Below are 57,671 nucleotides of genomic sequence, written 5' to 3' on the forward strand. Positions count from 1 at the left end.
CTGCTGCCGAACATGACGGTCGGGCGCTGGCTGTCGACTCGCGATGCGCTGGCCCGAGTGGTTGAAGATGGCGCGCGCCTGCGCGGTTATCTCGCCGAAGCCGAATTGTGGCGAGTCAAACCCGGTGCCAGCGGCCGCTTCATCGCCGATGACCCGATGCACCCGGCGCTGGCCGTGCAGTTGAATGAAATCGACACCAACGGCGTGGCCTACGTCGATCAGGAGGCGCTGACCTCCGATCACCACGGGCCGATTGCCGTGCGCCGCGATCAACAGCAGCGGGCCGAACCGGTGCAGGCGCAATACGGCGCGCGGCTCAGCGTGCTTGACGATGCGTCGACACCGCCGCAACCGTTGCGCGGTGTCGTGATCTTGCAAGGCAGCGGCGAATCGTTGCTCGGTGTCGCATGGCGCCGAATGGCGGCGCTGGGGGTCAGGGAAAGCGGTTTCTAACGGAGAGCACGATGGCGGACAACGCAGCAGTGGCGGCAGAAGGATTGGTGGTGCGGCCTTCGCGGGCAACCGATGGGCCGTTTTTGCAAAGCCTGTATCAGACCGCGCGGCCGGACCTGCAATGGATCGACGGTGAGCAGGAACAGGTGCAGCAAGTGGTCGCCCAGCAGTTTCAGGTGCAGGAGCTGGGCATGGGCGACAACTACCCCAACGCCATGCACTACGTGGTGGAAAAGCTCGGCACCGCGATCGGAGCATTGAGTACTGATTTCGGCGCTAACGAGATTCGCGTGTTGTATCTGGCGTTCATCCCAAAGGCGCGTGGCCAGGGCTTTGGTCGCGTCGTGCTGCAAGGTGTACAGAAAGCCGCGCAGCAGATTCGCTGCCCGGTGGCGACGGTGGTCTGGACCAGCAATCCCCATGCGCGACGGCATTACCTCGCGCTCGGGTTTGCGGTTGAAGAAAGCAATCCGGCGGCGGAGCGACTGGTCTGGTATCCCCGGTAATTTCCGTGCAGGAGCTGCCGAAGGCTGCTCCTTGGGTTCGGGTCAGTTGAAGGTGATGTGGAAGTAAGCCAGCTCTGGCGGCCGCCCCATCGGTGGTACCCGCGACACGAAGATGCCGTCCACTCGCCCCAGTTCAGGCAACTCCAGTGCACATAAACCATCGACGAATTCAGTCGCTTCCAGGCTGCTCAATTCGACGCTGAATGGCATGCGCTCGCTGTAACGCATTTGCGCCAGCGGTTTCTCTGCGAGTTCGCCGATATGGATTTGCAATGCGCTGCCATCGGGCAGATACAGGGTGCCGATCCGCCCGAGAAGGGCCTGGAAATGTTGGCTTTTAACCGATTGCAGCATGGTCTCGCTCCGGCAAAGTGGGGAACCGGGGGATGTGATCCCCCGGTGGTCGATCAGTTACGCGAAGGGAAAATGCCGTTCAGCGCGATGCTGAAGTTGAGCACCAGATACGGGTTCATGATGGGCAGCGGCAGGCCGTTGCCAGTTGGCGAGATCGTGCCGCTGATGGTGGTCGCGGCGCCTTTGAGCGGCACGGGGGATGCGCCCTGGGCATCGGAAAAGATATTCGCCAGACCCGGCCCGGTGCCCGAAGCACCAATGTAGGCGTTGGTCGCCGTCGGCGCGCCCGCCGGATTGCTGGCCGGGTTGGCCAGTTGCACGGTGGTGGTGGCGGTGAGGCCGGCGAGGGTGTGGGTGTGATTCGGCAGGTTGTTGAGGGTGGCGGTGACTTGTTCGGCGCCTGAGATTTCTCCCATGACTCTCGGCGTCAGGCCCCCGCCATTGCCTTGGCAGATCGGCATGCGGCTCTGCAGGTTGGGCAGGCCGAAGTTGACGGTGCCGTTGCCGCCGTAGGTGGTGCCCAGCAATGCAAACAGCGCCTGGTTCTGGTTGATTCCGATGATCTGACCGTTGCACAAGGCCCAGCCGCTGGGCGCGTAGTTGAAGGCAAACGTCAGAACAGTGCCCATGTAAACGTCCATAAAGTCCTTATCCTTCTGATTGGTTGTCGGCGGGCCGCTAGTGGGATCAGGCTGATGCTATTGCCTTGGCACTCCGTGGCCAGGTCACGCCACGCCAGAGCGTAGACGCGGATTGGCAAGGTTGCCGGGTGTCGTGAAGTCGCAAATCGGCATCGACGGTGCTCCTGCGCCTGACCTAGAGTGACTGGCAGGTTCTGGCTCATACAGGCGTGGTGTCGTGGCACGGCAAGAGGAAGCAATGGCGGTCAACAGAGTGACACCGGTGGGCGACACACAGGATCCGCATGCAACACCGGGGTCGTGGTTTGCCCGCTTGCGCTTGATCCGCTGGGCCAGGGAACACTGGATGCTGCCGATCCTGCTCTTGGCCGCCGCTGTGCGTTTTTACGATCTGACCGCTGCGGCGATTTGGGGTGATGAAGGTTCCAGCCTGTTGCTGGCGCGCTATTCGTTGGCCGATATCTGGCGCCACGCCGCATTCGATGTGCACCCGCCGCTGTACTTCATGCTGCTGCATGGCTGGATCGAACTGTTCGGCGACGGCATTTTTGCCATTCGCTGTCTCAGCGCTCTGGCCGGGATTGCGGCGGTCGGCATGGGCGTCTGGCTGGTGGATCGCCTGGCCACGCGCCGCGCGGCGATCCTCGCCGGGCTGCTGTTGGCGCTGTTGCCGACGGCGGTGCGCTACAGCCAGGAAGTGCGCATGTATTCGCTGCTCGGCCTGTTGTTGATCGCCGCGACGCTGGCGCTGGTCTACTGGATCCGCCGGCCGCAGCGCCATCGCTATCTGGCGATTTATGCGCTGTTGATGACGGCGGCGCTCTACACACATTACTTCGCGGTGCTGGCGGCGCTGTGTCACTGGATTTATCTGACGGTGATTCGGTTCCAGCGCGGCTATCGCTTGCGACATATCCAGCACCCGGGCTGGTGGCTGGCGAATCTGGCCATCGCGGCGGTTTACTTGCCGTGGCTACCCAACTTGCTCGATCTGACGCAGCACATGGAGCAGCTCAAGGTCGGTGGCGATGTCGGCTGGGAGGACCCGGTGACGCTGGCGTCGTTGCCGTCGATGATCTGGACATGGTTGATCCAGGATGACGGCGAACGCTTGCCGTTGCTGGTGTTCGGCGCATTGCCGCTGGTGTTGCTGCTGCTGGCGGCGGTGGCGGTCATTCGTGATCGCAGCGTGTCGCGCGGCAGTGTCCTGCTGGCGTTGTACACCGGCTTACCGCTGTTGCTGGTGTTTGCGGTGTCGTTCATCACACCGGTATTCATCGAGCGCTATCTGACCGCTTATGCCCTGGGTTTGCCGCTGCTGACAGCACTGGCCATCGACCGTTTGTACAGTCGCGTGCGGGTCTTCGCGTTAGCGGTGCTGGTGGCGTTACTCGGGGTGGAAATGGTCGGCCTGAACAACAATGCCGCGGTCGACAGCAATGATCAGTTCGATCGCGTGGTGCACTACGTCAATCAGCATTTCCAGCCCGGTGATCGCATCGTTACCAGCGACATGCTCTGGTACTTGAGTTACGTCTACTACGATCGAACTGGCGCAAAGGTGCGGCTGTACACGCCGCCGGCTGCGGATGGCCGTTCGACGCGCCCGAATGAATATGGCTTCGGTACGCTGGTCAGCGACGATGTCTACCTCGACAGCCTTGCCGAGGTTGCTGGCAATGCCCGGATATGGCTGGTCGGCACCTTCGATGACCCGGCAGAATTTGCACCGTTGCCCGCCACCTGGCAGATCAGCGCGCAAGTCCATGCGGGCGGGGCGCAAGCGCGGTTGATCACGCCGCAATCTGCAGCCAAATAGGTGCGGGTCAGACTAAAACGTTTCACCTTCAAATTCGCGATTAAAAACTAACTTATTAGTTCTTTTTGCTCTTGGTTGATATCAAAACACTACTAGTCGCAAGGTGGTTGTTGGACTACGCTTTGTCGGACAAAGGGACTTTAGATCAGGGTGAAGGGATTGCAGCAGTTCCACTTTATCTCCGGCTTGCCGCGTTCAGGCTCCACCCTGCTTTCTGCAATTCTTTTGCAGAACCCGCGCTTTCATGCCGGCATGACCAGCCCGGTCGGATCGCTGTTCTCAAGTGTCCTCGAGCAATGCAGCGCCGGCAGCGAGTACGGTGCGGTGATCGACACCGACATGCGCCGTCGCCTGTTGCGTGGTCTGTTCGACTCCTGCTACGCCGACAAGGCCGACAAACCGGTGGTGTTCGACACCAACCGGCAGTGGAGCTCGCGTCTGCCGGCACTCAACGACCTGTTTCCTCACGCCAAAGTCATCGCCTGCGTGCGCAATGTCGCCTGGGTGATGGACAGTATCGAGCGGCTGTACCGCGCCAATCCCTTTGAAAACACCAAACTGTTTGGCGATGCCGTGGAGCGCAACACGGTGTACAGCCGTTGCGAAACCCTGGCTCAGCGCAATCGCCTGGTAGGTTTTGCCTGGGCGGCGCTCAAGGAAGCCTATTACGGCGAGCACGCGGACTCACTGCTGATCATCGATTACGACTTGTTGACCCAGGCGCCGGAACGCGTGCTGCGGCTGGTCTATGAATTCATCGGTGAACCCTGGTTCGAGCACGATTTCGAACATCTGGCCTACGACGCGCCGGAGTTCGACCAAGGCCTTGGCCTGGCCGGCCTGCACAAGGTCAAACCCAAGGTGGCTTTGCAGTCACGGCGCACCATTTTGCCGCCTGACCTGTTCAAGCAATACGCTGATTTGTCCTTTTGGCTCGATGGCTCAGCCAGCGCCGCCAATGTCATTCGTATGAAATCCGACGCCGCGATCAGTTGATCGCGGCGTTTTTCATTGATGCCTTACGTACCTTCGTTCGAGTTCGGGTGAGCAACATGTGGTGGAGCATTTTTGGCGGTGCAAAAGTCAGGTCTCGGGTAACCGCAGGTCAGCGTTCGCTGGCCGCGCCGATGATCATGTCGCTGGAACCGCGCATGCTGTTCGACGGCGCGGTGGCCGCCACCGTGGCCGATACCGCTGCGCAAGCCGACAGCCATGCAGCCACCGCTGCCGATGCGGCCAAGGCGCCGGCAGCCGATCATCCCGTTGCGAGCAAAGACACCCACGGCCAGGCCGATGCCACGCCGGCCGCCGGCCCCGTCGCGGTGCCAGGCCAGAGTGTGGTGTTCGTCGATTCGCGGGTGAAGGATGCCGACAGCCTGCTGCAAGGGATTGCTCCTGGCACTCAAGTGGTGAAACTCGACGCGACCAAGGACGGTTTGCAGCAGATTGCCGACTTCCTTGATCAGCATCACGGCGTCAGCTCGGTGCAGATTATTGCCCACGGCAATGCCGGTGATTTGTGGCTGGGCAACAGTTATCTCTCGGTAGACAACGTCGCCCAGCGCAGCGCGGTTCTCGCGGAAATCGGCAAGGACATGAACGCCGGTGGCGACATCCTGATTTACGGCTGCTACACCGCTGAAGGCGATCGTGGCTTGAGTTTCGTCGATTCGCTGGCGCAGTTGACCGGACGTGATGTGGCCGCTTCGAACAATCGCACCGGTGTCGGCGGCGACTGGGATCTGGAGATCGCCACCGGCACCATCGAAAGCGCCAACGTGCTGTCGAGCAAAGCCATGAGCGAGTACCAGTGGGGCCTGGCCACCTGGACGGCGACCAATAACCTCAACTCGGGTGTCGGCTCGCTGCGCGCGGCGCTGGCTTCGGCGCAGAACGGCGATATCGTCACGTTCAGTTCCGGCATGACTATTCAGCTCACTTCGGAGCTGCTGATCAACAAGAGCCTCACCGTTGACGGCGACCTGAATAATGACGGCGTGGCTGACGTGACCCTCGATGGTCAGTACAAAACCCGCGTGGTGGAAGTCACCTCCGGCAGCACCGTGACCCTCGACGGCCTGGTGATCACCAAAGGTCTGGTCGCCGGCAACGGTGGTAATGGCGGCTCTGCGGCGGCGGGCGCCATGGGCGGCGGCATTTTCAACGCCGGCATTCTTACCCTGAACAACGTCACTGTGACTGCGAACGCTGCTTCCGGCGGTGGTGGTGGCGGTGGTGTGACCGGCGGTTATGTCGGCGGTGGCGGTGGCGGCGGTGCGGGTATCGGTGGCCAGACCGGTGGCCATGGCGGTACTTCTGGCCCGGGCACCGGCACTTATGCCGGGGGGGCGGGCGGTGCCAATGCCGGCGGCTATGGCGGTGGTTACAGCCCGACCGACATGGGCGGCCGGGGTGGCACCAGTACTGGTGGCGTGGGCGGCAATGGCGGCAGCGCCGGTGCCGGTTACAGTCATGGCGGCAATGGTGGTTCGGCGAGCAATGGCAGCCTGTCGATTGGCGGCGGAGGTGGCGGTTCCGGTTGGGACAAAGTCGGCGGCGTCGGCGGCAATGCGGCCGGCGGTATCTACAACGCTGCGAGCGGCACCCTGAAAGTCATCGGCACCTCGGTCATCAGCAACAACATTGCTGCCGGCGGCGGTGGTGGGGGTGGCGGTGGTGTCGGCAGCAATGGTGCCGATGGCGGTGCCGGCGGTCGCGGCGTCGGGGCGATCTGGAACAACGGCGGTGTGGTGCTGATCACCGCGAGCAACTTCGCCGCGATCAGCGGCAACGGCGCCGCTAGCGGTGCCGGTGGTCTTTCCAACGGTGGTTCGACCGGCACAACGCCGAGCGCACTGGTGGGGATCTACAACAACGGCGGTACGCTCAACACCGCTTACGTGGAGCCGCCGACCGCCACCATCGTGGTCGCCGACACCGCGCTGAATATTGGCGAAACCTCGCTGGTGACCATCACCTTCAGTCGCGCAGTAAACGGTTTTACCAACGCCGACCTGACCATTGCCAACGGCACGCTGACCAGTGTTTCCAGCGCCGACGGCGGAATCACCTGGACGGCGACCTTCACGCCGACCAACAACATCACCGACACCACTAACCTCATCACCCTCGACAACACCGGGGTGACGGCAGTCTCCGACAGCGTGGCAGGCGTCGGCACCACCAACTCGAACAATTACGCGATCGATACCCAGCGCCCGACTGCGACCATCGCCATGGCCGACACCGCGCTGAAAATCGGTGACACCTCACTGGTGACCATCACTTTCAGTGAAGCGGTGAGCGGTTTCACCAACGCCGACCTGACGATTGCCAACGGTACGCTGACCAATGTCTCCAGTGCTGACGGCGGCATTACCTGGACGGCGACCTTCACGCCGACCAGCAGCATCAATGACGCGACCAACCTGATCACCCTTAGCAACAGCGGTGTCGCGGATCTGGCCGGCAACGCCGGCAGCGGCACCACCGATTCAGCCAATTACGCCATCGACACCGTGCGTCCGACGGCCACCATCGTGGTTGCGGACAACGCGCTGAATCTCAGCGAGACGTCCTTGGTAACCATCACTTTCAGCGAAGCCGTGAGCGGTTTCACCAACGCCGACCTGACGATTGCCAACGGTACGCTGACCAATGTCTCCAGCGCTGATGGCGGCATTACCTGGACGGCAACCTTTACGCCGAACAGCAACATCACCGACGCGACCAACCTGATTACCCTGAACAACACCGGGGTCGCGGATCTGGCCGGCAACACTGGTACCGGCACCACCGATTCCAACAACTATGCGATCGATACGCTACGGCCGACGGCAACCATCGTGGTCGCCGACACTGCGCTGAAAATCGGCGAAACCTCGTTGGTAACCATCACCTTCAGCGAGGCGGTCAGCGGTTTCACCAACGCCGATCTGAGCATTGCCAATGGTACGCTGAGCGCAGTCAGCAGCGCGGATGGCGGCATCACCTGGACGGCGACTTTCACACCGACCAGCAGCATTACCGACGCCACCAACCTGATCACCCTGAATAACAGCGGGGTCGCCGATCTTTCGGGCAACACCGGCACCGGCACCACTGATTCCAACAATTACGCGGTCGACACCGTGCGGCCGACCGCCACTGTGGTGTTCGCGCAAAACACGTTGAAAATCGGCGATACCTCGCTGGTGACCATCACCTTCAGCGAAGCGGTGAGCGGTTTCACCAACGCCGACCTGACCATCGCCAACGGCAGCCTGACGGCGGTCAGCAGTGCGGACGGCGGGATTACCTGGACGGCGACGTTTACGCCGAGCGCGAACATCACCGATGCCACCAATCTGGTGACGCTGGACAACACCGGCGTGGCCGACCTGGCTGGCAACGCTGGCAGCGGCACCACCGATTCGAACAACTACAGCATCGACACCCAGCGTCCGACCGCGACCATCGTCATGGCCGATCCTGCCCTTAGCGCCGGTGAAACTTCGCTGGTGACGATTACCTTCAGCGAGGCGGTCAGCGGTTTCACCAACGCCGATCTGGTCGTGCCCAACGGCACGCTCACGGCGGTCAGCAGCGCGGACGGCGGCATCACCTGGACGGCGACGTTCACACCCACCGTCGGGGTCAACGACAGCAGCAACATCATCACCCTGGCCAACACCGGGATCGCTGACCTGGCCGGCAACGCCGGCACGGGCACGACCAACTCCGGCAACTTCACCATCAACACCGTGGCTCCGACCGCCACCATCGTCGTTGCGGACAACAGCCTGACCATCGGCGAAACGTCGCTGGTGACCATCACCTTCAGCGAAGCGGTGACCGGTTTCAATAACGCCGACCTGACGATTGCCAACGGTACGCTGACGGCGGTGAGCAGCAGCGATGGCGGTATCACCTGGACAGCGACTTTCACCCCGACCAGCAACATCACTGACGCGAGCAACCTGATCACCCTCGACAACAGTGGTGTGCAAAACGCTTCCGGCAACGCTGGCAATGGCACCACCAATTCGAACAACTACGCCATCGATACCCAGCGCCCAACCGCGACCATTGCACTCGCCGATTCGGCATTGGGCGTCGGCCAGACCACCACCGTGACCATCACCTTCAGCGAGGCCGTCAGCGGTTTGACCCTGGCCGACCTGACCGTGGCCAACGGCACGCTCTCCGGGCTGAGCACCTCGGACAACATCACCTACACGGCGACGTTTACGCCGTCGGCGAGCGTCACCGACACCAGCAACATCATCACCCTGGACAACACCGGCATCGCCGACATCGCGGGCAACACCGGCAGCGGCACCACCGACTCGGCCAACTACGTCATCGACAGCCAGCGTCCGACTGCCACCATCGTCATCAGTGACACCGAGCTGCGTCCCGGTGAAACCGCGCTCGTCACCATCACCTTCTCCGAGGCGGTCAGCGGCTTCGACAACAGCGACCTGAGCGTCGCCAACGGCACGCTGAGCAATGTCTCGTCGAGCGACGGCGGCATCACTTGGACAGCGACGTTCACGCCGACCATCGGCGTCAGCGATGCCACTAACCTGATCGTGCTGAATAACAGTGGCATCAGCGATCTGGCTGGCAATGCGGGCATCGGCATCACCAACTCGGCCAACTATGCGGTGCAGACCGAAGTGCCGACCGCGACCATCGTCGTCGCGGATACCGCGCTCAAGGCCGGCGAAACCTCGGCGGTGACCATCACCTTCAGCGAGGCCGTCAGCGGTTTCACCAATGCGGACCTGACCATTGCGAATGGCACCCTAAGTAACGTCACCTCCAGTGACGGAGGCATCACCTGGACGGCGACATTCACCCCGAACGCCAACATCACCGACACCAGCAACCTGATCACCCTCGATAACAGTGGGGTAGCCAACGCTTCCGGCAACAGTGGCGTCGGCACCACCGATTCGAACAATTTCGCCATCGACACGGCGTTGCCGACCGCAACCATTGTGGTCGCCGACAATCGTCTGGGCATTGGTGAAACCACCACGGTGACCATCACCTTCAGTGAGCCGGTCAGTGGTTTCGATCTGTCGGACATCAGCGTCGCCAACGGCACACTGGCGAACCTGACCAGCAGCGACGGCGGCATCACCTGGACCGCCACGCTGACGCCGACGGCGAACGTCAATGACACCACCAACCTGATCATCGTCGACACCGCCGGCGTTCAGGATCTGGCCGGCAACCTGGGCGCCAGCATCGCCATTTCCAACAATTACGCGCTGGATGCGACGCGGCCTACCGTGGACATCGTGGTCGCCAATCCGCACTTGGGTATCGGCCAGACCACCACGGTGACCTTCACTTTCAGCGAGGCGGTGAGCAATTTTGACTTGTCCGACCTGAGCGTGACCAACGGTGATCTGAGCAACCTCAGCAGCAGTGATGGCGGCAAGACCTGGACCGCGACGTTCACGCCGACCGCCAATGTTACCGACCCAAGCAACTTCATTGCGCTGGACACCAGCAACGTCACTGATCTGGCGGGCAACGTCGGCAGCACGGTGGCGGTGTCGAACAACTATGCGCTGGACAGTGAGCGCCCGACGGCCACGGTGGTCATCGGCACTCCGAATCTGGGCATCGGCCAGACCTCGCAGGTGACCATCACCTTCAATGAGGCGGTCAGTGGTTTTGATCTGGCGGACATCAATGTCGGCAACGGCAGCCTGTCCAACCTGAGCAGCAGCGACGGCGGCAAAACCTGGACCGCGACCCTGACGCCGAATGCCAACGTCAACAGCGCCAGCAATGCCATCAGCGTCAACAGTGCCGGGGTCAGTGATCTGTCAAGCAACAGCGGCAGCGGTGTCAGCAGCTCCAACAATTACGCGATCAACACCGTGCCGCCGCTCGTTCCTCCCACTACGTCAACCAGTGTGGTGATTCCCGACCCACTGATTCGCAGCAGCGATCCGGTGGTGCCAGCACCGCCACCGAGCTTGCCGCTGCAACCGATCATCTTCACTTCGCCCACTGGCGATCTCGGCTCACCGCTGACTTTTGCACCGCTGTTCGAGCAGCGGGTGATCGGCAACGGCATTCGCCCGCTGGGCGATATTTTCATGAACCACGGCGCCTTGAGCCCAAGCTTCATCGCTCAGGTATTCGGTAGCAGCGACAACGCGGGTGACGGCTCCGGCCACGGCTTCCTCGGCTTTGGCGGTGGTGACGGTGGCGTGTTCGGCAGCAGCACGCTGGCGAACCTGTTCAATCAGGACAGCGCCGCCGAGCGCGATTCGCTGAACGCGTTCGGCAGTCACTCACTCAAGGCCGGCGATATTTCCCAGGGCCTGCGCGGCGTGTTTGGCGCGCCGACACTCGGGCAGCAACTGCAAGAACTCAAGGACAACGAACAGCACCGGGTCGACAACCTGGCGGCAGCACTGCAACAGGTCGGTATCAGCGAAATATCGGCTTGAACCAACCATTACTCAACACTGTGCGGGACCTAGGGGCAATCCAGGGATGAAGAAAAGTCAGAAGTTGTTCGGCGCCAGCCTGCTGGCGCTGGCGATCAGCGGATGTGCAGTGACCAGTGAACCGATTGAACGCAGCGTCAGTGAACAGCGCGCCAAGACCGACCTGCAAAGCATGTACAAGGATCAGGAGCCGCTGCGCGGTCCGTTGACCCTGCACCAGGCCATGGCCCGCGCCGTGAAATATAATCTCGAAGGCCGCTTGAAGATCATGGAGGAAGCACTGGCCAAGCGACAGCTCGACCTCGCCAGTTTCGACATGCTGCCGCGCATGGCGCTGGACGCCGGTTACGTCGGACGCAACAACGTCAACGCCTCCAGCAGCCAGAGCGTGCGCACCGGCACCCAGTCTCTGGAGCCGTCGACTTCGCAGGATCGTGATCGCGAAGTTGCCGACCTGACCATGGTCTGGAACGTCCTCGACTTCGGCGTCAGCTATATCAGCGCCAAGCAGCAGGGCGATCAGCGTCTGATCGTCCAGGAACGGCGCCGCAAAGTGATCAACACCATCGTTCAGGACGTGCGCTCGGCCTATTGGCGGGCGATGGCCGCTGAACGTCTGCTCAAGCAGATCGATAGCCTGATGGCGCGGGTACAGACCGCTCGCGACAACAGCCAGACCCTGAGCGATCAACGCATTGGTGATCCGGTGCAATCGCTCGGTTACCAGCGCTCGTTGATCGAAGCGACCCGGCAACTGGAAGAACAGCGCCGTGCCTTGTCGCTGGCGAAAACCGAACTGGCGACGCTGATCAACTTGCCGCTGGGCACCAATCTGACCTTGGCCACCGATGACGGTTATCAGATTCCCGAGCTCAAGGTCGATCTGGCCAAACTCGAACAGGAAGCCCTGACCAGTCGCCCGGAACTGCGTGAACAGGATTACCAGACGCGCATCAGCGCCGCCGAAACCCGCAAGGCCATGTTGCGCTTGCTGCCAGGCCTTGAGTTTTCTGCTGGCGGCCACTACGACAGCAACTCTTTCCTCGTCGAACAAGGCTGGGCCGACTATGGCGTCAAGGTCACCTGGAACCTGTTCAATGTGATCTCCGCACCGGCGGCGATCAATGTCGCCAAGGCTGGCGAAGAAGTCGCCACTGCACGCCGTCAGGCGATGTCGATCGCAGTGCTCGCGCAGTTGTATGTGGCGAATGCCAACTATCAAGAAGCCATGCGTCAGTTCAAGACCAATCAACAACTGTCGGACATCGACGGGCAAATCGTCGGTCAATTGCGCAACCGCCATCAGGCAGCCGGGATTGGTGAGCTGGAGCTTATTCAAGGCGAGCTGAACAACCTGCAAGCAGACTTGCGCCGCGATCTGTCGTACGCCGATTTACGCAATGCCTACGGCCAGATCTTCGCCAGCGCCGGCCTCGATCCGTTGCCGGATCAGGTGCAGTCGACCGAAGTGCAGTCAATCGCCACCGCGCTGGCCAATCGCGAGTCGGCGTGGGCGTCGGGGGATATTTCGGTGCCGGTGGTGGCGCATGCCCCAGCGCAGTGATGTGCTGGCGCCCGCCGCCAGTATCAGCCGCACGCAACGCGAGACTCGCAATGGTCATCGGGGTGCGGCGATTCTGCTGACCGGTTTACCGGCGGCAGGCAAATCGACATTGGCGCAAGCGCTGCAGGCCACACTGTTCGGGTGTGGCCGGCAAAGTATGGTGCTCGATGGCGACAGTTTGCGGATCGGGCTCAACCGGGATTTGGGCTTCAGCGATGCCGATCGCCAGGAAAACATTCGCCGCGCCAGCGAACTGGCGGCGCTGCTGGTGGACAACGGACAGGTCGTGATTCTGGCGATGATTGCGCCGCTGGCCGAGCTGCGTGAGGTGTTTGCACAGCGCTTGGGTGACGACTATCGCGAGGTCTGGTGCAGCGCGTCACTGGCGGTGTGCGAGCAGCGTGATCCGAAGGGGCATTACGCCCGCGCCCGACGCGGCGACCTGCCCGGGTTTACCGGCATTTCCGCGCCCTATGAGCCACCGGCGCAGCCGTCATTGGTGCTCGACACCGGCGTGCAATCGGTCGACGCCTGTCTCGATCGTCTGCTGACCTGGCTCGGCGAATGTTCGGTGTTGCCCAAGGCATGAGCCGCCCGGCGTATTCGCGATTGCCGGTAACGGTGGATTTGCCTTTGCTGCTGCAGGCACTGGCAGCGATTGCCGACGACGCCTGGCGAAGCCATTTCAATACAGATTATTTTTCCGGCGACTGGAGCGGTGTGGCGCTCATTTCGGCGGTCGATGCGCTGACCGAGCTGTCCCCCGGGCGCGGTGAGCCGGTGCACCGTGGCCCTTGGCTGAGTGATGAGCGCTGGCCACAAGGGCTGCAAAATCTTTCCCTGGACATCGTCAGCGCGCGACTGCTGCGCCTGGGGCCTGGTGGACGAATTCACCCGCATCGCGATTACGACCTTGATGGCCCGCAGGCCGATCGGCGTTTGCACATTCCGTTGCTCAGTCCGCCGAACGTCGATTTCTGTCTCGACGGGCAGCGCATGCCCATGCAGGCCGGCGAATGCTGGTTTCTTGATCTCGCTCGTCCACATCGTGTGGATAACCGCGATACATCGGCGCGGGTTCATCTGGTGCTCGATTGCCGGCCCGGTGCGTGGCTTGAGCAGATGATCAGCGCAGGAGTGGGCAGCACACCGGAACCGGGGGCGGTGGATACGCCGTTGCAGCGCTTTCAGAGGCTGGTGGCTGAAGATGCTTCGCTGTCTCTGGCCTTGCGTACGCTGCACGATCCAGACGTTTTCATCAATCGAGCGCTGGAATTGGGCGTTGAGCATGGTTTGTCGTTCTCTTACGAGCAATTGCGTGCAGCGATGCGCGACGGCCGTCGACAATGGAACGAACAATGGAGCGGGTGAATTTCGACGGCTGGTTGCCGATTCGTGTCTGGCTGGTTGATGGGCAGTGGCAGGTGGACTGGTGCTGGTTCGATGACACGCCGCTGCATCAGCCGTTTTTTCGCGACGCGGTCGAAGATGCATTACGATTGCCGTTCAATCAGGCGTTCCGGCGCCAGACACCGCTGACAGCGCTGAGCGAATGGCGAGCGCAGAGCCCCGGGCTTGCACCGAGCGCATTTGTGCTGCACGCCTCGCGCTGCGGTTCGACGCTGATCAGCCAGATGCTCGCCCGACTCGACGATCACATCGTTGTGTCCGAGCCACCGCCGCTAGACGCCTTGTTACGCAGTGATTTACCCGCCGGCGAACGCCGGGCCGCCATCATCGGATTGCTCTCGGCCTATGGGCAGCCCCGGCGCGGTGTGGAAAAACGCCTGGTGATCAAACTCGACGCCTGGAATATCGGTGAATGGCCGCTATTACAGAATTGTTTCGCGGATACGCCTTGGCTGTTTCTCTATCGAGATCCGCTGGAAATTGCCGTTTCTCATCTGCGCCGGCCCGGGATGCACATGGTGCCGGGGATGTTGGGCGAGTGTGTGCTGGAGGATGGTTTGCCGTTCGAAGGGCGCGAAGACTTCATCGCCCGACGCTTGGGGCGATTGTTGGCGGCGGGGGTGGTGCATTGCCGTGACTCGGGTGGTTTACCGGTCAATTACAGCGAGTTGCCCGAGGCGATGGCGGGGCGGTTGGCCAGGTTTTTCCGCTTGAACGATGAACAGTGCAAGCAGGTCTTCGCCGCGACCATGCAGCATGCGAAACAGCCCTCGCAAGCTTTCATTGCCGACGGCGAAGACAAACGCCGCGAAGCTTCGGCACTGTTGCGAATGCACGTACGGAATTACACCCGAGCGCCCTACGAGGCGTTGGAAAAACTTCGTCTGAGCGCCACAGGGTTTGCTTCATGACTTGCCGGACAAATCCGCCATGCCCTTGAGCAATTCGATCGGTAACGGAAAGACAATCGTCGAACTCTTGTCCCCGGCAATCGAACTCAAGGTCTGCATATAGCGCAACTGCATCGCCCCGGGCTGGCGGCCGAGCATTTCTGCCGCCTGCATGAGTTTTTCCGAGGCTTGCAGTTCGCCTTCGGCGTGAATCACCTTGGCCCGCCGCTCGCGCTCGGCTTCTGCCTGTTTGGCGATGGCGCGGACCATCGACTCGTTGAGGTCGACATGCTTGATCTCGACGTTGGCGACCTTGATGCCCCAGGCGTCGGTCTGCGCGTCGAGTACCTGCTGGATGTCGATATTCAACTGCTCGCGTTCGGCCAACAGTTCATCCAGTTCGTGCTTGCCGAGCACCGCACGCAGGGTGGTTTGCGCCAGTTGGCTGGTGGCAGAAAGATAATCCTCGACCTGAATAATCGCCTTCTGCGGATCCAGTACGCGGAAATACAGCACGGCGTTGACCTTCACCGAGACGTTGTCGCGGGTGATCACGTCCTGCGGCGGCACGTCGAGCACCACCGTGCGCAGGTCGACCCGGACCATTTGCTGGACCACCGGGATCAGCAGGATCAGACCGGGGCCTTTGACCTGCCAAAAGCGTCCGAGCTGGAACACCACACCGCGTTCGTATTCGCGCAAGATGCGAAACGTCGAGCCGGCCAGGGCAATCACCAACAGCAGCAGCGCAACAAAACCGATTTGCAGACCCATGATCACTCTCCGAGCGGCGCCGCGTCAGTCGCGGCCACTTGCAGCAACAATCCCTTGCGCCCCACCACGCGCACTGATTGCCCGGTGTGCAGCGGTGTCGCGCTGAGCACTTGCCAGCGCTCACCTTGCAGTTGCACCCAGCCGTTACTCGCATCGCCCGGTTGCACCGTGGTGATCGCGGTCACACTGCCGAGCAGGCCGGCGTCGCCACTGACGGCGTGGCGCGGACGAGTTTTCAGGGCGCGGATCAGCAGTCCGATCAACAGCAGGGCGCTGATCAGACCGAGGCCGATCATCAGCGGCACCGGTAGTTCGGCGTTGCTGAGGATCAGCGCGCCGATGACGAACATGATGATCCCGCCCAAACCGATCACCCCATAGTTGGGCAGCGCGGCTTCGGCGATCAGAAAGACGACGCCCAAGGTGATCATCCACAAACCCACCGGACTCATTGCCGGCAACAGGGTGTCGGCAGCCAGGGCTGATCCGCTGATCAGCAGGAGCAAGGCAAACGCACAACATCGACTGTTCACGTGACCCTCCGCGAGCGTCATGTCTGGTTCTTACAGTCTAGTTGAGGGTTGCGCTGGCTGAATGTTGATCAATGTGCGGATGTGTCCAGTGGGCGGATTTACCGGCAACAGCACGCCGTCGAACTAGACTCAAAGACACGGCAACCACCGTTCAGCGCAACATCGAGGTGCATCATGCGTATGGCAAAAAAAGTCCAGAGCAGCCTGAAGCGCGCGCACTGCGAATACGACATCGTCGCCCACCGACACTCGTCCAGCAGCCTGGAAACCGCACGGGTCGCCGGGGTACCCGCCGAGCGCGTGGCCAAATCGATCATCCTCGACGACCACCACGGCCATTACCTGATGGCCGTGCTGCCGGCCAGTCGTCATCTGGACCTGAGCAAGGTACGCACCAGCGGCGAATGGCAATTGACCCGCGAAAGCAATCTGGCGCACATCTTTGATGACTGCGAACGCGGTGCGGTGCCGCCATTGGGTGATTCCTACGGGCTGGATATGGTCATCGACCCGTTGCTGACGCGTCAGAAGGATATCTACCTGGAGGCGGGCAACCACAATTACCTGCTGCACATGAGCATGCCGGAGTTTCTGAAAATGGTGCCGCATGCCGAGGTGCGGGAGTTGAGTGATTAGGTTTTGTGGCGCCGGCACTGACGCCTTCGCGAGCAGGTTGATCGCATTCCCCTGTGGGAGCGAGCCTGCTCGCGAATAATCTTCCAAACACCCCATTTTTGAAGGAGCTCAGCAATGGAGCAACCAACCCATAGCCTCCCATCCCTGTTCAAACAACTCGGCCTGGACAACGACCCGACCAGCATCGACCAATTCATTGCTACCCATTCCCCGCTCAAACCCGACCTGCATATGGCTGATGCGTTTTTCTGGACGAAGAGCCAAGCGGAGTTTTTACGGGACGAGATTCTGGATGACGCCGACTGGGCGGAGGTGGTGGATCAGTTGGATGTCTTGTTGCGAAAGGGCAGAAGTGTGTAAAAAAAATTGTAGGAAAAGGCTGAAATGTAAAAAAAACATGCGCGATGTAAAAAAAACTGGGCTTTAATCGTCGCAGTGAATTTTTTATGTGGACGATGACGATGCCAACTGTTGGATATGCCCACCTGCGTGATGCGCTGAAGCTTAATGCATTTGCCCCCAAGCGCATTGCGATGATCAAACCGGTTACCCGGATTACCTTGATCGGTGAGTGTCTAGCGGTTCCAAACGGCGTCGCGCCGGCACAGGGTTCGACACTTGAGCACATCTTGTTTGCTCTGAAGCATGAGGGAATAAACCTGTGCATTCTTGCTCAGGCGCTTGAAACCGTTGAAGCGGACGAGTTGCTAGGTGAGTTGAGCCGATCACCTAACGGGGTATTTATCCGCAAGGCCTGTTTTCTTTGGGAAAGTTTCACGGGCAAACAGCTGGAATATTCCGTACCGGTTCGGGGCAACGTTGTCGCTTTGTTTGATCCCAAGCGTTATGTCACCGGGCCTGCAATTCGAAATAGTCGTTGGCGGGTAGATTTTAACGGGTTGGGGTCAATGCGTTACTGCGCCACAGTCGAGCGTACGACGGAGCTGCAGGCGCTGCTTGATCTGGACATCCTTGGTCGAGCCCAGGCTTTTATGGCGACGTTGCCGCCGGAAATGATGGATCGGGCAATCAATTGGGCCTATCTGCATGAGACCCGCGATTCTTTCGCCATTGAGAAAGAAGAGCCCAACGAAGAAAAGTCGCGCCGTTTTGTTCGGCTTCTCCGCCAAGCCCATGAGCGAACAGAGTTGAGCGAAGACTATTTGGTCGAGTTGCAGAACAGTACGGTTTCCAATCCTTTCGATAAAGCTGTGCTTTTCCGTCATGAACAGAACCATTTACACAACGGCTTGAGAGGCGCAGCTGGCGTCAGCTATGTCCCGCCTCCACCGCAATTGTGCAGGGAGTTGATGGACGAGTTGATGAGTTTTGCCAATCACTCAGCCAAGCAGGTTGATCCGTTGATAGCTGCAGCGGTTGTGGCTTTCGGGTTTGTCTTTCTTCACCCGTTCATGGATGGCAATGGTCGACTTTCACGTTTCCTGATTCACCAGACGCTTTGCCATTCTGGCGCTCTAAAAAATGGTTTGTTGTTACCGGTTTCGGTAGCGATGAAACACGAAGAGTCTGGCTATCTCGAAGCGTTAAAGGAGTTCTCGAAACCCACAAGAGAGTTCTGGAATGTCACTTGGCTGGACGCTGATCAGATGGCTTTCGATTTTATTGGGCACGACTCAATCTATCGATTCTGGGACGGGACTCAATGTGCAGAATTTACCTTGCAGATGGCCTTGCGAGCATTGGAAGTGGAGCTGCGCGAGGAGACCGAGTTTCTTGAAAAATACGACTACGTCATCAAAGAGGTGAATGGGCGTTTTGACGTACGGGGGAGCGACCTCTCGAAACTGGTAATGATGTGTCTGGACAACGGTGACAAAGTTTCAAAGCATCGACGTAAGCAGTTCCAGTTCAGCGTGCCGGAGGAGGTTTTCGATTTCATTGAGCAGATAGCGGGTGATTTCGATTCGGTAGGCTAACCCTGAACAGGCAATTTGTTTCAAAACTTGACTGAAATTCCCCTCCAATGCGATATTGATAGTTAGCAAACTAACAGTGTGCATTTCCCCGTGCCGAACGATCTCGACGCTCTCCAGATGAACATCAGCAGTGCCATGGTGGTGGCCGCCAGGCATTGGCGGAAGATCTGCCAGACCACGCTGGTCAACTATGGAATCTCCGAAGCCTGCGCCGTGCCGCTGTTGATGATCGGCCGTTTGGGCGAGGGTGTGCGGCAGGTGCAAGTGGCGCAGGCGTCCGGGATGGAGAGTCCGTCGCTGGTGCGTCTGCTCGATCAGCTGTGCCATTCCGGTTACGTCTGCCGCACCGAAGATGCTCAGGATCGCCGCGCCAAGTGCCTGAGCCTGACCGACACCGGACGTGAACTGGTGCAAGCGGTCGAGATCGAACTGGTGCGCTTGCGTCATGAGGTGCTCGAAGGCATCGATCAAAGCGATCTGGAAGCTACGCTTCGGGTACTCAGAGCTTTTGAGGCGGCCAATCCGCCTGTGGTGGTCAATTCTTGAACGGTTTTTTCTCCGGCATTCCGCCGGCCCGCGACTGGTTCTACGGGATCCGGACTTTTGCAGCGTCGATGATCGCGCTGTACATCGCCTTGCTCATGCAAATGCCGCGTCCGTATTGGGCGATGGCCACGGTTTACATCGTCTCCAGCCCGTTTCTCGGGCCGACCAGTTCCAAGGCGTTATACCGCGCAATCGGTACCTTTCTCGGCGCGGCGGCGGCGGTTTTTTTCGTGCCGATGTTCGTCCAGAGCCCGTATGTGCTGGTGGTGGTCATCGCGCTGTGGACGGGGATTTTGCTGTTCATGTCCCTGCATCTGCGCACGGCCAACAGCTACGCGCTGATGCTCGCCGGTTACACCTTGCCGCTGATTGCCTTGCCGGTGGTGGATAACCCGCTGGCGGTGTGGGACGTGGCGGAAGCGCGTACAGAGGAAATTTTTCTCGGCATCGCCGTCGCTGCCGTGGTCGGTGCGATGTTCTGGCCGCGACGCTTGGCGCCGGTGTTCAACGATGCCGTGAGCAAGTGGTTCGCCGACGCGACCACCTACAGCCTGAAATTCCTCAGTCGCGACGTGCAGCCCGAAGAAGTCACCGCGCTGCGCATGGCCATGGTCGCCAACTTCAACAGCCTCGAATTGATGATCGGCCAGTTGCCGCACGAAGGCTCGCGACCGCAAACCGTGCGCAACACCAAAGAATTACGTGGACGAATGATTCATCTGCTGCCGGTGATTGATGCGCTGGAAGATTCGCTCTATGCCCTCGAACGGCGTACGCCAGAGCTGGTGGATAAATTCGAACCACTGCTCGTCGCGACCCGCGAATGGCTGGGCCACCAAGACGCCGATCTCGACCGCTGGCAAGCACTGAAAGATCAGCTCGAAGCCCTGCAACCGAGCGTCGAGGCGCTTGAGGATCGCAGGCAATTGCTGTTCTCCAACTCGATTTACCGCCTCGGTGAATTCATCGATCTGTGGCAGGACTGCCGCAGCCTGCAGGACGCAATTCTCTGCGAGCGCCAGGACAGCTGGCGCGCGGTGTATCGCCATTGGCGTTTGGGTCGGCTGACACCGTTTATCGACCGTGGCTTGATGCTCTATTCGGTGGCCTCGACGATTCTGGCGATCATCACCGCCTCGGTGTTGTGGATTCTGCTCGGCTGGCCGGACGGCGGCAGTGCGGTGATTCTGGCGGCGGTGGCGTGCAGCTTCTTCGCTTCGATGGACGACCCGGCGCCGCAGATCTACCGGTTCTTCTTCTGGACCGGGATGTCGGTGCTGTTCGCCAGCCTTTACCTGTTTTTGATTCTGCCCAACCTGCACGATTTCCCGATGCTGGTGCTGGCGTTCTCGATTCCGTTCATCTGCGTCGGCACGCTGACGGTGCAGCCGCGTTTCTACCTCGGCATGCTGCTGACGCTGGTCAACACCTCGTCGTTCATCAGCATTCAGGGCGCTTACGACGCGGACTTTTTTGCCTTCGTGAACTCCAACCTGGCGGGGCCGATCGGTCTGCTGTTCGCCTTTATCTGGACGCTGGTGGCGCGCCCGTTCGGTGCAGAACTGGCGGCCAAGCGCCTGACCCGTTTCAGCTGGAAAGACATCGTCCACATGACCGAGCCGGCCAACCTCGCCGAACACCGGCAGTTGGGTGTGCAGTTGCTCGATCGACTGATGCAACACTTGCCGCGTCTGGCGCTGACTGGCCAGGACACCGGCATTGCCATGCGTGAAGTGCGCGTCGGCCTGAACCTGCTCGATTTGCTCGCCTATACCCCACGGGTAACGGGCGCGCCGAACGTGTTGTTGCAGCAAGTGGTCAGTGAAGTCGGCGAGTATTTCCGTGCCTGCCTCAAGGCCGGTGAACGCTTGCCGGCGCCAGCCCCGTTGCTGATGACCCTGGATCGCACCCGCCGCGCACTCAATGGCCACGGTGACGATGAAACCCGGCTAAACCTGTTGCACGCCTTGAGCGGTTTGCGTCTGGCGTTGTTGCCCGGCGTCGAATTCGTCTCCAGCGCCGAGCCCGAAGAACCGCTGCCCGATGGAGCGCCCCTATGATCGGTGATCTGGACATCAGCGGCATTTTCCTGCCGACTCTGCTGGTGTTGATGGGCATCACTTATGTGCTGTTTTTGCTGGTGCATGCCGTGCTCACGCGCGTGCACTTTTACCGTCTGGTCTGGCACCGGGCATTGTTCAACGTGGCCCTCTACGCGGTACTGCTGTACGGCGTGGACTCACTCAGTCGATACCTGATGACATGAAAAAACCGTTTTTGACCATCGGTCGCGTGGTACTGACCCTGCTGATCGTGACTTTTGCCGTTGTCCTCGTCTGGCGCATGGTGATGTATTACATGTTCGCGCCGTGGACCCGCGACGGCCACATTCGCGCCGACATCATCCAGATCGCCCCGGACGTGTCCGGTTTGATTCAGCAGGTTGAAGTGAAGGACAACCAGTTGATCAAGCGCGGCCAGGTGTTGTTCAGCATCGACCAGGATCGTTTCAAACTTGCCCTGCGTCAGGCCAAAGCGGCTGTCGCCGATCGCGAAGAAACCCTGGCTCAAGCCCAGCGTGAAGCCAAGCGTAACCGTGGCCTCGGTAATCTGGTGCCGGCTGAGCAACTGGAAGAAAGCCAGTCGAAGGTCGCTCGCGCGCAATCAGCACTGGCCGAAGCCATGGTCACCGTGGACAGCGCGCAGCTCAACCTCGACCGCTCGATAATCCGCAGCCCGGTGGACGGTTACGTCAACGACCGCGCGCCGCGTCCACAGGAGTTCGTCACCGCTGGGCGTCCGGTGCTGTCGGTAGTCGACAGCAACTCGTTCCACATCGACGGCTATTTCGAAGAGACCAAACTTGACGGTATTCATGTCGGCCAGTCGGTGGATATTCGTGTGATCGGTGACCGCGCCAAGCTGCGCGGGCATGTCGAAAGCATCGTCGCCGGTATCGAAGACCGCGACCGCACCAGCGGCAGCAACCTGCTGCCGAACGTCAACCCGGCGTTCAGCTGGGTGCGGTTGGCGCAGCGGATTCCGGTGCGGATTGCTTTTGACGATGTGCCGGAAGATTTCCGCATGATCGCCGGGCGCACTGCCACGGTATCCATTATCGATGACGCAAAAGTCGACGATAAAAAGCAGGAGCCCGCGCAATGAGCAGGGCGCTGATGATCGCCGGGTTGGGCGTGATGCTGTCGGCTTGTCAGATGGTCGGGCCGGATTATCACGTGCCTGAGGAGGCAGCGGTTCAACGCAAGGATTTTCAGGGCGAGCTGGCGGTGGCAGGTAAGCCGGTGGTCTCGGCGCCGGTGCCGGCGGATTGGTGGCGGCTGTATAGAGACCCGCGCCTCGATCAACTGGTGCAGCAGGCCATGGCCTCCAACACCGATCTGCGCGTAGCCGCCGCCAACTTGCAGCGCGCCCGCGCTCAGGTCGATGAGGCCGAGGCCGCTGGCGGCTGGAGCGCCGGGGTGAAAATGGGTGCTCAGCGTTTGCAGGAATCCGGACAGGCATTCCTGTTGCCAGAGAAGGTGCCAGTGGCCAACGTCGGCGATATCGGCATCAGCGCCTCATACCAATTCGACCTGTGGGGAACGTTGCAACGCGGCATCGAAGGCGCCAAGGCCAATGCCGACGCGACACAAGCCGCCGCTGATACCGCGCGCATCACGTTGGTGGCGGACGTTGTGCGTGCCTATACGCAAGTCTGCGCGGCCAACGAAGAGCGCGAAATCGCCCAGCATTCCCTCGACCTGCAATCGCAAGGCACCACGCTGATTCAGCGTCTGCGCGATGCCGGGCGTGGCGACGAAACCCAGGTCACCCGTTCGCAAACCCAATTCAAATCCCTGCGCGCCGATATGCCGCGCTATGAAGCGGCGCGTCAGGCCGGATTGTTCCGCCTGTCGATGCTGCTGGCGAAACCAGTCGATCAATTGCCAGCCGGGACGGCGACTTGCGCCGAACTGCCGAAAATCGCCCAACTGGTGCCGGTTGGTGATGGTGCCGCACTGCTCAAACGGCGTCCGGATATCCGTCAGGCTGAACGACGTCTGGCCGCTGCGACCGCCGGCATCGGCGTCGCCACTGGCGAGCTGTACCCGGACATCAGCATCGGCGCGACCATTGGCACCGTCGGCATCATCGATGACCTTGGTGATCCGTCGACCAACCGCTGGGGTTTCGGCCCGTCGCTGAGCTGGAAGGTGCCGACCAACGGCGCGCGCGCGCGCATCCGTGAAGCTGAAGCGACGACTCAAGGTGCGCTCGCGCACTTCGACGGCGTGGTGCTCAACGCCCTTCGCGAAACCCAGACTGGCCTCGCTCAGTACACCGCACTACTTCAGCGGCGCGACGCACTGGCCGATGCCGAGCAATCGGCGAAACTGGCTGCCGACCAGACCCACCGCTTCTTCCAGGCCGGCCGCGAGTCATTCCTCGCCGACCTGCAAGCAACCCGCACCTACACCGACGTCACCGCGCAACTGGCCGCCGCCAATACTCAAGTTGCGATGAGTCAGATCGATTTGTTCCTCGCCCTCGGCGGCGGTTGGGAAAGCGGACGAACGCACGCACCAAGCCCCAGCAAACCCTGAGGCCGTTGCTATGCTTTGAAGTGTTGGAAGGGCGCCCCGTGCAAAGCACCCTTCCAGCGCACATCGCTAGCGCTGGTCTAGGGGAAACCAATAATGAAAAACCCTTACGCTCTCGGCTTCTGGTGCGCCCTCGCAGCGCTGGTGCTGCTCTCGGCCACCTATTTCTACGGCATCATGCTGGCCCATCAGATCGACAAGGCCATGATCTTTCTCGACAGCGCTACGGCGTTGATCGCTGTCATGGCAATCGTTGTGGTGGCGTGGGCATCGCTTCAGGTGCAGCGCGTCAAGAAACGCCAGCTCGAACAGGGCAAGACCCTGGTGCTGATCTGGGACACCAAAGTCGCCCTGCGCCGGGTCGAAACCGTGTTCGACCGGTATTTCTGGGGCAGCTACTGGCAACCCGGGCGGACCTTCGCCGAAGTCATGGGCGAACTCACCGGCACACCGCTGGAAAAAAGCCTCGAAGCGCTGAAAAAGCAGTGCCTGGAACTCGACAAGCAGATTGCCGACGAGGGCTGGCACTGGCTCAACAATGCCCGTGAACTGTCCGATGTCGCCACGGCCATGGCTCGTGAGCGTTATCAACTGGACTTCTGCGACCCGCGCGCCGACGGGCCGGGCGGTGCGGTGATCGATCGGGATTTTGAAGTGCTGGTGTACACGTGGACCGCACGGCTGAAAAGCTTTGATCATCAGCTGGATGAGATCGAGGTTCAGTATTCCTGATCGTCTGGGAATCAACTGGCTTTATCGCTGGCAAGCCAGCTCCCACAAGGTTTTGTGATGTTCACAGAACTTGTGTTCGCTGAAGATCCTTGTGGGAGCTGGCTTGCCAGCGATGGCGTCCGCAAAAACAGCGAAACTCTTCCTGCCCGACCACTGTCCACAATTCCCATAGACACTCTTTAACCTTTAAACATTGGGCCGTCTTGCGCGCCCGGTGCTAATCTCCACCGCTGAATTCAGCGCAGTCGAGCCGCGACCCGGTCACGGGTTCAGGGAAGACGACCACACTCACAGCCACGGAAATCGATCAGGTCATTCATGAATAAATCAGCAGGCGTGCTCCTCGGAATTGTTGTTGCCATCGGCGCGATCAGCGCAGGCGGGGCCTGGTACACCGGGACCAAGATCGAAGGCGTGCTCAACAACGCGGTCAGCAATGCCAACCAGGAGCTGCAAACCGCCATGGCCGGCTCCAACGGCACCGCGTCGCTGGAACTGGTGTCGCTGGAACGCCACACCTTCACCAGCACCGCGCACTACCGCCTCAAAGGTGAAGGCGAGATGTTCGGTGATGCGCCGGTCGAATTGCTGTTTGTTGACCACATCGAGCATGGCCCGCTGCCGTTCTCGCGTCTGGTTTCGCTGAAATGGCTGCCGGTCATGGCCACCAGCAACTACGAGCTGGAAAAGAACCCGGTCACCGAAAAGTGGTTCGCCGCGACCAAAGGCGCTGCACCGCTCAAGGGCGTGACCAGCATCGGCTACGACGAATCCAGCACCAGCACCCTCAATCTGCTGCCGTTCGAAACTGCACTGGATGAACAATCGAGTCTGAGGTTTTCCGGCCTGACCATGAACATTTCTGCCAGCGCCAAAGCGCAGAAGGTCAAGGCAGACGGCTACATGGACAACCTGAAACTGGTGACTGTGGCTGAAGACCAGGCGCCGGTACAGGTCGAACTCAACGGTCTGACCCTGGCCAGCAACCTCGCCAAGAGCAGCTACGGCTACTACACCGGGGAAAACACCCTGGTGCTGACCAACAGCAAAACCACCTTCGGCACCAAGCAATCGGTGCTCGGTGTGAAGAACTTCGAAATGAAGAACCTCACCGAAGAAAACGGCAGCAATGCGTCTGGCCGTGCGGACTACAAGATTGGCGAAGTCAGCCTCAACGACAAGAAAATCGGCTCGGCGAACATGGCCATGAGCCTGAAAAACCTCGACATCCCGTCGACGATGTCGCTGATGCAGATCTACCAGACCAAATTGCAGCCGTATGAAAAGGCTGCTGCCGAAGCCGCCGCTCAAGGTTTGCCAGCACCTGAGCTGAACCTGACCGACGCTGAAAACGCCCAGGTCAAAGCCGATCTGCAAAAACTTCTGGCGGCCGGCCCGCAGATTGCCCTGGAAAACCTCTCGTTCAACACCGCCAACGGTGAGAGCAAGGCCAATCTGGTGATCGATCTGACCAAGCCGCAATCGATGGACTTGCCGCCGGATCAACTGGGCAAACAACTGATCGCATTGCTGGATCTGAATATCCAGGTGTCCAAGCCAATGCTGGTCGATCTGCTCAGCGTGCAGGCGCAACTCGACGGTCAGACCGATGCCAAAGCCATCGTCGATCAGTCCAAGGAAGCGGCTGACATGTTCGCAGGCATGGCCGTCGGTTCGCAGCTTGCGGTCGTCGACGGCACCAACGTGGTGACCAAGCTGCATTACGCCGCCAATCAGGTCGAATTCAACGGCCAGAAGATGACCGTCGAGCAGTTCGTCGGCTTCCTGATGAGCAAGTTCGCAGGCGTCACGCAAGTGCAGTAATTCTGCGTTCTTAATAGCAACGCCCGGCCTCTGTGTTGAACAGACGCCGGGCGTTTTGCTGTCTGGTGTTCGGGTTTTTGGCGTTGCGGCTGAGCCGTCGCGAGGATTCTGAACAATTATTGTGTTCTGGATTCTGGTCTACGCTTGCGTGCAAGACTGCCTGACTAAGCTTGGCCGTTGGATGTGCATTGGCGGCCACCGTTACGAATGGGCAAGGAGGGCATTGCGACCCGGCTGGCCATGTAAGGATGCTGACGAATGCCGCGTATTGATGTTCCTGTATTACATCGTGGTTTACGCCCTTTGTTCCGAGTTGCGCTGTGTAGCCAATTGCTTTGGCCGGCGCTGGCGTTTGCCGACACACCCTACGATCAGATGGTGCGCGACGCCCGTGCCGGGCAGTACGCGCCTGCGCTGACGGTGCTGCGTCAGGTGCCGCCCGGCCAGTCGACCACCGGGCAGATCAGCGATCACCTGCAAATCGCCAGTTGGGCCGGCCTCGATGCCGAAGTGGTGCAGGTCTATGAAACCCAGGGCCGTGATCGGGTCCTGCCGGTGCAGGCGCTGACTGCCACTGCACGCGCCTATCGCAACCTCAAGCGCTGGGATCAGGCCACTCAGGTCTACAACAAAGCCCTGGCGCTGGAACCGGACAACGCCGACCTGCAATTGGGCCTGGCCCTGACCCAGGCTGACGCCGGCAAGCCCGACGAAGCGGTGAGCCGCGCCAAAGCGCTGGTGGCGGCCAAACCTGATGATCCGTCTCGTCGTCTCGCCTTGGGCTACGCCCTGACCCGCGACAACAAACCCTACGACGCCCTGTTCGAATACGATCAAGCCTTCAAACGCGCCGGCAGCAAACCGGAAGTCGCCCGTGAATACGTGGTCGCCCTGCAAAAGGCGCGTCTGCCGGAACCGGCGCTGCGTCTGGCCAATCAGCGTCCGGGGTTGATCGATCCGGTCACGTTGCGTCGCCTCGAAGGCGATCTCGCCGCCGAGCGCGTACGCCTGGCCGAACTCGCCACGCGCAGTGAAAAAGAACGCTATGTCATCGCCGACCGCGCGCTGGCCGACTACGACAAACTGCTCGCCACCTGGACGCCTGACGCGACCGCTCATGATGACGTGACCCGTTGGCGCATCGACCGCATGGGCGCGCTCAAGGCCCGCGCACGCACCGCCGACGTCATCACTGAGTACCAGAAGCTGCAAACCGAAGGCGTGAAGATTCCGACTTACGCCCTGCGCTGGGTGGCGGCGTCGTATCTGGATCAACGCCAGCCGGAAATCGCCACCGACCTCTATCGCCAAGTGCTGGCGGCGCCGGACGCCGATGTTGGTGATCGCCTCGAAGACACCACGGCGCTGTACTACGCGTTGCTGGAAAGCGACCGCAACGATGAAGCGCGCAAAGTCGCTGAAGACGCCGCCAAGTCCCAGCGCCCGCGTATCGAACTGAAAGGCTTGCCGATCGGCAACCCCAACGATGAATGGATGGATGCCCAGCAACTCGCCGCGCAGGCCGGGACTTACGGTTCCGATTTGCCTCACGGTGAGGAGCGCTTGCAGACCCTGGTCGATCAGGCGCCGGGCAACGTCGGTTTACGTCTGGCTCAGGCCGATTTGTACCTCGCCCGCAACTGGCCGCGCCGCGCAGAAATGCAGCTCAAGGAAACCGAGAGCATGGTGCCGCGGGACATGGGCCTGGAAATTGGTCAGGCTCACACGGCCATGGAACTGCAGGAATGGCGGCAAATGGATGCACTGACTGACGACGTCGTCGCACGTTATCCGGACAACCGCCAGGTGCAGCGTCTGGCCCGCGAACGCGAAGTGCATGACATGTCCGAGCTGCGCGTCGAAGCCTACGGCGGCAAGGCCAATGGCGGCGGCAGTGGCGATGCCGGCGCCGTCAGCGGCAGCCGCGATTTTGGCATTCAGACCACCCTGTACAGCCCGCCCATCGATGAAGACTGGCGCGTGTTCGCCGGGGCCGGTTATGCCACCGGCGACTTCGCTGAAGGCACCGGTAACCATCGCTTCCAGCGTGTTGGCCTGGAGCGGCGCACCCGCGACATGACCCTTGAAGCGGAAGTTTCCAACCACTCCTACGGTTTCGGCGACAAACAGGGCGCGCGTCTGGCGATCGCCCGTGACATCAACGACAACTGGCAATACGGCGGCAGCCTCGAATATCTGTCGGCCGAGACACCGTTGCGCGCGCTTAACAGCGACATCAAGGCCAACGGCGGCAGCGGTTTCATCCGCTGGCGCGCCAACGAGAGCCGCGAGTGGCGCTTGTCGGTCAGCCCCTCGCACTTCAGCGACGGCAACAACCGCGTCGAAGCCTTGCTCACCGGCCGCGAGGGCGTCTACAGCGCGCCGAACGTGCAGGTCGATGCCGGTCTGGAAGTCGGCACCAGTCACAACTCCATGTCCGATGACGTGCCGTACTTCAACCCCAAATCCGACTTCAGCGTGATGCCGCTGGTCAACGTCAATCACGTGCTCTACCACCGCTACGAAACGGCCTGGAGCCAGCAATTCCAGGCCGGCGCGGGGACGTACAGCCAGCGTGATCACGGTACCGGCGGCATGGCCTTGCTCGGCTACGGCCAGCGTTATGCCTGGAACGACGTGTTCGAGGTGGGCGGTTTGTTCAGTGTGATCAACCGGCCTTACGACGGTGATCGGGAGACCGATCTGCGTCTGCTCGTCGACCTCACTTTCCGCTTCTAGAAGAGTTTGAAGATGCCTTTGATTTCGCGTTTCATCCTTCTGCTGGGAGCGCTTCTGATCAGCGCCTGCGCCCAGCAAGCTCCGGCCTTCGCGCCGCCGTCCGAGCGTCCGCTGGCGGCCAGCGAAAAACCGTGGCCGAAAAACCACGTGCTCGGCATCGCCTATCACGATGTCGAAGACCGTGACCCCGATCAGGCGGTTGTGGCGGTGCGCACCGAGCGCATGATCGAGCAGCTTGCCTGGTTGCGCGAGAACGGCTACAAACCGGTGACGGTCGACCAGATCATGGCCGCGCGCAAGGGCGGCCCGGAACTGCCGGCGAAAGCGATTTTGCTCAGTTTCGACGACGGTTATTCGAGCTTCTATACCCGTGTGCTGCCGGTACTACGCGCCTATAACTGGCACGCGCTGCTGGCGCCGGTCGGCAGCTGGATCGACACGCCGCTCAATCAGCCAGTGGACTTCGCCGGTGCCCCACGCGTACGTTCCGACTTCCTGACTTGGGATCAAGTGCGCGAGATTTCGCAATCCGGTCTGGTAGAAATCGCCGCGCACACCGACGCCAATCACAAAGGGATTCTGGCCAATCCGCAGGGCAATATGCAGCCGGCTGCGGCGACCCGGCGCTACGATCCGCTGACCAAACGCTATGAATCCGAGGCTGACTTCCAGGCGCGGATTCGCACCGACGTGAACAACATCTCGGAAAAAATCCGCAAGGTTACCGGCAAGAAACCGCGTGTCTGGGTGTGGCCGTATGGCACGGCGGACGGTACTTCGCTGACCGTGGTCGGTGAGCAGGGCTATGAAATGGCCCTGACGCTGGACGACGGTCTCGACGCCCTCGACAACCTGATGAGCAGCCCGCGCTTCCTCGTCGCCTCCGACCCTGATGGTGAGCATTTCGCCAACAGCGTCGTCGGCGTGCAATCGGATTTCGTCATGCGCGTGGTCCATGTTGATCTGGACAACGTCTACGACCCGGACCCGGCGCAACAGGACATCAACCTCGGCAAACTGGTGCAGCGCATGGCCGACATGGGTGCCAACACGGTATTCCTGCAGGCCTTCGCTGATCCTAAAGGTGATGGTCTGGTGCACTCGCTGTACTTCCCCAATCGCCACTTGCCGGTGCGCGCCGACATCTTCGACCGCGTTGCCTGGCAACTGCGCACTCGCGCTCATGTGAAGGTGTTTGCGTGGATGCCGGTTCTGAGTTTCGGCCTCGATTCCAAACTGCCTCGCGTTACCCGCTGGGACCCGAAAACCGGCACTACTGCGGTGGACCCGAATCAGTACCAGCGCCTGTCGCCCTTCGATCCCGAGGTGCGGCGGCTCATCGGTGAAATCTACGAGGACGTGGCGCGCCTGACCTCGGTCGACGGCATCCTCTATCACGACGATGCGCTGCTGTCGGACTTTGAAGATGCCAGCCCTGAAGCTTTGAAAGCCTACGCAGCCCAAGGTTTGCCCGGCTCGATTGCCGCGCTGCGCGATGACCCGGCCGCGATGCAGCGCTGGACGCGCTTCAAGAGCAAATACCTCATCGACTTCACCAACGAGCTGACCGCGAAAGTCCGTGCAATTCGTGGCCCGCAGGTGCAGACCGCACGCAATATTTTCGCCGAGCCGATGCTCAATCCACACAGCGAAGAGTGGTACGCACAGAACCTCGATGACTTCCTCGCGACCTACGACTGGACGGCGCCGATGGCCATGCCGCTGATGGAAAAACAGACCCAGGCAGAGTCCGGCCCGTGGCTGGAAGCGTTGGTGGCCACGGTCAAGAAGCGCCCCGGCGCGCTGGATCGCACGGTGTTCGAATTGCAGGCCCGCGATTGGACCAAGAAGGATCAGGCCGACATCGACGGCGCGCATCTGGCCGATTGGATGGGTCGCCTCAAGCGTCAGGGCGCGACCAGTTTCGGTTATTACCCGGACAACTTCCTCGACAACCTGCCGGACCTGAAAACCCTAAGGCCTGCGCTCTCCAACAAATGGAATCCATAACATGCTGGATAGACTGTTAGCCCTGCTTGTTCTGGCGCTCGTCCTCGGGGTGCCGCTGGGCCTGATCTTCCTGGTCACCGGGCAGTTCCTGATGGACTTCGTGTTCTTCTACCCGCTGTTCATGTCCGGGTTGTGGATTGCAGGTGGTCTGTATTTCTGGCTGCACTGGGAGCGGCACTGGCCGTGGAAGGACGACACCTTGCCGCCACCGCTGGAAGGCGAGCCGCTGATCTCGATTCTGATCCCTTGCTACAACGAAGGTGACAACGCCGCCGACACCATCCACGCGGCGCTGGCCCAGCATTACCCGAACATCGAAGTCATTGCGATCAACGACGGCTCCAAGGACAACACCGCCCAAGTGCTCGATGCGCTGGCCAAGGAAGATCCGCGCCTGCGCGTGCTGCACCTGGCGGAAAACCAGGGCAAGGCTGTGGCCCTGCGTATGGGAGCGATCGCTGCGCGTAGTGAGTATCTGGTGTGCATCGATGGTGATGCGTTGCTGGCGCCGAACACCGCGGCATATCTGGTCGCACCCATGCTGGATAACGCACGTCTTGGCGCGGTGACCGGCAACCCACGGATTCGCACGCGTTCGACGCTGGTCGGGCGAGTGCAGGTTGGCGAGTTCTCCTCGATTATCGGTTTGATCAAACGCACGCAACGGGTCTTTGGACGGATCTTCACCGTGTCCGGCGTGATCGTCGCGTTCCGCCGTAGCGCGCTGAACCGGGTCGGTTACTGGAGCCCGGACATGATCACCGAAGACATCGACATCAGCTGGAAACTGCAACTGGATCACTGGAGCATCTTCTACGAGCCGCGCGCGCTGTGCTGGATCCTGATGCCGGAAACCCTCGGTGGTTTGTGGAAGCAGCGTTTGCGCTGGGCGCAGGGCGGCGCCGAAGTGCTGTTCAAAAACATCCGTGGCATCTGGCAGTACCGTCACCGTTACCTGTGGCCGCTGCTGTTCGAATACTGCCTGTCGACCGGTTGGGCGTTCACTTTCCTGTTGTCGGTGATTTTCTGGGGCGTCGGCAAGTTCGTGGTCATGCCCGAGGCCATCGCGGTGGATCACCTGATGCCGCCAGCGTTTACCGGGTTGCTGCTGGCGTTTGTTTGTCTGGTGCAGTTCGCCGTCAGCATCATTATCGACCGCCGCTACGAGCCGGGACTGGGCAAAACCATGTTCTGGGTGGTCTGGTACCCGATTGCATTCTGGCTTGTCAGTTTGCTGACCACACTGGTCAGCTTCCCGAAAGTCTTGTTCGGCCAACATCAGAAACGTGCGCGCTGGGTCAGTCCTGACCGGGGTATCAAACCGATCGGCGACGACGAAGAGGAGGTCATCAAATGAAAATCATCCGGACCCGCCAGCGACCTTTTCTGGTCGTGGTCGATGTGGTGCTTACCGTGGTTGCGTGGGTGGGGCTGCTGTTCTTGCTGATACGCGGGTTGTGGCCGCTGATTGAAACCCACGCCGGTGGGCCGCGCATCGACAACTCGGCATTCGATGCGCTGGGCACTTTGCAGATTTATCTGTGGGTGGCGTTGGTCAACGCGGTGATTCTGATTTCCTGGGCGCGTTATCAGCAGCGCAAGAGTCGCAGTTTTGCCCAGCGGCGGTTGCCTTCGCCGGTGATCGACGATGAAGGGTTGAGCAAGAGTTTCAAACTTTGCGATGACCGCTTTCAGAAACTGCGCACGCCCGGGGTGATGACCATTCACAACGATCAGGAAGGCGACATCAGCCATGTGGTGACGCATTTCTGGCCGGTGCAGCAGGAAGAATTGCCGCCGCCGCTGGCACCGCTGGAGCATCCGCGGGTGATTTTTCTGCATGCCGAGGATGACGATAATCGCGAACCTCTTCCCCGTTAATTGATCGTTCCCACGCAGGAGCGTAGGAACGATCAATCGGCCGCTAATCGCGGATCAGTTCCCAAGCCTCTTCCATCGGCAGCGGTTGCTTCATGCGCTCGGTGAGTAACGCCATCGCTCTTTCTTTCTCGCAAGCCACGGCGGCAACTACCACACCGTTTCTACCGAACAGCCCAATGAATGGCGGATGTTCAGGCTCGCCGAGAAACTCCACCTCATCCCAGTGCTCAGCGTGGCCGAGGTAGTCGTAATTCTTGCCGAAGTGCCAGGTCCAGAAGAACGGCACGTCCAGATAATGCTCCTCGCCACCCAGCATGTTGGTAGCCGCGATTCGCGCGTGCTGCTGGGCCAGACGCCAATGTTCGATGCGTTGCGGCTGACCATGCAGCGCAAAAGTAGCGATGTCACCGATGGCCCACAGACTTTCGCTCACACGCATGCCGTCGTCGACGCGCAATGACTGGTCCTTTTCCCTCGGCAGTGAGGCGAATGCTTCGGTCGCCGGACGCACGCCGATCCCAGCCAGTACCAAGTCGGCTGAAAGCCGCAGACCATTGTCCAGCAGCACCGCTTCGACCTTGCCCTCACCGATGATCTCGGTGGCTTCGTGCTCGGTGATGAACTTCACTCCGTTTTCCTCGTGCAAAGCGCGGATGGCTTTGCCCACGGCCTCGCCAAATTGCGCGGCGAAGGGAATCGCGTGGCGAGCCAGCACCGTGACATCGAGGCCATACTGGCGCAGGGCCGAGGCGCACTCGAGGGCGATGAAGCTGTCACCGATGATCACGGCGCGTTGATCGGGGCTGGCCGCTTTCATGATCTGTTCGGCTTGGGCTTTTGAGCGCAGCACGAACACCTGCGGAAGTTCGGCTCCGGGTAACTTCAGCGGGTTGGGCTCACCGCCGGTGGCCAGCACGGCCGCGTCGTAGCGCAAGATCTGGCCATCGCTGAGGTGCAAAACCTTGCTTGAGGCGTCGAGCGAGGTGATTTCGTTTTCCAGTCGCTCAATACGCTGCTCTTTATAAAAAGCTTCATCTCGCAGCGGTGGGGTTTCCTCGGGGGGCATTTCTCCAGCGAGGACAAATTTGCTCAGCACCGTGCGGTCGTAACCGGCATCTGCCTCGCGATCGATCATCACGATCCGGCCACCAAAACCTTTTTCCCGCAGCGCCGCCGCACACGCGGTGCCGGCCGCACCCGCGCCGACAATCACGAACGTGCGCGAATCATCCGCCGGCGGCGTGTGCGGATCCGCCAACGGCTGATCATCGACCCAGACCTCATCGCCACGCAGTTCCAGTGGATAACGCTTGAGGCTGTCGAGCGCCGGTGGCTCGCACAACGCGCCATCCTCCGCGCGAAACGCAGCCTTGTGCCACGGGCAGATCAGCCGTCCGTGACACACCGCGCCCTCAGCCAACGGCGCGCCGGCATGGGGGCATTCGCCCTGAAAGGCGCGTAACTGCCCACCGGCGCGCAACAGCACAATCTTGCAGTCGCCTATTTCAACTTGCAGGCCACGGTCTTCAGGGACATCGGCAAAACGGGCGACGCGGTGCAGGGACATGTTCGGCTTCCTCGCGGGCATTTCTCTTGTGAGTTTGCGCGGCAGTGCGAGGTTCAGCCATTTGCCACTGCCACGGCACCAACGGTACAGCTATAGTTTGCATGCCGACGACGGCCCCACTGCACAAGGTGCTCCCGGAATGACCCGATTGACCTCTCTCAACCCATGGCTGGCAGCCCTCGCCGTCACCCTTTGCGTGCAGTTTCCGGCGCAGGCCCAAGAGCGTTTCACCCTGAGCATCCCGGGTGTTTCCGATAACCGCCTGTTCACCTCGGCAGCCGCCAGCGATGCGGCCGGCTGCGGCGGCAAGAACCAGTCGCCGGCCCTGAGCTGGAACGCCGGCCCCGCCGGCACCCAGAGTTACGCGATCGTCATGCATGACCCGGACGGCCAGAAAGGCCTGGGCGTCGATCACTGGATTCATTACGGCATCAAAGCCACCACGCACCAGATCGCGGCGGGCGTGGGTGCCAAATCCGCATTCGAAGGTGTTGGCGGCACCAACAGCAAGGGCAACACCCATTACATGGGGCCGTGCCCGCCAGTGGGCGACAGTGCGCATCACTACATCATCCAGATCTACGCACTTGATCTTGCGCCGGACGCCTTGCCGGCCGGTTTGACCCGTGCCGAGCTGATGGAAAAAATCAAAGGCCATGTGCTGCGTAACAGCAGTGCGGTGCGGCGTTATCACCGCTGAGAATATTTTTAGCGGCGTTTAACCCGAACTGAAAGGGCTGCCCGTCTCAGTGGATGAATGATCAATTTCATCCCGAGGTCAGCCCCCATGTCACTTCCTCTCATGCGTCCTGTTGCGGTTGCTGTGCTGCTGGTGCTCGCCGGTTGCGGTGCTTCGTCCACACCCGATTCCGCTGCTGTGCCAGCGCCGGCGCAGTCCGAAGTTCTAGTTCGCCAGGAAGCGGTCATGGCTGACACCTCAATGGCCAAGCGCGCGCTGTACAAGGTGCCCAATGCGGGCAGTGCGCCGATGCCGTTGAGTGAAAGTTATCCACAAGGCTATCGCGACGAGCAGCGCGAGCAGTATCAGACGCTGGCCGATAACCCGATCCACAGCGTCGCCGAGACGCCGGTTTCTACCTTCAGTGCCGACGTCGACACGGGCGCTTATGCCAACGTCCGTCGCCTGCTCAATCAAGGCCGATTGCCGCCGGAAGGCGCGGTACGGCTGGAGGAAATGGTCAATTACTTCTCCTATGACTACGCGCTGCCCAGCGACGGCTCGCCGTTTGGCGTGACCACTGAACTGGCCGTATCTCCGTGGAACCCGCACACACGCCTGCTGCGCATCGGCATCAAGGCGTCCGACCGCGCGGTGGCGGAATTGACCCCGGCCAATCTGGTGTTTCTGGTCGACGTGTCCGGCTCGATGGATCGCCGTGAAGGCCTGCCGATGGTCAAAAGCACGCTGAAATTGCTGGTTGATCAGTTGCGCGATCAGGATCGCGTGTCATTGGTGGTGTATGCCGGTGAATCGAAAGTGGTGCTGGAGCCGACTTCCGGACGGGATAAAGCGAAAATTCGTACAGCCATTGAGCAATTGACTGCGGGCGGATCGACCGCCGGTGCTTCAGGCATTGAATTGGCCTACCAAAAGGCACAGCAGGCCTTCATTCCCAAAGGCATCAACCGCATCCTCCTGGCCACCGATGGCGACTTCAATGTCGGCGTCAGCGACTTCGACAGCCTCAAACAAATGGCTGTGGATAAACGCAAAAGCGGAATTTCGCTGACGACGCTGGGTTTCGGTGTGGATAACTACAATGAACACCTGATGGAGCAACTGGCCGATGCCGGCGACGGTAATTACGCCTACATCGATAATCTGCGCGAGGCGCGCAAAGTGTTGGTGGATCAGTTGAGTTCGACGCTTGCCGTGGTGGCGAAAAACGTCAAATTGCAGGTGGAATTCAACCCGGCGCAGGTCAGCGAATATCGCCTGCTTGGCTATGAGAACCGCGCGTTGAAGCGTGAGGATTTCAGCAATGACAAGGTCGATGCCGGCGAAATCGGCGCAGGACACACGGTGACCGCGCTGTACGAAATTGTTCCGACGGGTGAGAAGGGCTGGTTGGAGCCGCTGCGTTACGGCAAGTCGGAGCCGGTTGTTTCCGGAAAAAGCGGAGAATTGGCAATGCTGCGTGTGCGTTATCAACAGCCTGCAGGTGGGAAAAGTCTGCTGATCGAGCGGCCGATTGCCTATCAGGTTGCAACCGCCAGCGAGGATCTGCGCTTTGCCGCCGCCGTTGCCGCGTTCTCCCAACAACTCAAGGACGGTCGTTACACCGGCGACTTCAGCCTGAAAGACACCGAGGCATTGGCCCGTGGCGCTCGCGGTGATGATCGCTTCGGCTTGCGCAATGAGTTCGTGCAACTGGTCGAACTGGCGCAGAGTTTGCGCAGCTCAACCGCATCGAATGCGCTGGCCACTGAACGACGGATCGAATAAGTGAGTCGTCTGAAAGGCTTTATCAGTCAGCTGTTTGCATCGGCAGACAGCTCAACCGCCAGCAGCGATGAATCGCTGCTGGCGCGTTATCGCGACGGCGACGGCACGGCGTTCGAGATCTTGTACGCGCGCCATCGTCAAGGGCTGTATCGGTTTCTACTCGGATTGAGCGGCAAACCGGAACTGGCCGACGAGGTATTTCAGGAAACCTGGCTGAGCCTGATCCGCAGTGCCAGTCAGCCACAAGGCCGGGCGACATTTCGTACATGGCTGTTCCAGATCGCGCGCAATCGCCTGATCGACCACTGGCGCAAACACGGCGCTCGGCAACCGCTGCACGACAGCTACGACGAGCAAAATCACGCTGTCACCGACGAGGCGAACGATCCCGAACAACTGCTCAGCCTCAGTCGCGACAGCCAGCGCCTTGAAAGCGCCCTGCAAACCCTGCCTGCCGACCAGCGCGAAGTTTTCCTGCTGCGCGCCCACGGCGACCTCGACCTGGCACAAATCGCCAGCCTCACCGAAACACCGCTGGAAACGGTCAAAAGCCGCTTGCGCTACGCCCAGCAAAAACTGCGTCGGCTGCTGGCCGAGGAGGTACTGACATGACTGACGCCCGCCAGATACCCGAAGATCCGCTGATCAAACATGTGCGAGAACAGCACAATGCCGAACCGCCAGCGCACCTCGATGCGTTCATCCTCAACGCTGCGCAGCGTCAAACCCCTGCGCCGAAACCAACCCTATGGCAACGCTGGCTCGACGCCTGCCGCAAACCCCGCTGGCAAATCGCGTTCGCCAGCCTCGTCGGCGTGGCATTGATGTTGTCGCTGGTGCAGCGCACCCCCGAGCCGCTGCGCCAGTACGACTACGCCCCAGCCCCCGAACTTGCCGTACCCATGACCGACACGGACTCGGCGCAACTGCACCGATTGTCCGCCCCGGCCGGCGCCATGCCTGCACCTGTGCCGATGATGGAAATGGCCGCGCCGATGCAAAATCAGGCCATCAGCGCCGATGAAGCCAAATTCAGCAAACGCGCCACCGCCCCGGCCAATGGCCTCGACGCGCAACTGCGCGAAGTCCTGCGCCTGCGCCAATCCGGACAGTCGCAAGCAGCTGACAGCCTGTTCAACAACCTGCACAAACGCTACCCGAACGCCGATCTCGACGCCCGACTCGAACAGTTGCAAGAAAAATGACCCTGTAAACCTCAGCCATTTGGCAATGCCCCGCAAAAACGCGCACTATCGGGGCATTGCCAATACGCTGGAGGACAACGTGGCATCGAAAATTGACCGCATTGCCCAATTGCTCAACTGCCCGGAAAAGGGCGAAGAGATGCGGCGCGCTATTACCGAGGCACGGAAGGAATTTCTGCTGAACCAGCCGGAAGAAGACGTCGTTGATGAGGACGAGGTTTTTGAGGAGGTTGAGGGGGAAGAGGACGACGATGAATATGATGAGTTTGATTGGACGACGGAATGAATTGAGCTTCAGGCGCTTGCTCAGTTTTTGGTCGCCTGATCCAAGGCAGTGGGCTCAGTGCCGACTCTTTTGTGAAATGTGGCGAAGTGCTTCAATGGCTGACCGTTCGCCTTCTGTCTCTTTCAGAGCCCTGCGTCGTTCGGCATAAATTTCATATTCAGCTCGGGCTTTTTCTTCCGCTGCTTGATTAGTTGTGTGCCCCGATCCTTGCAAAATCTGGCGGCTGTTGAATTCCAAAAACTGGTTCAACTTCTCCTGCCAATCCCGCAGAAAAACCTGTTTGCGCATCATTGCTTGGTCTTCGGCGAAATCCAGCCACATCGTAACGATGCGATTGAGAGCATTGATTTCTTCTTGGATGAGGTAGTTTTTAGCGATTGTGACATCGCTTTTGCGCACTTCATCTCCCTTGAAGTTGGTTAGACCCATATATGGTTTTGAGGCGTCAACGCGCTGGAAGATTAACTCGGCGGCAGTCAGGCCAGTGCTGGCGAAATGAAGCTTGTTTTGGATGATCTGAAAGAACGCAGTCGTATCTTTGTTGGACGGCACATAATCGGCCGCCATCGCGAAGATATCCTTCACCCTTAAATAAACCCGTCTTTCGCTGGCTCGAATATCTCGGATGCGCTCAAGCAGTTCGTCAAAATAGTCAGGTACCTGTGAGTGCCCCACTGGAGGGTTTCTCAATCGCTCATCGTCCATGGCGAAGCCCTTGACCAGATATTCTTGAATTACCTGGGTGGCCCATCGACGGAATTGGGTTCCTCGCTTGGAACGGACGCGGTATCCCACCGCGATAATCAAGGGCAGGCTGAAATATTTGACGTTGTAAGGTTTGTTGTCGGCGGCAGTTGTTCGGTAAAACCGAACAACTGAATCCTCTGACAACTCGCCCTCGGCAAAAATATGGCTGATATGTTCGCTGATGGTTGCTTTGGCCTTACCGTACAGTTCACAAATCATCGACTGAGATAGCCAAAGCGTTTCGGACTCGAATCGACATTCCAGGCGTACCTGACCTTCGGAGCTTTCAAAAAGCAAAAGCTCCCCTTGAGGGGCTGCAGGATAGGCTGTGTCGTTCTGATCAATCATTGGGCTGTCCGCGACCAGTTCTGGCGAGTCTTTACATTGATCGCAAAGGCTCAGGTTTGGCTACGTAGTGTGGCGAAAACCGCTGGCCTAATGAACCCGATTGTCGTGTAATTTTGTTTCCAACCGATCTTTTCATAAAACCATCGCCCACAAAAAAGCCCCGGACTTCATCAGTCCGGGGCTTTCTCGTTTAAATCAATGGCGCACCAGGCGGGATTCGAACCCACGACCCCTGCCTTCGGAGGGCAGTACTCTATCCAGCTGAGCTACTGGTGCAGCGGGCGACATCATACCTAGGTCGGCTCGGGGCGTCCATGCTGGGTTTGAGCAGGTATTGTCAGTGCGCGTGTCGGCGCAAATCGCTGCATTCCTTAAAGCTGTAACGTCCTGCAAAACCCTCGCTTGGCGCTTTGGCGGGGTTGATCTAAGGTTTTCCTGCGATGGGGGCTTTTGGCTCGTTGATCTGAAAAATTCCACAAACACGGCGTTTTTGTTCTTTTTTTCGAACGACCTATTGTCCTTTAACCCCTTTGATCCTACGATCCGTTTGAGATTTCAAACGCTCGTTGACGGGATGTTGAAGCGCAGGTGCTACCAATAGTGCACTGTTGATGCGCCACACCCGGTCACTGATTTCCCTGACGGCAGCCTTGCGAGGCGCCTTTCTACAATCATAATTTGCTCCGCGCAGGCCGCGGTGCTGTTAAGGAAAGCCGACATGCAGCTTAAAGACACCCTGTTGTTCCGCCAGCAAGCCTTCATTGATGGCGCTTGGGTCGATGCGGATAACGGTCAGACGATCAAGGTCAACAACCCGGCCACCGGCGAAATCCTCGGTACCGTGCCAAAAATGGGCGCCGCCGAAACCCGCCGTGCCATCGAAGCCGCTGACAAAGCGCTGCCGGCCTGGCGTGCACTGACCGCCAAAGAGCGTGCCGGCAAGCTGCGTCGCTGGTTCGAATTGATGATCGAGAACCAGGACGACCTCGCGCGTCTGATGACCCTCGAGCAGGGCAAGCCACTGGCCGAAGCCAAGGGCGAAATCGTTTACGCCGCTTCGTTCATCGAGTGGTTCGCCGAAGAAGCCAAGCGCATCTACGGTGACGTGATTCCGGGCCACCAGCCCGACAAGCGCCTGATCGTGATCAAGCAGCCAATCGGCGTGACCGCCGCGATCACCCCGTGGAACTTCCCGGCCGCGATGATCACCCGTAAAGCCGGCCCGGCACTGGCCGCCGGTTGCACCATGGTGCTCAAGCCTGCTTCGCAAACACCGTTTTCCGCTTTCGCCCTGGCCGAACTGGCTCAGCGTGCGGGCATTCCTGCGGGCGTTTTCAGCGTGGTGTCCGGCAGCGCCGGCGACATCGGCAGCGAGCTGACCAGCAACCCGATCGTGCGCAAACTGTCGTTCACCGGTTCGACCGAAATCGGTCGCCAACTGATGTCGGAATGCGCCAAGGACATCAAGAAAGTCTCGCTGGAACTGGGCGGTAACGCGCCGTTCATCGTGTTCGACGACGCGGACCTGGATAAGGCCGTCGAAGGCGCGATCATTTCCAAGTACCGCAACAACGGCCAGACCTGCGTCTGCGCCAACCGTCTGTACATTCAGGATTCGGTCTACGACGCGTTCGCCGAGAAGCTGAAAGTGGCTGTAGCCAAACTGAAGATCGGCAACGGTCTGGAAGATGGCACCACCACTGGCCCGCTGATCGACGAAAAAGCGGTGGCCAAGGTGCAAGAACACATTGCTGACGCTGTGGCCAAAGGCGCAACCGTACTGGCCGGTGGCAAGCCGATGGAAGGCAACTTCTTCGAGCCGACCATCCTCACCAACGTGCCGAAAAACGCTGCGGTGGCCAAGGAAGAAACCTTTGGTCCGCTGGCGCCGCTGTTCCGCTTCAAAGACGAAGCCGAAGTGATCGCGATGTCCAACGACACCGAGTTCGGTCTGGCTTCGTACTTCTATGCTCGCGACCTCGGTCGTGTGTTCCGTGTCGCTGAAGCGCTGGAATACGGCATGGTCGGCGTCAACACCGGGCTGATCTCCAACGAAGTCGCGCCGTTCGGCGGCATCAAGGCCTCGGGCCTGGGCCGTGAAGGCTCCAAGTACGGCATCGAAGACTATCTGGAAATCAAATACCTCTGCCTGGGCATCTAAGCCCGGACAAGGATCGCTGCAAACGCAAAGGGCACGAGAGCGCTGTCCCTTTGCGTCGTATCAAACCGGAATTTTCTCTGCGGCCAGGAACGCCGTGGCAGTCGATCATCGCATGCTGCCACCGTCGATTCCTCCCGCTTAATCCTTGAACCACGCCGCCCGATGAGCGGCGAATGAGGACTGTAATGAGCAAGACTAACGCTGAACTGATGGCCCGTCGTACCGCAGCTGTTCCACGTGGTGTTGGCCAGATTCACCCGATCTTCGCTGAATCGGCAAAAAACGCTACCGTGACTGACGTTGAAGGTCGTGAGTTCATCGACTTCGCCGGCGGCATCGCTGTTTTGAACACCGGCCACGTGCACCCGAAAATCATCGCTGCCGTCACCGAACAGCTGAACAAGCTGACCCACACCTGCTTCCAGGTACTGGCTTACGAGCCGTACGTTGAGCTGTGCGAAAAGATCAACGCCAAGGTTCCGGGTGATTTCGCCAAGAAAACCCTGCTGGTCACCACCGGTTCCGAAGCCGTAGAAAACGCCGTGAAAATCGCCCGTGCCGCCACTGGCCGTGCTGGCGTGATCGCCTTCACCGGCGCTTACCACGGTCGTACCATGATGACCCTGGGCCTGACCGGTAAAGTCGTGCCTTACTCGGCCGGCATGGGCCTGATGCCAGGTGGCATCTTCCGCGCGCTGTACCCGAACGAACTGCACGGCGTGAGCATCGACGACTCGATCGCTTCCATCGAACGCATCTTCAAGAACGACGCCGAGCCGAAAGACATCGCCGCGATCATCATCGAGCCGGTTCAAGGCGAAGGTGGTTTCTACGTTGCGCCGAAGGAATTCATGAAGCGTCTGCGCGCGCTGTGCGACCAGCACGGCATCCTGCTGATCGCTGATGAAGTTCAGACCGGCGCTGGCCGTACCGGTACGTTCTTCGCCATGGAACAGATGGGCGTTGCTGCCGACCTGACCACGTTCGCCAAATCCATCGCTGGCGGCTTCCCGCTCGCCGGTGTTTGCGGCAAGGCCGAATACATGGATGCTATCGCGCCAGGCGGCCTGGGCGGCACCTACGCCGGTAGCCCGATCGCTTGCGCCGCTGCTCTGGCGGTGATGGAAGTGTTCGAAGAAGAACAACTGCTGGATCGCTGCAAGGCTGTCGGCGAGCGTCTGGTCACCGGCCTGAAAGCTATCCAGGCCAAGTACCCGGTGATCGGTGAAGTCCGTGCCCTGGGCGCGATGATCGCGGTCGAGCTATTCGAAAACGGCGACAGCCACAAGCCGAACGCTGCAGCAGTAGCCTCGGTTGTGGCCAAGGCGCGCGACAAGGGGCTGATCCTGCTGTCCTGCGGCACCTACGGCAACGTTCTGCGCGTACTCGTACCGCTGACCTCGCCGGACGAGCAACTGGACAAAGGTCTGGCGATCATCGAAGAGTGCTTCTCCGAGCTTTGATCACCCCGTGTGACCTGATCGACAAAAAACCCGCTTTGGCGGGTTTTTTTACGCCCCTTGAAACACATCGGACGCTTTAGCATTGTATCGAATGGCCAGCATTGGCTAAGGTTCAGGCATTGCAAGGGAGAGCGCGCATGACTGCCGTCGATTTACCCGCCGTACCGCGAGTGCTGATTGCCGAGGCCGATCCGTGGTCCCGCGACCTGCTCAAACAAGTGTTGCTGAACGTGCGCTGCGATGCGCGGCTGGATCTGTGTGCCGATGGCCAGCAAGCCTTGTCGATGCTCAGCGAAATTCCTTATGACCTGGCCATCGTTGATTGGGAGCTACCCGGTGTCGATGGCTTGAGCGTGTTGCGCAGCGTGCGGCAGCGCAAACGCAATCCGCCGCTGCCGTTCATCCTGATGAGCAGCCGCAACGACAGCGCCAGTGTGCGCGAAGCGATTCCGCTGGCGCCGACGGCGTATCTGACCAAACCGTTGAACATGGAAAGCCTGACCGAGCGATTACAGGGCTTGCTGCTCAATGCCGGTGAGGAAGTGTTCTGTGAGGTGCCGGCATTGGCACCGGGCATGACTCTGTCGGTTTTCCTTGAGCGCCGCCGAGAGCAGGCTGACGGCGCGCCGCTGATGACCGACGTGCAAGTGGCGGTGAAGCGCAGCCTCAATCCCAATGGCCTCGATCTGAAGCTGTTGGAAGATGAGATCAAAACCGATCCACAAATCACTGCAGTGCTGATCGCTGCAGCCAACAGCGCCGCGCAGCACCATGGCGCACCGGTACAGACACTGGCTCAAGCCCTGCATCGCCTGGGCACCGGGCAGAGCATGAACCTGATTCTGGGGTTGGCGCTCAAGCGCAGCGCCAAGCTCAGTGATCCGTGTCTGGCGGATTACGCCGAGCGCTACTGGGGGCTGTCGCTGCACACCGCTGAATACGCGCGCACCCTGGCGCGCTTGCTCGATCTGGATCAGGAGCGCTGTTACTGCGCGGGCATGCTCCATCGTCTCGGCGATCTGGCGTTGCTGCGTTGTTTGCAGGAATGGCAGCAGGCTGGCGGTGCGCTGGATGAGCTGGAGGAAGTCGGCGAGGCGTTGGCCGAGTTTGGTGCGGCTTATGGTTCGGCGTTGCGCACCCGCTGGCGATTGCCGCTGGAGCTGCGTGAGCTGATTGCGTCGGTGTACCAGCTCGGCGGCGGTGTGTATTCCCGTGAGGCGCTGGTGATGAACATGGCGGCGCAGATGGCGCATCTGACCGAGCATGAAGGCGTTGAGGAATTGGCGAAGAGCCGCACGGCGCGGTTGCTGAAGATCGGCTTGCCGGAATTGATGCGGATGCGCAAATAACATTGATACACAGCAAAACCATGTGGGAGCGAGCTTGCTCGCGAAAGCGGTGTGTCATTTAGCGCTACGTTGACAGACAAGACGCCTTCGCGAGCAAGCTCGCTCCCACAGTAGTTATGTGTTGGGTTGAGGTATTGGGCTCAGGCAGAAATGATGCGGTTCTTGCCCTGCCGTTTGGCCTCATACATCGCCGCATCCGCGCGGGCGAACAGGCTGTCGAGGCTGTCGTCTGCCTCTGTAAGGCTGGTCAACCCCTGGCTGACGGTGATGCCGAACGTCTGGCCGTCATGGCTGAAACTCAAGCGCTGAATCTCCTGCTGCAGCCGCTCGGCCACCTGCATGGCCATGTCCGGTGCGCAGCCCGGAAACACCGCTGCAAATTCTTCCCCGCCAATCCGCCCGAACAGATCACCGCGACGTAACGAGCCGCGCCCGCACTCGGCGATTCGCTGCAACACGTTGTCGCCTTCGGGATGGCCATAACTGTCGTTGATCACTTTAAAATCATCGATATCGAGCAGCAAAAACGCCATGGGCGAACCTTGCACGCGCGCTTCTTCGAACTCACGGTTGGCGCATTCGAAAAAATGCCGGCGATTGCTGCTTTGCGTCAGCACGTCGGTGGTCGCCAAGCGATGCAGCTCGGTTTCCATCTGCTTCTTGTCGGTGATGTCTTCGGCGATGCCGACAATGATCACCGGTTGCCCTGGCTCGTCTTGACGGTTGATGAAACATTTGTCGCTGAGCCAGCGCACCTGGCCGTCGGCGGCGATGATCCTGTATTCGCGATCTTCCACCGCACCTTTGTGCAGCACTTCGGCGAGGCTGCGTTCGGCGTATTCCAGGTCGTCGGGGTAGATGCTGTCACGCCACTGATTGTAATCGGCGAGCAGGAGGCCGGCAGAGCGGCCAAAAATCCGTTCGTAGGCGGGGCTGACGTACAGCACCTGACGGGTTTCCCAGTTGAAAGCCCAGAGCACGGCGTTGACGCTGACCAGCAATGAGCTGAACAACTGCTCGCGTTCGCTTAGCCGAGCGACTTCGCCTTGGGCGTGCATCAACGCCATCAGGGTTTGCGCGGCCTCGGGCCACTGCGGGAAGGATGAGTCTTTTTGATTGTTGTTGACCATCGGCACAGATCTCAAAGGACGTGCCGCAATTCGACAACGGCCACAGTACAGCCCGCCGGGATGGCGAAGTGTCTTTGAGATAGGCGATTTTTAGCGAAGTTCCGAAGGGTGCACCCGGGAGCCGGGTGCACCGATCAACGGTCTCAGACCGCCGCAGGGCGCAGCGAGTAGGTTTTCAACTGATCAGCAAATTCACGCAGGGACTGGATGCCACTGGCTTCTGCCTCGTGAATCCACTCTTTGATGGCGGCGAGCATGTCGTGGCCATTTGCGCTGGTCTTGACCCAGATCTGCTGCAGGGCCAGGCGTTTTTCGTAAATTACCTTTAGAGCCTGACTATGCTCGAGCATGGTCTGGATGCGCAGGTGATGACGGTCTTCCAGCAGGCTGGTTTCCCGCGACAGCAGACGCTTGGCGCGGTGGAACTGGTGGCGCACCGAATGATCGACCTTGGCCAGCTCTTGCTTGACCAGCGGACCGATTACCAGCTTGCGGTACTGGGCCATGATCTGGAAGCGGTTGTTGAGGATGGCCATGGCGGTGTCCATGTCCAGATTGCCCTTGCCTTCAACACGGTGGGCGATCGGCGCTACACGCTGAACCTTGGCCAAGCGCAGGAAACTGAAGACTTTGATCCACGCCCAACCGAGGTCGAACTCCCACTTCTTCACCGACAGCTTGGCCGAGTTAGGGTAGGTGTGATGGTTGTTGTGCAGTTCTTCGCCGCCGATCAGGATGCCCCAAGGCACCAGATTGGTCGCTGCGTCGCGGCATTCGAAGTTGCGGTAGCCAACGGCATGGCCGAGACCGTTGATCACGCCAGCAGCCCACACCGGGATCCACATCATCTGGATCGCCCAGATGGTGATGCCGATGGTGCCGAACAGCAGCAGGTCGATGACGCCCATGATTGCCACGCCCAGCAGCGGGTAGCGGCTGTAGACGTTGCGTTCGATCCAGTCTTCTGGGCAGTTCTTGCCGTAGATGCGCAGGGTTTCCGGGTTCTGCGCTTCGGCGCGATACAACTCGGCGCCGGTGCGCAGTACCGTCGACAAACCCTTGATGACCGGGCTGTGCGGGTCGTCTTCGGTTTCGCACTTGGCGTGGTGTTTACGGTGGATGGCGGTCCACTCGCGGGTGTTCTGCGCCGTGGTCAGCCAAAGCCAGAAACGGAAAAAGTGCTTCAGGCCGGCATTCAGCTCCAGGGAGCGATGGGCCGAGTAGCGGTGCAGATAGACCGTGACGGCAACAATTGTCACGTGGGTCATCAGCAGGGTGACTGCGACCAGAGACCAGGCCGACAAGCCAAGAAAACCTTCGTACCACATAGGCTATAGGGCCCTCGATAAAGAAAAAAACAGCCGTTGCATTATCACCAAGCACACAGATAAAACCAGTCGCCCTTTCAGATAAGAGTCGCTGGATGTTTCTTGACCTATAATTCCAACCTTTTTGTAGGGACATGGACAGCCGAATGCCTGCCACTTACCGCGATGCATTGCGTGCAGCGCTGCTCTATCTCGTGCTTGCCGCTGCCTGGCTGCAAGGCACTGATCATTTATTAAACAATTTCTTCGATAACTCCGTCGATCTTGCGCAGTGGCAACTGATCAACGGTTACCTGTTTGCAGCCGTCAGCGCGGGGCTGATTTTCCTGGCGCGAGCGCGTTTGTGCACGTTTCTCGGGATCGGTGCACGGTTGCGCGAGCGCCACGTCGATCGCGAACGCCTGCGTCAGGCCGCGGCGGTATTCGATTGCACCCGCGAGGGCGTGTTGGTGACCAACCATCATGGCCTGATCGTTCACGTCAATCGCGCCTTCATGGAGATCACCGGTTATCAGCGTGAAGAAGTCATTGGGCAGCCGCCGAGCCTGTTCAAATCCGGCCACCATCCGCCAGGGTTCTATCAGGCAATGTTTGCCACGCTTGAGTCGCAAGGCGAATGGAGCGGTGAAATCTGGAACCGGCGAAAAAGCGGTGAGATTTATCCACAGTGGCAAACCATCCGGGTCATTCACGATGATCAGGGCCGGCTCAGCCATTACGTCGCGGTGTTCTCCGACATCAGCGCGATCAAGAATTCCGAACATGAGCTCAAACACCTCGCGCACCACGATCCACTGACCGATCTGCCCAATCGCTTGCTGTTCAGCGACCGCGCCGAACAGGCGCTGGCCTCAGCGCAAAACCATAAGCGCGGTTGTGCACTGCTGATGCTCGATCTCGATCACTTCAAAATGATCAACGACAGCCTCGGGCATAACATCGGCGATCGCTTGCTCAAGGCTGTGGCGGCGCGTTTGCAGGCGCTGTTCGGCCCCGGCATCACCCTGGCGCGGCTCGGTGGCGACGAGTTCGCGGTGCTGGCGGAAAGTTGTCCACAGCTGGTGCAGGCCGCGGCGCTGGCGCAGCGCATTCTCGATGCATTGAAGGAGCCATTCTGCATCGATGGCCATGAACTGTTCATCAACGCCAGTATCGGCATCAGCCTGTTCCCCAGTGACGCGTTGAGCGCCGAGCAGCTGTTGCGCAACGCCGACGCGGCGCTGTTCAAAGCCAAGAGCAGCGGCCGCAACGGTTACGCCTTGTACACCGAAGAACTCACCGCCCACGCCCAGCAACGGGTCGAAATCGCTTTCGAACTGCGCCGCGCGCTTGAGCAGCAGGAGCTGCGGGTTTACTACCAACCGGTGCATGACTTGAAAACCAGTCGCTTGATTGGCGTCGAAGCGTTGGTGCGCTGGCAGCATCCGGCGCGTGGTCTGGTGTCGCCGGCGGAGTTCATTCCTATTGCTGAGCGCACCGGGCTGATTGCCGAAATCGACGCGTGGGTGATGCAGCAGGCGTGCCGGCAGATGTGCCAGTGGCAGCAGGCCGGGATCGTGTTGTCATTTGTCGCGGTGAACGTGTCGTCGCGTTTGTTCGCCCGACGTGAGCTTTATCAACAGGTCGCGCAGGTCCTGCATGACACCGGGCTGAATCCGGCGTATCTGGAGCTGGAAGTGACGGAAAGCGCGGTGATGGACGATCCGGAAGTGGCGCTGGAGCAGATGCATCGGCTGCGTGAGCTTGGCATTCGCCTGGCCATCGATGATTTCGGTACGGGCTATTCGTCGCTGCTGCGGCTTAAGCGTTTGCCGGTGCAGAAACTGAAGATCGATCAGGGCTTCGTCGCCGGACTGCCGTGGGATGAGGACGACGCGGCGATTGTCCGGGTGATCATCGCATTGGCCCGGAGCATGGGCATGCAGGTGCATGCCGAGGGTATCGAGCAGGTTGAGCAGGCGGCGTTTCTGCTCGAGCAGGAATGCGATCTGGGGCAGGGATATTGGTTTGGACGGCCGAGTCCGGCGCAGGAGATAGATTGGGCAATAGCACCAGTGATCGGCTGAAAGTGTTCGCACATTTCGCGTGGGAATGCTGCCCCGAGACGCTCCCTGTCCGCTGCAAAAATCGTAGCGCAGAGCGCCGCCGGCTGCATTCCCGCGTGGAACGTGGGAGCGATCAGTTTTTCGGTTATATAAACATTCTTAAATAGTCTTTTTAAGAATATCCGCGCCTCTCTTATATTGCTCCTACGCCGAACGCAGTGCCGCCCACTGCCAGGCAAATCCCATTCAAAGGAGCAGCACCATGAGCGCATCCCTTCGCAGCGTTGACGGTCAGGACGAAAGCACCATCTTGCGTGAAATCCAGAGCGCCCTGCGCGATCTGCGTTTCGGCGCGGTGGAGATCACTGTGCATAACGCCCAAGTCGTGCAGATCGAACGCAAAGAGAAATTCCGTTTGCAGCAACCGGGCAAACAACCGGGCTGAGTTGAAGATCAAAAGATCGCAGCCTGCGGCAGCTCCTATAGGGGGCTGTGTGTAGGAGCTGCCGAAGGCTCGGGCCGCGATCGGACGATCTTTAGCCGGCACACCCGATTCCAGATAATCATAAGAAAAAGCCACCACCAAGAATTCCAGGAGCTTTCACCATGTCGTCGATTCGCCGTTACGCTTTGGCCGCCCTGGCCAGCGCTGTGTTTGCCGGTTCCGCGGTTGCCAAGGATTACGAACTGCTCAACGTGTCGTATGACCCGACGCGCGAGCTGTATCAGGACTACAACGCTGAATTCATCAAGTTCTGGCAGAAAGATCACGCCGGCGACACCGTGAAAATCCAGCAATCCCACGGTGGTTCGGGCAAACAGGGCCGCGCGGTGATCGACGGTCTGCGCGCTGACGTTGTAACCCTGGCCCTGGCCGGTGACATCGACGAAATTGCCAAACTCGGCAAGACCCTGCCCGCCGACTGGCAGAAGCGTCTGCCGGAAGCGAGCACGCCGTACACCTCGACCATCGTCTTCCTGGTGCGCAAGGGCAACCCGAAAGGCATCAAGGACTGGGGCGATCTGGTCAAGAACGACGTGTCGGTGATTACCCCGAACCCGAAAACTTCCGGCGGCGCACGCTGGAACTTCCTCGCCGCCTGGGCCTATGGCCTGAAAGCCAACGGCGGTGACGAAGCCAAAGCCAAAGAATATGTGCAGACCCTGTTCAAGCACGTGCCGATCCTCGATACCGGTGCGCGCGGTTCGACCATCACCTTCGTCAACAACGGTCAGGGTGACGTGTTGCTGGCCTGGGAAAACGAAGCGTTCCTGGCGCTGAAAGAAGATGGCGGCGCCGACAAGTTCGACATCGTCGTGCCTTCGCTGTCGATCCTCGCCGAACCGCCAGTGGCCGTGGTCGACAAGAACGCCGAGAAGAAAGGCAACGAGCAGATCGCCGAAGCTTACCTGAAGCACCTGTACAGCCCGGCCGGTCAGGAAATTGCCGCGAAGAACTTCTACCGTCCGCGTGACAAGGACGTGGCCGCCAAGTACGCCCAGCAGTTCCCGAAACTGGAACTGGTGACCATCGACAAGGACTTCGGCGGCTGGAAAACCGCGCAGCCGAAATTCTTTAACGACGGTGGCGTGTTCGACCAGATTTATCAGGCGCAGTAATCTGACTTCAGCCACACATCAAGCCTGAAGCCAGGCGCGGAAATGTGGGAGCGAGCTTGCTCGCGAAAGCGGAGTGTCAGACGACGTAGAGTTGGCTGATACTCCCTCTTCGCGAGCAAGCTCGCTCCCACATTGGTGCGTTCAGCGGAATGCTTTTTAACCAAGGACTTTTATGTCGCGTCGTATCTCCCCCGTCATACCCGGCTTCGGGCTGACGCTGGGTTACACCTTGGTGTACCTCAGCCTGATTGTGCTTATCCCGCTGGCGGCGATGTTCGTCCACGCCGCTCAACTCACCTGGGATCAGTTCTGGGCGATCATCTCCGCACCACGGGTACTCGCGGCATTGAAGCTGAGCTTCGGCACCGCGCTGTGCGCCGCGATCATCAACGGCATCATCGGCACGCTGCTGGCGTGGGTGCTGGTGCGCTACACCTTCCCGGGGCGCAAAGTGATCGACGCGATGATCGATCTACCGTTCGCCCTGCCGACAGCGGTGGCCGGCATTGCGCTGACTGCGCTGTACGCGCCGGCCGGTCTGGTCGGGCAATTCGCCGCTGACCTCGGTTTCAAAATCGCTTACACCCCGCTCGGTATCACTTTGGCGCTGACCTTCGTCACGCTGCCGTTCGTGGTGCGCACGGTGCAGCCTGTGCTGGCCGACATTCCCCGTGAAGTCGAAGAAGCCGCGGCGTGCCTCGGTGCGAAACCGTTGCAGGTGTTCCGCCACATCCTCGTTCCCGCATTGCTGCCCGCCTGGCTGACCGGTTTTGCCCTGGCGTTCGCCCGTGGCGTCGGCGAGTACGGTTCGGTGATTTTCATCGCCGGCAACATGCCGATGAAAACCGAGATCCTGCCGCTGCTGATCATGGTCAAACTCGATCAATACGATTACACCGGCGCTACCGCTATCGGCGTGCTGATGCTGGTGGTTTCCTTCGTCCTGTTGCTGCTGATCAACTTGCTGCAGCGGCGCATCGAAACCCCATAAGGAGGCGCGAACCATGTCCCAATCGTCTATTGCGGCCGCCTCTTCGGCCAACGCTGCACGCCGTGGCAGTGCCACTTCGCGCAGAATCCTGATCGGCCTTGGCTGGCTGGTTTTTTTCCTGTTTCTGCTGCTGCCGTTGTTCATCGTCGTATCGCAGGGTTTGAAGAATGGCCTCGGCGCATTTTTCACCGCGATCTTTGAACCGGACGCGCTTTCGGCGTTGAAACTCACCGTGTTCGCCGTGCTGATTTCGGTGCCGCTGAACCTGGTGTTCGGCGTCAGCGCTGCGTGGTGCGTGAGCAAATACTCGTTCCGCGGCAAAAGCATGCTGGTGACCCTGATTGACCTGCCGTTTTCGGTGTCGCCAGTGATCGCCGGTCTGGTCTACGTGCTGATGTTTGGTGCGCAGGGCCTGTTCGGGCCGTGGCTGCAGGATCACGACATCCAGATCGTCTTCGCCTTGCCGGGCATCGTGCTGGCGACGATCTTCGTCACCGTGCCGTTCGTGGCCCGTGAGCTGATCCCGCTGATGCAGGAACAAGGCACGCAGGAAGAGGAAGCCGCGCGCTTGCTCGGCGCCAATGGCTGGCAGATGTTCTGGCATGTCACTGTGCCGAACATCAAGTGGGGCCTGATTTATGGCGTGGTGCTGTGTACCGCACGGGCCATGGGTGAATTCGGTGCGGTGTCGGTGGTCTCCGGGCACATTCGCGGGGTGACCAACACCTTGCCGCTGCACGTCGAGATCCTCTACAACGAATACAACCACGTGGCCGCGTTCGCCGTGGCGAGCCTGTTGCTGATCCTGGCGCTCTTCATCCTGCTGGCCAAGCAGTGGAGCGAAAACCGTATCAACCGCCTGCGCGCCAGCGCCGCGGAGGAATAATTCATGTCGATCGAAGTGCGTAACGTCAGCAAGAATTTCAATGCCTTCAAGGCGCTGGACAACATCAGCCTGGACATCCACAGCGGTGAGCTGGTGGCGCTGCTCGGCCCGTCGGGCTGCGGCAAGACCACGCTGTTGCGGATCATCGCCGGTCTGGAAACCCCGGATCAGGGCAACATCGTCTTCCACGGTGAAGACGTTTCCGGCCACGACGTGCGTGATCGCAACGTCGGTTTCGTGTTCCAGCACTACGCCTTGTTCCGCCACATGACGGTGTTCGACAACGTCGCGTTCGGTTTGCGCATGAAGCCGAAAAACCAGCGCCCAAGCGAAAGCCAGATCGCGGTCAAGGTGCACGAACTGCTGAACATGGTGCAGCTGGACTGGTTGTCGGATCGTTATCCGGAACAATTGTCCGGTGGCCAGCGTCAGCGGATTGCTTTGGCCCGTGCCCTGGCGGTGGAGCCGAAGGTGCTGCTGTTGGATGAGCCGTTCGGCGCCCTCGACGCCAAGGTGCGTAAAGAACTGCGTCGCTGGTTGGCGCGGTTGCACGAAGACATCAACCTGACGTCGGTATTCGTGACCCACGACCAGGAAGAAGCGATGGAAGTCGCCGACCGTATCGTGGTGATGAACAAGGGCGTGATCGAGCAGATCGGCTCACCGGGCGACGTCTACGAAAACCCGGCCAGCGATTTCGTTTATCACTTCCTCGGCGATTCGAACCGCTTGCTGCTGAGCGACGACAATCACGTGCTGTTCCGTCCGCATGAAGTGTCGTTGTCCAAACATGAGCTGGAGGATCACCATGCGGCTGAGGTGCGTGATATTCGGCCATTGGGCGCGACCACACGGGTGACGTTGAAGGTTGAGGGGCAGACTGATTTGATCGAGGCAGAAGTGGTCAAGGATCACGACAGCCTGATCGGGTTGGCCAAGGGTGAGACCTTGTTCTTCAAGCCGAAGGTCTGGCAGAAAGTCGCCAGTCTCTAAGATCAAAAGCTTCGCGAGCAGGCTCGCTCCCACAGTGGATGAGTGTTGAGCACAAAATGTGTGAACAACCAAAATCCCTGTGGGAGCGAGCCTGCTCGCGAAATGCGGTCTAGACAGCCGCACGATTCGGATTAACCCGCACAACCCCCGCCCGCGCCTCGATCTGCTCCTTCAATTCATGCCGCATCCCGAGCATGAACGCCAACTCGGCCACCACAAACAACGGCCCGACAATCAGCCCCGACACATCATCGACAAACGCCGGTTTGCGCCCTTCATAGTGATGCCCGACAAACTGGATCACCCAGCCAATCACAAACAGCGCCAGGCCGCTGCTCAACCAGACCATGGTGCTTTGCTGTGCCAGCACATGCCCGGCCCATACGGATAAGCCCATCAGCACCGTCATCAGCACGCCCAACTTCACCTCAAGACGCAGATAAAACCACGCCGAGGCCAGCGCCAACACAACGGCCGGAGATATCCACAACCCGCCCAGCGACCATTCCGGTCGCGACAACAAAACTGCCACCGCCACCACAATCAGCGGAATGCCGATAAAGTGGCTGGCGATGTTGCGCGGATCGCGGTGGTAGGCGGCGTATTGACTGAGGTGGTCGACGAGGCTTTTCATTGTTGTTCCTCCGGTAGGGTTGATCGCATCATCCCTCGGGATCAGGGTTCGCTCTGTCAGGCAGGCGACAATCCAGGAGTGTTTATGCAAATTCGTTCGCGGCTGATGCATGGCCAGTGGTTCAGTCATCTGCCGGTGTCCTTTCAGGATAGCTTGCTGGCGGCGGCGCGAGAGCGGCGGCTGACGGCGGGGCAGCGCTTGTTCCAGCGTGGTGATGCGCCGTGCGGCTTGTACGCGGTGCTCGATGGCGCCGTGCGCATCGGTGCGGTGAGCGAGCAGGGCAAGGAGGCGTTGTTGAGTCTGGTGGAAGCGCCGCACTGGTTCGGCGAAATCTGCCTGTTCGATGGCCAGCCGCGTACTCATGATGCCTACGCAGTCGGGCCGTGCACCTTGCTCAATATTCCACAGGCGACCCTGCTGAAACTGCTTGATGAACAGCCGGTGTACTGGCGGCATCTGGCGCTGCTGATGAGCCACAAACTACGCCTGACCTTTATCAATCTGGAACAACTTAGTCTGCTGCCAGCCCCGGCGCGTCTGGCCCATCGAGTGCTGATGATCGCCGAAGGCTACGGCGAACTCGACGCGCCACGTCGTGTGCTGCAATTGCCGCAGGAGCAGTTGGCGTCGATGCTGTCGCTGTCGCGGCAGACCACCAACCAGATCCTCAAGGATTTGCAGGGGCAGGGGATTATCGGGCTCGGGTATGGCGAGATCGAAATCCTCGACGCCACGCGATTGCGCGCCCTGGCCACGATCTGACAATGCACCCGAACCCTGTGGGAGCTGGCTTGCCAGCGATAGCGGTGGATCAGCCGACATCGATGTCTGCTGAACGGACGCCATCGCTGGAAGCCAGCTCCCACAGGGTTTTCCACCGTCCACGATATCTCAGGCAAACCACAAAGCCTGTGGGAGTGGGGCTCAGGAACCGCGATAGGTCGAGAAGCCATACGGGCTGAGCAGCAGCGGAATGTGGTAATGCTGATCCGTCTGCTTCACTTCAAAAATCACCGGAATCTCCGGGAAGAAGGTGTCGTGCTTGACCTTCTTGAAGTACTCGCCGGTTTTGAACACCACGCGGTATTCACCCGCTTCGAAAGGCTGCTTGGTCGGGAACAGCTCGGCAATTCGCCCTTGTTCATTGGTCGTGCCCTGAGCCAGTGGCTGCCAGTTCTGGCCGACGTGTTTCTCCAGCGTCACGTTGATGCCCGGCGACGGCAGGCCGTTTTCCAGATTGAGCACGTGCACGCTCAAGGGGTTGCCAGCGGCCAGCGCCAGGCTTGAAAAAACGCTCAGGCCGAGCGCGGCCAGGGTCATGCGCACAGTAGTCATGGATGAAACTCCTTATTGGGAACGGGTGGTGGCCAGACCGGTTTTTTCGGCAGCCTTGATCGCACAGTTTTCGTCTTGCTCTCCGCCGCCAGAGCCGGCCACGCCCATGGCGCCCACCATTTCAGAACCGAGGAACAGCGGAATACCGCCGCCAAGCAGCAACAATTCATCGAGGGTGTTGAGGTTGGCGGTTTCCGGATTACTACGAGCACGCTCGGCGAACAATCGGGTCGCGGTTTTGGTCGACAGCGCGGTGTACGCCTTGCGTTGGCTGGCGGCAGTGTTATGTGGGCCGACCCCATCGCCGCGCAAGGTCACCAGCAGATTGCCGCCCCGATCGAGCACCGACACCGTGCCGGTGCAGTTGGCTATCGCCGTGTCGGCGAGCAGCCGTGCAGTTTTAAGATCAAGGTCGGCGTGACGCGGCAGTTCCGGGCCGGCGAACACGCTGGCGCTGAGGCCGATGGCCAGGCTGGCTACAAGGTATTTGACGGTCATGGACAGGCTCCAAAAACGAAGGTCGCCACCTTAATCGCCAGTCTTCGTCAGAACCTCGTCAGTCTGATTACAAGTTTGTAATGGGCAACGCCGCCGAAGGCGCCTAGCCTGTGTGCCTATCAATCGAGGTGTGCCATGCGTTTGCTGGTCGTAGAAGATGAAGCCAAAACCGCGAATTTCCTCGCCAAAGGCCTGGGTGAGTCGGGTTTTGCCGTGGACGTGGCGCTCAACGGCCTCGATGGACGCTACTTTATCGAGCAGCAGGAATATGACCTGATCATCCTCGACGTGATGCTCCCCGGCCTCAATGGCTGGCAATTGCTACAGTTGATCCGCCAGCGCGGCGCCACGCCGGTGCTGTTTCTCACCGCCAAGGACGCCATCGAAGACCGCGTGCGCGGCCTTGAGCTGGGCGCCGACGATTATTTGCTCAAACCCTTCGCCTTCGCCGAACTGCTCGCGCGGGTACGCACGTTGCTGCGGCGCGGGCCGATGCGCGAAGCCGAGTCGTACACCATCGCCGATCTGGAAATCGATGTGCTGCGCCGCCGCGTCAGTCGCGGTGGCCAGCGCATTGCCCTGACCAACAAGGAATTCGCCCTGCTGCAACTGCTCGCCAGCCGTCAGGGCGAAGTGCTGTCGCGCACGCTGATTGCCTCGCAGGTGTGGAACCTGAATTTCGACAGCGACACCAACATGGTTGAAGTCGCCGTGCGGCGTTTGCGCTCCAAAGTTGATGATCCGTATATGCCGAAACTGATCCACACCGTGCGCGGTGTCGGCTATCAACTGGAAGCGCCCGACGATGCGCTCTAGGTCGATCGCCTGGCGTCTGGCGCTGGCGTTCGCATTGGTTTGCGCCTTGGTGTTGAGTGCTATCGGCGTATTTCTCTACCGCTCGCTGGCCTCGGAAATCGCCTACCGCGACGACCTAGCGTTGCTCGGTCGACTGGAGCAGGTGCGCGCGTTGCTCGCCGACAGCGACAGCCTCGACGCTTTGCAGGCGCGGCCACGGCTGTATCAGAACATGCTCGGTAACCTCGACAGCCTGTTGCTGGTGCGCCGCGCCGACGGTTCGAGCGTGATCGCGATCAATCCCCGTCAACGCGAGTTGCCCGCGCTGAATGCCATCCCCCGCGAACAAACGCCGCAGCGTCCCGATGTGCTCACGTGGCAAGCACCGGACGGTGCCGAGCTGGCGCTGTTATCCGGCGAAGCGCAGGGGCCGAACGGCGAGCCGCTGACCGTCATCGCCGGCAAGGTACTGAGCGAGCGCGAGCAGATGCTTGGCAGCTATCGCCTGCGCTT

51 protein-coding genes and 1 tRNA gene (2 of these 52 only partly in view) are annotated in these 57,671 nt (G+C 60.1%); 40 read left to right on the plus strand and 12 right to left on the minus strand.

The annotated features are described in order from the left end of the window. Both ACZ0A4_RS24915 and ACZ0A4_RS24920 read left to right on the plus strand, forming a co-directional pair. Positions 1-453, plus strand: the final stretch of a protein-coding gene (locus ACZ0A4_RS24915) for an efflux RND transporter periplasmic adaptor subunit (protein WP_463576696.1). Its footprint begins 1,644 nt before the window's first position; 453 of the gene's 2,097 nt are visible here — the last part of the coding sequence; its start codon lies off the left edge, out of view; it ends in the stop codon at positions 451-453. An 11-nt stretch (positions 454-464) separates the two neighbouring features. Next, positions 465-959, plus strand: coding sequence for a GNAT family N-acetyltransferase (locus tag ACZ0A4_RS24920; protein WP_463576697.1), 495 nt, complete (start codon positions 465-467; stop codon positions 957-959). Positions 960-1,001: 42 nt separating this feature from the next. Here ACZ0A4_RS24920 and ACZ0A4_RS24925 read toward each other — a convergent pair whose 3' ends face one another. Beyond that, entirely contained in the window at positions 1,002-1,313 is a 312-nt protein-coding gene (locus ACZ0A4_RS24925; protein ID WP_064117422.1) for a DUF6916 family protein, read from the minus strand. A 53-nt stretch (positions 1,314-1,366) separates the two neighbouring features. Then, positions 1,367-1,954, minus strand: a complete 588-nt coding sequence (locus ACZ0A4_RS24930; RefSeq protein ID WP_038367359.1) for a phage tail protein — start codon at positions 1,952-1,954, stop codon at positions 1,367-1,369. Positions 1,955-2,192: 238 nt separating this feature from the next. Here ACZ0A4_RS24930 and ACZ0A4_RS24935 point away from each other — a divergent pair, with 238 nt between their 5' ends. The 7 genes from ACZ0A4_RS24935 to ACZ0A4_RS24965 all read left to right on the plus strand — a co-directional run bounded on the left by ACZ0A4_RS24935 (position 2,193) and on the right by ACZ0A4_RS24965 (position 15,118). Further along, entirely contained in the window at positions 2,193-3,773 is a 1,581-nt protein-coding gene (locus ACZ0A4_RS24935) for a glycosyltransferase family 39 protein (RefSeq protein WP_463576698.1), read from the plus strand. A gap of 150 nt (positions 3,774-3,923) precedes the next feature. Next, positions 3,924-4,769, plus strand: a complete 846-nt coding sequence (locus tag ACZ0A4_RS24940; protein ID WP_463576699.1) for a sulfotransferase family protein — start codon at positions 3,924-3,926, stop codon at positions 4,767-4,769. A 56-nt stretch (positions 4,770-4,825) separates the two neighbouring features. Then, a complete protein-coding gene (locus tag ACZ0A4_RS24945; RefSeq protein WP_463576700.1) occupies positions 4,826-11,233 on the plus strand; it encodes an Ig-like domain-containing protein in 6,408 nt (2,135 codons plus the stop codon). 46 nt (positions 11,234-11,279) lie between these two features. Continuing rightward, the gene (locus ACZ0A4_RS24950; protein ID WP_463576701.1) at positions 11,280-12,797 is read left to right on the plus strand and encodes a TolC family protein; all 1,518 of its coding nucleotides are present in this window, start codon (positions 11,280-11,282) and stop codon (positions 12,795-12,797) included. Next, entirely contained in the window at positions 12,781-13,386 is a 606-nt protein-coding gene (gene cysC, locus ACZ0A4_RS24955; protein WP_463576702.1) for an adenylyl-sulfate kinase, read from the plus strand. The genes ACZ0A4_RS24950 and cysC overlap by 17 nt, the downstream gene beginning before the upstream one ends. Further along, positions 13,383-14,168 carry an aspartyl/asparaginyl beta-hydroxylase domain-containing protein gene (locus tag ACZ0A4_RS24960; protein ID WP_463577631.1) on the plus strand — a complete coding sequence of 262 codons (786 nt, stop codon included), beginning with the start codon at positions 13,383-13,385 and terminating at the stop codon, positions 14,166-14,168. The genes cysC and ACZ0A4_RS24960 overlap by 4 nt, the downstream gene beginning before the upstream one ends. Then, positions 14,156-15,118 (plus strand): sulfotransferase family protein, encoded by a 963-nt coding sequence (locus ACZ0A4_RS24965; protein ID WP_463576703.1) that lies wholly within the window; start codon positions 14,156-14,158, stop codon positions 15,116-15,118. Before ACZ0A4_RS24960 ends, ACZ0A4_RS24965 begins: the two co-directional genes overlap by 13 nt. Here the strand turns inward: ACZ0A4_RS24965 and ACZ0A4_RS24970 are convergent. Beyond that, positions 15,113-15,871: a slipin family protein gene (locus ACZ0A4_RS24970; protein WP_007917711.1), complete on the minus strand. Its 759-nt coding sequence runs from the start codon at positions 15,869-15,871 to the stop codon at positions 15,113-15,115. The genes ACZ0A4_RS24965 and ACZ0A4_RS24970 overlap by 6 nt on opposite strands. 2 nt (positions 15,872-15,873) lie before the next feature. Further along, positions 15,874-16,404 (minus strand): NfeD family protein, encoded by a 531-nt coding sequence (locus ACZ0A4_RS24975; protein ID WP_463576704.1) that lies wholly within the window; start codon positions 16,402-16,404, stop codon positions 15,874-15,876. 174 nt (positions 16,405-16,578) lie between these two features. On the opposite strand from ACZ0A4_RS24975, the gene ACZ0A4_RS24980 reads away from it, so the two are divergent. The 14 genes from ACZ0A4_RS24980 to pgaD all read left to right on the plus strand — a co-directional run bounded on the left by ACZ0A4_RS24980 (position 16,579) and on the right by pgaD (position 33,310). After that, on the plus strand, positions 16,579-17,040 hold the full coding sequence (locus ACZ0A4_RS24980; RefSeq protein ID WP_463576705.1) for an aminoacyl-tRNA deacylase: 462 nt from the start codon (positions 16,579-16,581) through the stop codon (positions 17,038-17,040). A gap of 114 nt (positions 17,041-17,154) precedes the next feature. Next, on the plus strand, positions 17,155-17,400 hold the full coding sequence (locus ACZ0A4_RS24985) for a DUF2789 domain-containing protein (RefSeq protein ID WP_463576706.1): 246 nt from the start codon (positions 17,155-17,157) through the stop codon (positions 17,398-17,400). A gap of 86 nt (positions 17,401-17,486) precedes the next feature. Beyond that, positions 17,487-18,977 (plus strand): Fic family protein, encoded by a 1,491-nt coding sequence (locus ACZ0A4_RS24990; RefSeq protein ID WP_463576707.1) that lies wholly within the window; start codon positions 17,487-17,489, stop codon positions 18,975-18,977. A 117-nt stretch (positions 18,978-19,094) separates the two neighbouring features. Then, the gene (locus ACZ0A4_RS24995; protein WP_463576708.1) at positions 19,095-19,523 is read left to right on the plus strand and encodes a MarR family winged helix-turn-helix transcriptional regulator; all 429 of its coding nucleotides are present in this window, start codon (positions 19,095-19,097) and stop codon (positions 19,521-19,523) included. Then, on the plus strand, positions 19,520-21,583 hold the full coding sequence (locus ACZ0A4_RS25000) for an FUSC family protein (RefSeq protein ID WP_463576709.1): 2,064 nt from the start codon (positions 19,520-19,522) through the stop codon (positions 21,581-21,583). The genes ACZ0A4_RS24995 and ACZ0A4_RS25000 overlap by 4 nt, the downstream gene beginning before the upstream one ends. After that, on the plus strand, positions 21,580-21,789 hold the full coding sequence (locus ACZ0A4_RS25005; RefSeq protein ID WP_007917703.1) for a DUF1656 domain-containing protein: 210 nt from the start codon (positions 21,580-21,582) through the stop codon (positions 21,787-21,789). The genes ACZ0A4_RS25000 and ACZ0A4_RS25005 overlap by 4 nt, the downstream gene beginning before the upstream one ends. Beyond that, positions 21,786-22,688: an efflux RND transporter periplasmic adaptor subunit gene (locus ACZ0A4_RS25010; RefSeq protein ID WP_463576710.1), complete on the plus strand. Its 903-nt coding sequence runs from the start codon at positions 21,786-21,788 to the stop codon at positions 22,686-22,688. Before ACZ0A4_RS25005 ends, ACZ0A4_RS25010 begins: the two co-directional genes overlap by 4 nt. Further along, complete coding sequence (locus tag ACZ0A4_RS25015; RefSeq protein ID WP_463576711.1) at positions 22,685-24,127, plus strand: efflux transporter outer membrane subunit; 1,443 nt, start codon at positions 22,685-22,687, stop codon at positions 24,125-24,127. The genes ACZ0A4_RS25010 and ACZ0A4_RS25015 overlap by 4 nt, the downstream gene beginning before the upstream one ends. A gap of 93 nt (positions 24,128-24,220) precedes the next feature. Then, positions 24,221-24,856 carry an NADH:ubiquinone oxidoreductase subunit N gene (locus tag ACZ0A4_RS25020; protein ID WP_463576712.1) on the plus strand — a complete coding sequence of 212 codons (636 nt, stop codon included), beginning with the start codon at positions 24,221-24,223 and terminating at the stop codon, positions 24,854-24,856. Between the two features lie 318 nt (positions 24,857-25,174). Next, on the plus strand, positions 25,175-26,680 hold the full coding sequence (locus ACZ0A4_RS25025; RefSeq protein WP_463576713.1) for a YdgA family protein: 1,506 nt from the start codon (positions 25,175-25,177) through the stop codon (positions 26,678-26,680). Positions 26,681-26,938: 258 nt separating this feature from the next. Further along, positions 26,939-29,419 carry a poly-beta-1,6 N-acetyl-D-glucosamine export porin PgaA gene (gene pgaA / locus ACZ0A4_RS25030; RefSeq protein WP_463576714.1) on the plus strand — a complete coding sequence of 827 codons (2,481 nt, stop codon included), beginning with the start codon at positions 26,939-26,941 and terminating at the stop codon, positions 29,417-29,419. 12 nt (positions 29,420-29,431) lie between these two features. Then, positions 29,432-31,429, plus strand: a complete 1,998-nt coding sequence (pgaB, locus tag ACZ0A4_RS25035; protein ID WP_463576715.1) for a poly-beta-1,6-N-acetyl-D-glucosamine N-deacetylase PgaB — start codon at positions 29,432-29,434, stop codon at positions 31,427-31,429. 1 nt (position 31,430) lies between these two features. After that, a complete protein-coding gene (pgaC, locus tag ACZ0A4_RS25040; RefSeq protein WP_463576716.1) occupies positions 31,431-32,786 on the plus strand; it encodes a poly-beta-1,6-N-acetyl-D-glucosamine synthase in 1,356 nt (451 codons plus the stop codon). Beyond that, on the plus strand, positions 32,783-33,310 hold the full coding sequence (pgaD, locus tag ACZ0A4_RS25045; RefSeq protein ID WP_463576717.1) for a poly-beta-1,6-N-acetyl-D-glucosamine biosynthesis protein PgaD: 528 nt from the start codon (positions 32,783-32,785) through the stop codon (positions 33,308-33,310). Before pgaC ends, pgaD begins: the two co-directional genes overlap by 4 nt. Positions 33,311-33,353: 43 nt before the next feature. On the opposite strand, the gene ACZ0A4_RS25050 is transcribed toward pgaD, so the two are convergent. Beyond that, positions 33,354-34,877 (minus strand): FAD-dependent oxidoreductase, encoded by a 1,524-nt coding sequence (locus ACZ0A4_RS25050; RefSeq protein WP_463576718.1) that lies wholly within the window; start codon positions 34,875-34,877, stop codon positions 33,354-33,356. A 139-nt stretch (positions 34,878-35,016) separates the two neighbouring features. Between ACZ0A4_RS25050 and ACZ0A4_RS25055 the strand changes: the two genes are divergently transcribed. The 5 genes from ACZ0A4_RS25055 (at position 35,017) to ACZ0A4_RS25075 (ending at position 38,835) form a co-directional block, all read left to right on the plus strand. After that, a complete protein-coding gene (locus ACZ0A4_RS25055; protein WP_150649875.1) occupies positions 35,017-35,577 on the plus strand; it encodes a YbhB/YbcL family Raf kinase inhibitor-like protein in 561 nt (186 codons plus the stop codon). A gap of 87 nt (positions 35,578-35,664) precedes the next feature. Next, positions 35,665-37,344 (plus strand): vWA domain-containing protein, encoded by a 1,680-nt coding sequence (locus tag ACZ0A4_RS25060; protein WP_463576719.1) that lies wholly within the window; start codon positions 35,665-35,667, stop codon positions 37,342-37,344. Between the two features lie 30 nt (positions 37,345-37,374). Then, positions 37,375-37,956 carry an RNA polymerase sigma factor gene (locus ACZ0A4_RS25065; RefSeq protein WP_463577633.1) on the plus strand — a complete coding sequence of 194 codons (582 nt, stop codon included), beginning with the start codon at positions 37,375-37,377 and terminating at the stop codon, positions 37,954-37,956. After that, positions 37,953-38,549, plus strand: a complete 597-nt coding sequence (locus tag ACZ0A4_RS25070) for a hypothetical protein (protein ID WP_463576720.1) — start codon at positions 37,953-37,955, stop codon at positions 38,547-38,549. The genes ACZ0A4_RS25065 and ACZ0A4_RS25070 overlap by 4 nt, the downstream gene beginning before the upstream one ends. Before the next feature lie 19 nt (positions 38,550-38,568). Further along, positions 38,569-38,835, plus strand: a complete 267-nt coding sequence (locus ACZ0A4_RS25075; protein WP_016987611.1) for a hypothetical protein — start codon at positions 38,569-38,571, stop codon at positions 38,833-38,835. Positions 38,836-38,889: 54 nt separating this feature from the next. On the opposite strand, the gene ACZ0A4_RS25080 is transcribed toward ACZ0A4_RS25075, so the two are convergent. Together ACZ0A4_RS25080 and ACZ0A4_RS25085 are read right to left on the minus strand one after the other, a co-directional pair. Next, a complete protein-coding gene (locus tag ACZ0A4_RS25080; protein WP_016987610.1) occupies positions 38,890-39,930 on the minus strand; it encodes a virulence RhuM family protein in 1,041 nt (346 codons plus the stop codon). 199 nt (positions 39,931-40,129) lie between these two features. Beyond that, a tRNA-Arg gene (locus tag ACZ0A4_RS25085) sits at positions 40,130-40,206 on the minus strand. Positions 40,207-40,648: 442 nt separating this feature from the next. Between ACZ0A4_RS25085 and gabD the strand changes: the two genes are divergently transcribed. The 3 genes from gabD (at position 40,649) to ACZ0A4_RS25100 (ending at position 44,903) form a co-directional block, all read left to right on the plus strand. Next, positions 40,649-42,091: an NADP-dependent succinate-semialdehyde dehydrogenase gene (gene gabD / locus ACZ0A4_RS25090; RefSeq protein ID WP_093440380.1), complete on the plus strand. Its 1,443-nt coding sequence runs from the start codon at positions 40,649-40,651 to the stop codon at positions 42,089-42,091. Positions 42,092-42,276: 185 nt separating this feature from the next. Beyond that, complete coding sequence (gabT, locus tag ACZ0A4_RS25095; RefSeq protein WP_007917687.1) at positions 42,277-43,554, plus strand: 4-aminobutyrate--2-oxoglutarate transaminase; 1,278 nt, start codon at positions 42,277-42,279, stop codon at positions 43,552-43,554. Between the two features lie 137 nt (positions 43,555-43,691). Beyond that, the gene (locus tag ACZ0A4_RS25100; RefSeq protein WP_463576721.1) at positions 43,692-44,903 is read left to right on the plus strand and encodes an HDOD domain-containing protein; all 1,212 of its coding nucleotides are present in this window, start codon (positions 43,692-43,694) and stop codon (positions 44,901-44,903) included. Between the two features lie 140 nt (positions 44,904-45,043). On the opposite strand, the gene ACZ0A4_RS25105 is transcribed toward ACZ0A4_RS25100, so the two are convergent. Together ACZ0A4_RS25105 and desA are read right to left on the minus strand one after the other, a co-directional pair. Then, complete coding sequence (locus ACZ0A4_RS25105; RefSeq protein ID WP_463576722.1) at positions 45,044-46,033, minus strand: GGDEF domain-containing protein; 990 nt, start codon at positions 46,031-46,033, stop codon at positions 45,044-45,046. 143 nt (positions 46,034-46,176) lie between these two features. Beyond that, on the minus strand, positions 46,177-47,361 hold the full coding sequence (gene desA, locus ACZ0A4_RS25110) for a delta-9 fatty acid desaturase DesA (protein WP_116029347.1): 1,185 nt from the start codon (positions 47,359-47,361) through the stop codon (positions 46,177-46,179). Between the two features lie 146 nt (positions 47,362-47,507). On the opposite strand from desA, the gene dibA reads away from it, so the two are divergent. The 6 genes from dibA (at position 47,508) to ACZ0A4_RS25140 (ending at position 53,896) form a co-directional block, all read left to right on the plus strand. After that, positions 47,508-49,427, plus strand: a complete 1,920-nt coding sequence (gene dibA, locus ACZ0A4_RS25115; RefSeq protein ID WP_463576723.1) for a phosphodiesterase DibA — start codon at positions 47,508-47,510, stop codon at positions 49,425-49,427. 241 nt (positions 49,428-49,668) lie between these two features. After that, entirely contained in the window at positions 49,669-49,851 is a 183-nt protein-coding gene (gene oscA / locus ACZ0A4_RS25120) for a sulfur starvation response protein OscA (RefSeq protein WP_007917682.1), read from the plus strand. A gap of 161 nt (positions 49,852-50,012) precedes the next feature. After that, positions 50,013-51,026: a sulfate ABC transporter substrate-binding protein gene (locus tag ACZ0A4_RS25125; RefSeq protein ID WP_034151823.1), complete on the plus strand. Its 1,014-nt coding sequence runs from the start codon at positions 50,013-50,015 to the stop codon at positions 51,024-51,026. Positions 51,027-51,198: 172 nt separating this feature from the next. After that, positions 51,199-52,017, plus strand: coding sequence for a sulfate ABC transporter permease subunit CysT (cysT, locus tag ACZ0A4_RS25130; protein WP_008080019.1), 819 nt, complete (start codon positions 51,199-51,201; stop codon positions 52,015-52,017). Between the two features lie 13 nt (positions 52,018-52,030). Continuing rightward, positions 52,031-52,903 carry a sulfate ABC transporter permease subunit CysW gene (gene cysW, locus ACZ0A4_RS25135; protein WP_008080021.1) on the plus strand — a complete coding sequence of 291 codons (873 nt, stop codon included), beginning with the start codon at positions 52,031-52,033 and terminating at the stop codon, positions 52,901-52,903. A 3-nt stretch (positions 52,904-52,906) separates the two neighbouring features. After that, entirely contained in the window at positions 52,907-53,896 is a 990-nt protein-coding gene (locus ACZ0A4_RS25140) for a sulfate/molybdate ABC transporter ATP-binding protein (RefSeq protein ID WP_102354732.1), read from the plus strand. 109 nt (positions 53,897-54,005) lie between these two features. Here ACZ0A4_RS25140 and ACZ0A4_RS25145 read toward each other — a convergent pair whose 3' ends face one another. Beyond that, the gene (locus tag ACZ0A4_RS25145) at positions 54,006-54,530 is read right to left on the minus strand and encodes an Mpo1 family 2-hydroxy fatty acid dioxygenase (RefSeq protein ID WP_463576724.1); all 525 of its coding nucleotides are present in this window, start codon (positions 54,528-54,530) and stop codon (positions 54,006-54,008) included. A gap of 84 nt (positions 54,531-54,614) precedes the next feature. Between ACZ0A4_RS25145 and ACZ0A4_RS25150 the strand changes: the two genes are divergently transcribed. Next, positions 54,615-55,292 carry a Crp/Fnr family transcriptional regulator gene (locus ACZ0A4_RS25150; protein WP_463576725.1) on the plus strand — a complete coding sequence of 226 codons (678 nt, stop codon included), beginning with the start codon at positions 54,615-54,617 and terminating at the stop codon, positions 55,290-55,292. A 162-nt stretch (positions 55,293-55,454) separates the two neighbouring features. Here the strand turns inward: ACZ0A4_RS25150 and uraH are convergent, their stop codons facing one another. Then, positions 55,455-55,865: a hydroxyisourate hydrolase gene (uraH, locus tag ACZ0A4_RS25155; RefSeq protein ID WP_463576726.1), complete on the minus strand. Its 411-nt coding sequence runs from the start codon at positions 55,863-55,865 to the stop codon at positions 55,455-55,457. Between the two features lie 12 nt (positions 55,866-55,877). Further along, positions 55,878-56,363: a GlcG/HbpS family heme-binding protein gene (locus tag ACZ0A4_RS25160; RefSeq protein WP_463576727.1), complete on the minus strand. Its 486-nt coding sequence runs from the start codon at positions 56,361-56,363 to the stop codon at positions 55,878-55,880. 135 nt (positions 56,364-56,498) lie between these two features. Between ACZ0A4_RS25160 and ACZ0A4_RS25165 the strand changes: the two genes are divergently transcribed. Together ACZ0A4_RS25165 and ACZ0A4_RS25170 are read left to right on the plus strand one after the other, a co-directional pair. Then, positions 56,499-57,179 (plus strand): heavy metal response regulator transcription factor, encoded by a 681-nt coding sequence (locus ACZ0A4_RS25165; RefSeq protein ID WP_038367211.1) that lies wholly within the window; start codon positions 56,499-56,501, stop codon positions 57,177-57,179. Then, positions 57,169-57,671: the start of a heavy metal sensor histidine kinase gene (locus ACZ0A4_RS25170; protein WP_463576728.1), read on the plus strand. 886 nt of this gene lie beyond the right edge of the window; only the first 503 of its 1,389 coding nucleotides appear in the window; its start codon is at positions 57,169-57,171; the stop codon falls past the right edge of the window. The genes ACZ0A4_RS25165 and ACZ0A4_RS25170 overlap by 11 nt, the downstream gene beginning before the upstream one ends.

It is taken from the genome of Pseudomonas sp. AC172, from assembly GCF_979258595.1.

Bases quoted from the DNA above. Each gene is read 5' to 3' on its own strand.
- pgaC (WP_463576716.1), top strand. From the start codon at position 31,431: ATGCTGGATAGACTGTTAGCCCTGCTTGTTCTGGCGCTCGTCCTCGGG.
- gabD (WP_093440380.1), top strand. From the start codon at position 40,649: ATGCAGCTTAAAGACACCCTGTTGTTCCGCCAGCAAGCCTTCATTGAT.
- ACZ0A4_RS24990 (WP_463576707.1), top strand. From the start codon at position 17,487: ATGTGGACGATGACGATGCCAACTGTTGGATATGCCCACCTGCGTGAT.
- pgaD (WP_463576717.1), top strand. From the start codon at position 32,783: ATGAAAATCATCCGGACCCGCCAGCGACCTTTTCTGGTCGTGGTCGAT.
- ACZ0A4_RS25080 (WP_016987610.1), bottom strand. From the start codon at position 39,930: ATGATTGATCAGAACGACACAGCCTATCCTGCAGCCCCTCAAGGGGAG.
- dibA (WP_463576723.1), top strand. From the start codon at position 47,508: ATGCCTGCCACTTACCGCGATGCATTGCGTGCAGCGCTGCTCTATCTC.
- ACZ0A4_RS24960 (WP_463577631.1), top strand. From the start codon at position 13,383: ATGAGCCGCCCGGCGTATTCGCGATTGCCGGTAACGGTGGATTTGCCT.
- ACZ0A4_RS25145 (WP_463576724.1), bottom strand. From the start codon at position 54,530: ATGAAAAGCCTCGTCGACCACCTCAGTCAATACGCCGCCTACCACCGC.
- desA (WP_116029347.1), bottom strand. From the start codon at position 47,361: ATGTGGTACGAAGGTTTTCTTGGCTTGTCGGCCTGGTCTCTGGTCGCA.
- pgaA (WP_463576714.1), top strand. From the start codon at position 26,939: ATGCCGCGTATTGATGTTCCTGTATTACATCGTGGTTTACGCCCTTTG.
- ACZ0A4_RS24985 (WP_463576706.1), top strand. From the start codon at position 17,155: ATGGAGCAACCAACCCATAGCCTCCCATCCCTGTTCAAACAACTCGGC.
- ACZ0A4_RS25125 (WP_034151823.1), top strand. From the start codon at position 50,013: ATGTCGTCGATTCGCCGTTACGCTTTGGCCGCCCTGGCCAGCGCTGTG.
- ACZ0A4_RS25005 (WP_007917703.1), top strand. From the start codon at position 21,580: ATGATCGGTGATCTGGACATCAGCGGCATTTTCCTGCCGACTCTGCTG.
- ACZ0A4_RS25070 (WP_463576720.1), top strand. From the start codon at position 37,953: ATGACTGACGCCCGCCAGATACCCGAAGATCCGCTGATCAAACATGTG.
- ACZ0A4_RS24930 (WP_038367359.1), bottom strand. From the start codon at position 1,954: ATGGACGTTTACATGGGCACTGTTCTGACGTTTGCCTTCAACTACGCG.
- ACZ0A4_RS25100 (WP_463576721.1), top strand. From the start codon at position 43,692: ATGACTGCCGTCGATTTACCCGCCGTACCGCGAGTGCTGATTGCCGAG.
- ACZ0A4_RS24935 (WP_463576698.1), top strand. From the start codon at position 2,193: ATGGCGGTCAACAGAGTGACACCGGTGGGCGACACACAGGATCCGCAT.
- ACZ0A4_RS25165 (WP_038367211.1), top strand. From the start codon at position 56,499: ATGCGTTTGCTGGTCGTAGAAGATGAAGCCAAAACCGCGAATTTCCTC.
- ACZ0A4_RS24965 (WP_463576703.1), top strand. From the start codon at position 14,156: ATGGAGCGGGTGAATTTCGACGGCTGGTTGCCGATTCGTGTCTGGCTG.
- ACZ0A4_RS25010 (WP_463576710.1), top strand. From the start codon at position 21,786: ATGAAAAAACCGTTTTTGACCATCGGTCGCGTGGTACTGACCCTGCTG.
- pgaB (WP_463576715.1), top strand. From the start codon at position 29,432: ATGCCTTTGATTTCGCGTTTCATCCTTCTGCTGGGAGCGCTTCTGATC.
- cysT (WP_008080019.1), top strand. From the start codon at position 51,199: ATGTCGCGTCGTATCTCCCCCGTCATACCCGGCTTCGGGCTGACGCTG.
- ACZ0A4_RS25020 (WP_463576712.1), top strand. From the start codon at position 24,221: ATGAAAAACCCTTACGCTCTCGGCTTCTGGTGCGCCCTCGCAGCGCTG.
- ACZ0A4_RS25055 (WP_150649875.1), top strand. From the start codon at position 35,017: ATGACCCGATTGACCTCTCTCAACCCATGGCTGGCAGCCCTCGCCGTC.
- ACZ0A4_RS24920 (WP_463576697.1), top strand. From the start codon at position 465: ATGGCGGACAACGCAGCAGTGGCGGCAGAAGGATTGGTGGTGCGGCCT.
- cysW (WP_008080021.1), top strand. From the start codon at position 52,031: ATGTCCCAATCGTCTATTGCGGCCGCCTCTTCGGCCAACGCTGCACGC.
- uraH (WP_463576726.1), bottom strand. From the start codon at position 55,865: ATGACTACTGTGCGCATGACCCTGGCCGCGCTCGGCCTGAGCGTTTTT.
- ACZ0A4_RS24950 (WP_463576701.1), top strand. From the start codon at position 11,280: ATGAAGAAAAGTCAGAAGTTGTTCGGCGCCAGCCTGCTGGCGCTGGCG.
- ACZ0A4_RS24945 (WP_463576700.1), top strand. From the start codon at position 4,826: ATGTGGTGGAGCATTTTTGGCGGTGCAAAAGTCAGGTCTCGGGTAACC.
- ACZ0A4_RS25025 (WP_463576713.1), top strand. From the start codon at position 25,175: ATGAATAAATCAGCAGGCGTGCTCCTCGGAATTGTTGTTGCCATCGGC.
- ACZ0A4_RS25050 (WP_463576718.1), bottom strand. From the start codon at position 34,877: ATGTCCCTGCACCGCGTCGCCCGTTTTGCCGATGTCCCTGAAGACCGT.
- ACZ0A4_RS25060 (WP_463576719.1), top strand. From the start codon at position 35,665: ATGTCACTTCCTCTCATGCGTCCTGTTGCGGTTGCTGTGCTGCTGGTG.
- cysC (WP_463576702.1), top strand. From the start codon at position 12,781: ATGCCCCAGCGCAGTGATGTGCTGGCGCCCGCCGCCAGTATCAGCCGC.
- ACZ0A4_RS24980 (WP_463576705.1), top strand. From the start codon at position 16,579: ATGCGTATGGCAAAAAAAGTCCAGAGCAGCCTGAAGCGCGCGCACTGC.
- ACZ0A4_RS25140 (WP_102354732.1), top strand. From the start codon at position 52,907: ATGTCGATCGAAGTGCGTAACGTCAGCAAGAATTTCAATGCCTTCAAG.
- ACZ0A4_RS25105 (WP_463576722.1), bottom strand. From the start codon at position 46,033: ATGGTCAACAACAATCAAAAAGACTCATCCTTCCCGCAGTGGCCCGAG.
- ACZ0A4_RS25150 (WP_463576725.1), top strand. From the start codon at position 54,615: ATGCAAATTCGTTCGCGGCTGATGCATGGCCAGTGGTTCAGTCATCTG.
- ACZ0A4_RS25015 (WP_463576711.1), top strand. From the start codon at position 22,685: ATGAGCAGGGCGCTGATGATCGCCGGGTTGGGCGTGATGCTGTCGGCT.
- ACZ0A4_RS24925 (WP_064117422.1), bottom strand. From the start codon at position 1,313: ATGCTGCAATCGGTTAAAAGCCAACATTTCCAGGCCCTTCTCGGGCGG.
- ACZ0A4_RS24995 (WP_463576708.1), top strand. From the start codon at position 19,095: ATGAACATCAGCAGTGCCATGGTGGTGGCCGCCAGGCATTGGCGGAAG.
- ACZ0A4_RS25160 (WP_463576727.1), bottom strand. From the start codon at position 56,363: ATGACCGTCAAATACCTTGTAGCCAGCCTGGCCATCGGCCTCAGCGCC.
- ACZ0A4_RS24970 (WP_007917711.1), bottom strand. From the start codon at position 15,871: ATGGGTCTGCAAATCGGTTTTGTTGCGCTGCTGCTGTTGGTGATTGCC.
- oscA (WP_007917682.1), top strand. From the start codon at position 49,669: ATGAGCGCATCCCTTCGCAGCGTTGACGGTCAGGACGAAAGCACCATC.
- gabT (WP_007917687.1), top strand. From the start codon at position 42,277: ATGAGCAAGACTAACGCTGAACTGATGGCCCGTCGTACCGCAGCTGTT.